We start from the raw sequence: 57671 nt of genomic DNA on the forward strand, positions 1-57671 counted from the left end.
GGTCACACTGGGGAGTGCTGCGGAGGGTGGGTTGCCGAGGGGATAAAGGATATTGCTTATGGCATCACGACGGCATGCAATACTTAGTTTTGTGAAATAAGTATTTTGGCTTGGCAGTTTTTTGGATATTCACAATCTCAACTTCGGTTTGGACATCCGAAAAAGATCAGATATTGTTAAGTCAGGGGATGCGATTTTTAATTGAAAATTTGGGGGTGGTGGCTTATGGCCCTTTCGTTGCGTGCAAATTATAGTCGTGTTTTATTTAGTTTTCTCATTTCCGGATCTCTGACTTTGTCATACAGTTCCGGGGCGAATGCGCGGTTCATATCGCCTGACCCCATGGATCCGACGCTGGCGGGTGTTAACACCAACCGTTACGCCTATGCTTTGAACGATCCCATCAACAATAGCGATGCCAACGGTCATTTTGCCGTCGCAGGCGCTGTGGTGGGTGCGGCTATCGGAGTGGCCATTCAGGCGGCTATGGATACTTATAATGGTCGCTTAAGTGGTGCAAACGTCTATGCAGGAGCCGCGATCGGTGGCGCGGTTGCCGGTGCCACTGCCGGACTGGCATCGGGGCTTGGTGCTGGCGTCTACGGAGCGTCTGTCGCGTCCGGGGTGACGGGCAATGTCGCTGCCGGGGTGGCCGAAAAGGCATTCAACGGACAGGCCCCTACCGTTGCGGGCGTCGCTGGTGATGCGATGTCAGGTGCGGTATTCGGGGTCGTTGGAGGAGCCGTTGGCTCCAAAGTGAGTGGTTCCTTGCAGGGATTGTCGGCTGCACAAAAGGGTAAACTTGGGGAGGGGCTGACAACATTTAAGGAGTTATTTAAGGGGAATGTTGATCTCGGTAATCGGCCTGTCCTTTCTGGCGGTAAAACAGCGACAGGCCTCGACAGACGGGCGATAATAGATCACGAATTCCAAAATATATTTACCGGAAATAGCAGACTTGTGGAGTCGAAATTTGGTAAAGCCGCCGGCCTTACTAAAAATCAGCGAGATGCACTTGCAAATGGCGCAGAATTTGAGGTCAATCGGATGACGCCGGATTCCGTTTCCGGTTTTGCAAGTGGAACTGCGGCGGGGGCCGCTGCTGCCGGCGAACATTCACAAGTCGATGATAGCCAAAAATATCAAGATTAGTCATGAAGCAAAAGACCGGGAAAAAGATCAGTAATATGAAAGCGGTCAAGCAGCAATTTCATGATCGCATCGAGCCCCTTTTCATGAACTGGGGACTATCGCAGCATCCTAATCCTAGCGCGTCTTTTGGGCCGACCGATCAGGGATTTTTTTATGATTTTGCAGATCTACGCGATTTTACCGATGTGAAGTTGGTGAGCTTCTGCATTATTCAGCCGAACGCTTCGTTGTGGATTCCAGGGTTACGACTTGGTGTCTTCGAGAAAAATTTAATGGAGTTACCCACCATATATGGTTATACCAAGGATGTTTACAGATTAACGAGAAGTTGGTCCATTTGGCGCCCATGTTATGTCAAATTTGAGTTAGGCTCCAACATAAAGCAAGAGGATATTCCGCAAAAAGCGGAGGCCTTGATCGACGACGTCCTGAAAAACATCGGCAAACTTCATCGCTACCTGTATGGCTGACCCCGCATGAAGCAGCGAAGCGTCAAGAAACTCAGTAAGATGAAGGCGGTCGATCAGCAATTTCACGCGCAAATCGAGCCGCTTTTTATGAACTGGGGCTTGTCGCGACATCCAAATAAACGTTCATATTTCGGCAAAGAAGATTTTGGTTACCGTTACGATTTCGCGGATGTTCGCGACTTGTCTGATGTGAAATTAGCAAGCTTTGCTATCCATCATCCCTACGGTTCCTTGTGGATCAGGGGGTAGCGACTTGGTCGATTCAACGAAAATATAGAAGAACTACCAATACTGTTCGACAATATTAAAGGAATTTTTATTTTGACGAGAGACTGGTCGATTTGGCGACCATGGAATATCAAGTTTGAATTGGGTTTTAACATCAAGCAAGAGGATATCCCGCGCAAGGCGGAGGCGTTGATCGATGACGTTTGTAAAAATATCGACAAACTTCATCGTTACTTATATGACTGACCCCGCATGAAGCAGCGGAATGTCAAAAAAATCAGTAAGATGAAAGCGGTCGATCAGCAATTTCATGATCGGATCGAGCCACTTTTCATGAGCTGGGGATTGTCGCGACATCCAAATTCTGACGCTCGTTTCGGACCGACCGATCATGGATTTTTCTACGATTTCGCGGATTTGCGGGATCTTTCCGATGTCAAACTCGCAGGTTTCGGTATCATACAACCTGACGCTTCTCTGTGGATCCGGGGTTTCCGGCTTGGCGAATTTAAGGCGAGTATTGATGAGGTTCCTGTTTTATATGATACCATTGAAGGCATTTTTACTTTAACAAGACGTTGGTCGATTTTGCGACCGCTCGATGTCACGTTTTCCTTGCGCTCTCATATCGAGCCATCCGATATTCCGCAGAGGGCGGAAGCCTTGATCGACGACGTGCTGAAAAACGTCGGCAAACTTCATCGCTACCTGTATGGCTGACCCAGCATGAAGCAGCGGAATGTCAAAAAAATAAGCAAGATGAAAGCGGTCAAGCAGCAATTTCATGATCGCATCGAGCCGCTTTTTATGAGCTGGGGATTATCTCAGCATCCAAATAAACGTTCGTATTTCGGGGTATCAGACCATGGTTACCGTTACGATTTAGCAGATGTCCGCGATTTGTCTGATGTGAAATTAGCAGCCTTTAGCATTTATCAGCCCGACGCTTCACTTTCGATAAGAGGCTACCGGCTTGGCCCATTTGATAAAGATATAGAAGATCTGCCAATATTGTTCGGCAATATTAAAGAGACTTTTGTTTTGAGGCGAAACTGGGCGATCTGGCGGCCGCTCGATGTCACGTTTTCGTTGCGCTCTCATATCGAGCCGTCCGCGATTCCGCAAAAAGCGGAAGCTTTGATCGACGACGTCTTCAAACATATCGGAAAGCTTCACCGTTATTTGTACGATTGAACTGTGTAGGTTGTTTCAAACCACGTCATATTCGGTTTGTAGGAAGCTCTTCTGCATTTTTGAAATCGAAAAATTGAGACTGAACGCGCAACTCGTTTCGCAGTCATATGTCCAAAAACCGCCCGCAACATCAGTTGCGAGCGGCTTTTGCCGGGAGGAGCATTTACCTTCCGTTCAACTCACCTCAATGCGTGTCGAGGCTCTGCTGCGGGCGCCATTTGGCGAGGCGGTTTTCGACCAGTGTCATCACATATTCGGCGGCCAGCGTGATGATCATGACAAGCACGATGGCGGCGAACATGCCGGCGGCGTCGAAGGTGCCTTTGGCAATCGAGATCAACTGGCCGATGCCGTAGCGGGCGCCGACGAATTCGCCGACGATGGCGCCGATGATCGCAAAGCCGAAGGAGACGTGCAGGCTGGCGAAGATCCAGCTCATGGCGGACGGTACGATCACCGCCTTGGTCACTTGCCAGTCGCTAGCGCCGAGAATGCGGGCATTGGCAATCATGTCCTGGTCGGCTTCGCGCACGCCCTGGAAGGCGTTGGCGAACACCACGAAGAACACCATGATGAAGGCCAGCGCCACTTTGGAGGCAAGGCCGAGGCCCATGATCATGATGAAGATTGGCGCCAGAACCACGCGGGGGATGGAGTTGATCGCCTTGATATAGACAGAGAAAATATCGGACAGCAGCTTGTTGCGGCCAAGGCCGATGCCGACCACCACACCGGCAATCGAGCCGGAGAAGAAGCCGATCAGCGCCTCTTCCATGGTGATGCCGAGATTGTACCAGAGTGAGCCTTCCGTGGTGCCATTGACGGCCCAGTCATAGATCCGCTCCACCACCGCATAGGGGCTGGCATAGAAGAACGGGTCAATCCAGGTCTGGTCGGAAGCCACCTGCCACAGCGTCAGCACGCCAACCAGAATGGCGATCTGCCAGAACAGCACGATCTGCTTGCGGCGCTTGACTGATTTCAGTGCAGCGGCCTCGATTTCCTTGTCCGATGTGCCAGCGCGGAAGGTGGCCGCAGGGGTGGTCGGGCTTTGCATACTAATGTCTGCCATGATTCTATCCTCCTCAGGCGGCTTCGCTGGCGCGGCGGTAGCTGGTTTCCACTTCCTGACGCATGTCTTCCCAGATCGTCTTGCAATATTCGACGAATTCCGGCTCGTAACGAATCTCGGAGACAACACGTGGGCGCGGCAGCGCGATGGGGTAGACGGATTTGACTGTGGCGGGACCGGCGGTCAGCACATAGACCTTGTCGGCCAGCGCCACGGCCTCTTCCAGATCGTGGGTGACGAAAATCACCGAGGCCTTGCGCTCGGCCCACAGTTTTAGCAATTCTTCATGCATCACGGTGCGGGTCTGCACGTCCAGCGCCGAGAAGGGCTCGTCCATCAGCAGGATTTCCGGCTCGTTGATGAAGGTCTGGGCCAAGGCCACGCGCTTCCTCATGCCGCCCGAAAGCTGGTGGGGATAGTGATGCAGAAACTTGCCAAGGCCGACGCGGGCCAGCCAGTCTTTCGCCAGCTTTTCTGCTTCGGTTTTGGATTTGCCGCGAAACAGCGGGCCAGCCATGACATTGTCGATGACGTTCTTCCACGGAAACAGTGCATCCTTCTGGAAGGCAAAGCCGACGCGCGGGTCGATACCGTTGACCGGGCCGCCCATCAGCCGCACTTCACCAGCGCTGGGCTTGGCAAGGCCGGTGACGAGGTTGAGCGTGGTGGATTTGCCGCAGCCGGTCGGGCCGACGACGGCAACGAATTCGCCGCGCTCCACCGCCATGTTGAAATCTTTCAGCGCAGTCAGCGTCTTGCCGGTGGGGGAGACGAAACGGCGCGTCACATTGATGAGTTCGATAGCCGGGGTCCGGCTCTGATCTTTGGCCATGGGACATCCTTCCGACGAGCGTCAGGCCCGCAGAGTGTTGTTCGTTAAAGGAGAGGAGGGCCGCCCGACCGAAAAGGTAGGCGGCCAATCGTAATCAGAACTTGGCGTTCTTGACGAATTCGGTCGTATAGGTCTTGGACAGGTCGATCTTCTTGCCCTTGACGTTCTTGGAAAACTCCGAGAGTACGGCCAGAACCGTCGGCGGGCCATCTTCCGGCATTACGCCATCGGGGGTGAACATGCCTTTGCCCGCGTCGAGAGCCTTGATATAGCCCTCCTTGTCGCCAACGTAGAAATCCTTCGGCATCTTTTCAGCGATTTCAGCCGCAGAATGGGTGTTGATGAATTTCAGCGTCTTGACGAAGGCGTTGGCAAGCTTCTGCACCTCTTCCTTATGTTCCTTGACCCAGGCGGTTTCCATGTAGAGCGAGGCGGCCGGATAGGTGCCGCCCAGCGCTTCGCGGGTCTTGTCCACGGTGCGCAGATCGACCAGAATCGAGGCTTCGCCGGTCTTGACCATGCGCGAAATCGTTGGCTCGGTGGTCATGCCGCCCTGGATGCTGGCCTGCTGTATGGCGGCAATGAATGTGCCGCCCGCGCCAACCGGAATGGTCACGATCTCGCCTGGTTTCAAGCCGGCCTTGGAGGCCATGTAGAGGGTGAGGAAATTGGTGGACGAGCCAAGCCCGGTCACACCCAGCGTCTTGCCCTTGAAATCGGCAAAGCTCTTGATTTCCGGATTTTTGGTCGAAACTAGCTGGACTTCGCCCGGCGCCTGGCTGAACTGTACGACGGATTCAACGAACTTGCCCTTGGCTTGCAGATCGACGCAATGGTCGTAGAAGCCGACCACGCCGTGGACAGCGCCAGCCAGAAGCTGGTTTTCCGCATCGACGCCCGCTGCTTCGTTCAGCAGCTCGACATCAAGGCCTTCTTCCTTGAAATAGCCAAGGCTCTCGGTCAGTTTTGCGGGCAGGTAGATCTGCTTTTCAAAACCACCGACCATGATAGTGATCTTTTCGGCAGCCTGCGACAGGGCGGTGCTGGCCGTCAGGCTGGCGGCAGCGAGTGCGCACAGCGAAAGGGCGCGGAAAAATTGGCGTGTGGAACGCATGGATATTATCCTCCTCTGGGTCAATCTCCGTGGCGCGCTCCCCGGCGCGTCTCCTCCACGGGATGGTGGAGCGTTTGTAGCAGCGCTAGCTTTCAGTCAGCTTTCAGAGGGCGAAAAAATGAATGGACTCCTAACAGTGTTGAAATCTGGCCCACCCCCTTTACGCTTCGATGGCGGCCCGCCGCGTTCGGTCTTGCGCGCCTCTTTTTCGAGATCTCTTACGCACCATTCTTAATCGAGAAAATTATCAAGTGACTGGAAGACGCCCGCCGTTTTCCAAAGGCTCCTGTTGCCGACGACGTAGAGAGCTTCTTTGGCTCTTGTCGCTGCAACATTCAGCAAATTAGGACGACCACCGGCCCAACCACGCGCGCCGCGCTGCTGCGCATCTGGCGCTCCCAAAATGAAGAAGACGGCTTCCGCCTCTCGGCCTTGGACAGTGTGAACCGTGCCAATACGTTCGCGAACCCACTGATAGGGGCTGTCTACCCAGCCATCGAGTATGCCGCTTGTCCGCAATGCGTCCCGCATGCGATCCTGCACCACGACAAACGGCGTCACGACATAGAAATCGGGTGGGCATTTGTTATCCTTAAGCTGGCGCAAAACTGCCAGCAGCGCCGCGCCTTCCTGGGGGCACCATTTTTCCTGCCCGCGTCCTTCGACATCGATCCAGCGTGATGGACCGAGAACATTTCTAATGGCAGAGGATTTTGCGACCTTCGCCTGAACCATCAGGTTCTCGTAAGCGATGGAATTGGAAATGCTGAACATTGGCTCTGTGCAGCGGCGATGCACGAGCAGTGGAACACCAACGTCACGTGTTCCGAATTTCGTTTCGAACGTGCCGTAATATTCGGTGGCGCTGTCGGCCAATGTCTGGGTGGAGGCCCCTGGCGCATTATAGATCAGTGGATCGATGCCGAACTGGTGGCACATGGCTTCAGTCAACTGATCAGGCAAGACGACGACCGGCTCGATCTGGATGGGGTCGCCGACAACCATTGCCAGTTGCGTTCGCATCAATGCGCCGATCGCAGCTTGTGGCAAGGCCTGCCCTGCTTCGTCCACAAGCAGCCATCCGAAGGCTTCTGGCCCGATCTTTGCAAACATCCGAGAGACCGACGCGAAGGTCGTCGATATCACCGGCACCAGCAGGAACAAGGTGGACCACATATCCGGGATCAGCGCATCCTTTTCAGGGCTTCAGAGCGAGCGGGTGCCGAAGCCATCGAGCAGGACGTTAAGATTATGCCGGATGGGTTTGGCGGCGGCATCGATGAAGGCCTTATGAAGAGCCATCGCCGCCTCGAACACATCGTTGCGCAAATGCGCTGTCGTCGCATCCAGCCAAGGCGCGCTTTTCTGCTTTTCCGGATGACGCAGCTTAAAGAAATCGTCCGAGATAAATGTGCCGGGATAGTGTTGGCTAATGGCTTCTAAGGCACTCCGTTCGCGGTTCAGCGCTTCAGTCAATCCTGCGATTGAGGCTTCCATTTGCTTGAGTTCACTGTCGGCGCGCGCATGTTCGGAGCTCTTGACATTGGTATCAGCCGCCAGGCTTGAGAGCGTCGCTTGCTCGGACATGAAGCGTTGGGTGATGGTGCCGTGTGCTGCACGCCATGACCGATAGGTCTGGGTGCCGAAAAGACGGCTGAACAGTCCTGGGCGGTTTTTTGCGGATGCGTCGAAGTCTTTTTTCAACGCGTCTACGATTTTTCGCTGGGCATCTGATAGGGACACAGCGTGTCGAGCGCGTTCCGCCATCGCGGCAACGACTGGAATCATTGTGCTTATTTCAGCATGAAGGCTACCAATCTTTTCCAGCTTTAACGGGATAGAGCGTAGGAGATCGTGAGCCTTTTGCAAATCAGCCAATTTCGTTTTGGCGGATGCCGTTACTTTGCGGAAATGCTGGCGTGCCTTCTTCCAGCGTCGCAAAGCGTCTTCGTGGTCCTCTGGCGCGTTTTCGTTGACGATAATATGCGGAGGTCTTTGCTTTGTACCGGTTTCAGTCTTCTCTGTGATGAATTGGGGATTGCCGCTGGCCTGCTGCAAATATTTCTGCATGCCGACATCTTCGCCCCACCAGAAGGTTTGTCGGAAATCGCCTCTGTTCTTGCCGTTGCCGAGAACCGCAGCGACCGTTCCCCAGGTGTCGCGCTGCAACAGCGCGTCCGAGACGGTCTTGAAATACCGCAGACCATTGGCATCTGCCGCAATCGCCTCCATTGCAGGCAGTTCGGCGCTAACATTCTCCACGGCTTTGTTGTTGGAGGACGCAACGATCATCTCGTAGCCGGTGATTTTGCTATCAAGACGGTAGAGATGAATGAAGGCGTTTCCCTTTCTAATCTTTTGACCGGAATGGATGAACGCATTTTCTGGTTCGTCATAGGTGCAGAGAATTTCCGCCCGTTTGGTGACGAGAGCGGCGATGACATCGCGCAGGAGTGTGGTCTTGCCCGTGCCGGGTGGGCCGTTGACCGCCAGAATGCCATCCGTCTTCAGGTCATGTATGGCGAGATTAACGGCGCATTGCTGGAGAAGCGCCAACGGATGCCGACCATTGCCCGGCCACGATCCCAAGGGGAATTTTTTGGGTTCGAGAGCATCTGCTAGCGCCTCATTGTCCTTCATCAGGTTGTGGCGGCTGCGTGGTTTGATGACGCCCAGGTAGCGCTTGAGGTTTGGTGTCGCCTTGCCTGATGTTATGAGCGAACGGGCCATGGCCAGATCGTCGAGAAAGAAGGAGTTGAGCAGGATCGATTCCGGCGGGTCTTGCAGCTTGAAGAATTGATAGGATTTTATGGCAAAAGCCGGAGGTTTTGCAAATTGAGCTGACAGACCGATGGCCTGAACCAGCCAGTCATATGCAGTTTGGATCGTCTTTCTTGTCAGCGGTAATGTCTTGCCGTCTTCCCCTTTGACGACAACTTTATTGGTCAGACCTTCCACGAGCACCTGTTCCGCCTGCGACCATTGGGCAAGATCGCCAAGCCGCCCGCTCAGCGCTACCGGAATTCCCCATCCGAAACTGGAAACGGAAACGGCTTCGTTTTCTACAGGACGACCTTCCCGGTCCAACATGATCGTGGCCAGCGCGGCCTCTCCACGTGCCTGTGGGCGCTCAGCCCGGCTGTCGGTGTAGACCGAGAGCAGGGCTTTGACGGCAGCTTCCATGTCGACGCTGCCAAGCACGAGCTGATAATAGAGTTTTTGATTTGGGCGGCTCTTCTCACCACCGTTCTCCCAAGGGAGAACCTCCTTATTGATATCGCCAATGCGGTATCGATCGCCGCCGGTCAAATCTTCCGGTTTGCGGAAAGACGGCGGTGACAAGACCTCCATTGCTGTCCATGCTGACAGGACATTGTCGGCGTCGTTGGTGATAGGAGGCCGTTCGAGCGGCGGGCGGTTGGCGGATGGGGTGGCGCCTCTCGGCGCCTCTGACGTTCCAATCGGTGAGGCTATGGATGTTTCGACAGACGTCGGGGTAACTGGAGATGAACGAATCGGAGCAGTCTTGTCGTTTGCGACATCGGTCAGATGTGGTTTGGTGGTCACTCCTATAGCTTGCAATACGCGTTGTCGTAATTCGTTTGCCCGCTGGACTTTCCGTTCGGAGAGTTCCTCAAGCAACTGGTTCAGAAACTCTGCATCACCGCGCCGTTGATCGAATAGCTGCTCAAGTTCTACCACACCTTTTTGGATCAACGGTCTTTTGGTCATGTTCATAAAATCTCTGATTGATAGGACAGGACTTTATTTACGATCAAAGGTTGCGATAAACCTAAAATTCCTCTCTTTAACACGGAAAGAGTGTGTTAAATCTGCGGTTTCGACGCCATGCCCGCCACATAGGTTTCCACCACCACCCGGTCGTCGCCCAGCGTCTGCATCAGGAACAGTTCTTCGGTCAGCGAGGTCACAGCTTCCATTTTTAGCGCCATGGCCGGGGTGGCATGGGCATTGAGCACGACCAGATCGGCCTCGGTGCCGGGTTCTAGCGTGCCTATTTTGTCGGAGAGCGACAGGGCTTCGGCATTGCCGAGCGTCATATGGTAAAAACTGTCGAGCGGGTTCAGCCGCTCGCCCAGCAATTGCTGGATCTTGTAGGCCTCATCCAGGGTGCGCAGCATGGAATAGCTGGTGCCGCCGCCGATATCGGTGGCAAGGGCAACGCGCACCGGCTTGTCGCGGCGCTGTATGGCTTTCAGCGGAAACAGGCCGGAGCCGAGGAACAGGTTTGACGTTGGGCAATGCACCGCGACAGAGCCTGACTCTGCGAGAGCGTCGGCTTCACGCTCCGAAAGATGGATGGCGTGACCGAACAGGGTTTTACGCCCGAGCAGGCCGTAGCGGGCATAGATATCCGTATAGTCAGTTGACTCGGGGTAAAGGCTGGCGGTGAAATCGATTTCCTCGCGATTCTCAGAGAGATGCGTCTGGATATGCAGATCAGGGAATTCATGGGCCAGCGCCTGGGTCCGCTCCATCTGCTCCGGTGTCGAGGTGATGGCAAAGCGCGGGGTGATGGCGACGAGGTTGCGGCCGCGTCCGTGCCAGCTTTCAATCAGCTCCTTGGTCTCGTCATAGCCGCTCTGCGGCGTGTCCAACAGGCCTTGTGGCGCATTGCGGTCCATCATCACCTTGCCGGCGATCATCCGTGTGCCGCGACGGGCGCTTTCGGCAAAGAAGGCATCCGCCGAGGTTTTATGCACCGAGCAATAGGCAACCGCCGTCGTCGTGCCCTGGCGCAGGAACTCATCGAAGAAATGCGTGGCGATCCGTGCTGCATGCGCGGTTTCAACGAAGCGGCATTCCTCTGGGAAGGTATAGGTGTTCAGCCATTCCAGCAGGTTGGCGGCGTAGGAGCCGATCACCTGCATCTGCGGAAAATGCACATGGCAGTCGATAAAACCGGGCAGGATCAGATGCGGGCGGTGGTCAATCTCGATGGTCTGCGGGTCGGCCTCTGCCTTGACGCTGTCATAGGCGCCGGAGGCGAGGATCAGGCCGTTTTCCACCAGAACGGCGCCATCGCTTTCATAGAGGTAGCTGGCGGTATCGGTGATGTCGCGGGGCTGGCTGTGGAAGGAGAGCAGGCGTCCACGGATCAGGGTCTTTGTCATTACGGGCTTTTGCCTTTCACAGCACTTTCATACCAGGCGACCAGCAGGGCGCGTTCCTGAGGGGTGACCTCCGAAACATTGCCGGGCGGCATGGCGTGGCTTCGTCCGGCCTGGATATAGATCTCCCGGGCATGCGCCGCAATCTCGGCATCGGTTTCGAATTTGACGTTCTTGGGCGCAAATGTCAGCCCGTCCCAGACCGGTTCCGCCGCATGACACATGGAACAGCGCGCCTGGACGATATCGCGGGCGGTGCCGAAATGCGCGTCGGCCATGAACTGCTGCTGCATCGGAGAGAGTGCTGCATGCTCGCCAGTATCAGGCTTCTGCACGGTAGATAGCCACATGATGATGATAAAGATCACTGTGGTCAGCATCCAGGCCCAGATCGGACGGCCTTTGCGGGCATGGGTGGTGTTGAACCAGTGACGGATGGTGACGCCCATCAGGAAGACGAGAGCGGCGATAATCCAATTATAGGCGGTGGCGAAGGCCAGCGGATAATGGTTGGACAGCATGAAGAACACGACGGGAAGCGTCAGGTAATTGTTGTGCAGCGAGCGCTGCTTGGCAATCATGCCGTATTTCGGGTCGGGTTTACGCCCGGCAATCAGGTCGGCCACCACGATGCGCTGGTTGGGCATGATGATGAAGAACACATTGGCGGTCATGATCGTCGCGGTAAACGCGCCCAGATGCAGGAAGGCGGCACGCCCGGTAAACACCTGTGTATAGCCCCAGGCCATGGCGACCAGCAGGATATAGAGCAGGATCATCAGCCCCCAGGTATTCTTGCCGATCGGCGATTTGCACAACAGATCGTAACAGATCCAGCCAATGGCAAGCGAAGCCATCGACAGGCCGATGGCCTCCGGTTGACTGAGGTCGAGCACGCTGCGGTCGATCAGAAACAGATCGGCGCCGCCGTAATAGACCACGCAGAGCATGGCAAAGCCGGAGAGCCAGGTGGCATAGCTTTCCCATTTGAACCAGGTTAGATGCTGCGGCATCGAGGCGGGCGCCACCAGATATTTCTGCACATGGTAGAAGCCGCCGCCATGTACCTGCCATTCCTCGCCATAGACGCCCTCCGGCATGCCGGGGCGTTTGACGAGACCCAGATCCAGCGCGATGAAATAGAAGGAAGAGCCGATCCAGGCGATAGCAGTGACGACATGCAGCCAGCGGACCGCAAAAGCCAGCCATTCCCAGGCGATGGCGAATTCATACATGGTTGACCTCTTTGACTCTCCCGACCAGTGACATTGCAAAATACTGGCGGCCAAGGGAAGGGCACATTTTCGCAGATGCGCAAAAATATGTGCATGCGCATGTTTTAGGCAGATTAGGCGGGGATCAAGCGGTATGGACGCCGTTCAGTTCTAGGGGTGGCAGGCTTGCGATCAGCCATTGGTGAAAGGCTTTGACCTTCGGCACGGTCCGGCGCGATGGCGGGTAAACCAACCAATAGATCTGGTCATCGCCCAGCCGCAGGTCGAAAGGCTGGATCAGACGACCGGATGCGAGTTCTTCCTCGACATAGAACGGGCTAAGAATGGCGACGCCATGTCCGGCCATGGCTGCGCCGGCTTGAAGGTCGAGGGCACCCTGCGCGTCGAGGCCGATGGAGGTTGGCAGGGAGGATGCAATGCCCGCACTGTGAAACCAGTCCGCCCACCAAGTCTCGCAGCTGCTCACGCGCGGCAGTTTGAGCAGATCTGCGGGCTCGCGGATGCCACCAATGCTGTCGGCTAGCGCTGGACTGAGCATGGGGGCATAATCCAGTTTCAAAATCGGATGACAGATCAACCCGGGTACCGGCTCTTTGCCAATATGGATGCCGACATCGCCGCCGTCACGGGCAAAATCCCGCTGCTTCCCATCGCTCCGCAGCAGGCGCACGGCAATACCCGGATGCTGGAGTTGAAAACTGCCGAGATGGCGCGCCAGCCAATGGGAGGCGAAGGTTGGCGTGGAGTGAATTTCCAGAACTTCGCTTGCCTCATGCCGTGCCAGTGCCACGGCCTCGCGCAGCAGCTCGAAGCCTTCCCGCGTTTTCGGTAGCAGCCGTTCCCCGGCCTCGGTCAGGCTGATTTGCCTTGATGTCCGCAGAAACAGCAGCGCGCCGAGATTATCCTCCAGCAGCTTGATCTGATAGCTCACCGCCGTCTGCGTCATGCCCAGTTCTTCGGCGGCACGGGTAAAACCATTGTGGCGGGCAACGGCCTCGAACACCCGCAGGGCATTGATGGGGAACTGTTTCGACAATTTCATCGGATAAGCTCTCTTTATGGATGAGCATAGTAATCCGATTGGATTTCTGAGGCAACTGCCGCCACTATCCACATATCAAGCCGGGTGCTGTTGCTGAATTTATGCCTCTGCCCGCCCGGTCTCACACATCAATAGATTTTAGGGAGCGCGGAGCATTATGCCATCTGCGAAAGCATTGTCATGCCTCGTTGCGAAGCTTTTTAGCAGGATGATGAGCGGTCTTTCTGGTCCCAAACACCGTCGTCGAAGCCAAGACTTACCAGAGGATCTGAGGCAGGATGTCGGTCTTGATGATATGCTGCCTGAACAGGTCGCTGATACCGTCTGGTTGCCCGCCAGCAGGCTTAGGCATTTGCTGCAAGGCGCTCTTCGTTGATCAGGCCAGCGCCCTCCAGACCCGTGATCATCGGCCCTAGCCTATGGCGGTAATGGGCGGTCTTTTTATCGACGCCGCTATAGAGGCCCTGGCGGACCTGGGCGCTACTCAGCGTCATCACAGCCCTTTCAGCCTTGTGGAAGTCGAGGCAGTTCGCGTCCCAGGGCAGGCCGCAAAAGGCCAGCAGGCGGCGGGTTTCGGCTTCCTGGTCGAGCGTCAATTGTTCATAGCCAAGCTCTAGCACATCATCAGGAAATAGCGCCTGCCAATGGGCGCAGAGCCGCCGCTGGGCGGCGATATAGCGGGCGGTCTCAGCCTGATCATAGCTATATTGCATGCCGTCGCTTGGAAAATAGCTGGAATAAAGCGCAAAGCCGCTGGCCAGCGGATCGCGCTTCATGATGACGATCCTGGCGTCAGAAAACATCAGCTTGATAAAGCCGACCCAGAGGAAATTGACCGGCATCTTATCGACGACACGGGCGTTTCCGGCCTTTTCACGGACCGGGACGATATAGCGCCGGGCCGCATCGGCCAAGGCTTTGGGCGTCACGCTATCGGGGCCGCGCAATGTCTGGCGGTCTGGCTCGAAGAAAGCGTCGGTGATCGCATAGCTCAGCGTTTCCAACTCACCGGCGCCGTAGACATCGGCGTGGCTGGCAAGGATCTGCTCGGTCAGGCTGGTGCCGGAGCGCGGCAGGCCAACCACGAAGATCGGCCGTTCCGGCTGGAGATATCCCGCCTTGGCGATGCTGTCCTGCGTTGAGCGGACGAAATCGGCGGTGAACCGGGCTTGCAACGCCTGCATCAGGTCAAGATCCTGATCGATGGTATAGGCGGTAAACTGCCGCCGCCGTTCACGGTTGGCGTCTTCGAGATAGGTGAAGGCGTCGTCATATCGGCTGATATCGTTCAGCGCCTTGTAAAGCGCGAAGCCGAGTTTCAGCCGCCGAGCGGGCTCATCGGCCAGCGTTGCATGCAGGGCCTGCATGGCAGCGATATCTGGATCGTCTGGCCGGCTGCGGCTCAACATGCCCAGCAGCAAATAGCTATCGACATGGGTGGGATCGAGGTCCAGCACCTTGCGATAAGCCGCTTTTGCCTCATCCATCCTCCCGACGCCCTGCAACGCTTGGCCCAGATAAAAATGCGCGGTGAGATCGCCGGGATGGACGCTGACCGCCCGTTCCGCCAGCGCCAGACCCTGCTTGAAATCACCGGCAATCAGACTGCGGAAACTCTTGTCATTCAGCGCGACCAAATGGTTCGGGTCTTGGTGGAGGGTTAGATTGTAGGCCTCATTGGCTTCCAGATGGCGGCCCGCCTGTTTGAAGCAGTAGGCAAGGGCGCTGTAGAGCGCGGCAGTCGGACCGCCTGCTGCTATCGCGGCCTGATAATGGCTGATTGCGTCCGGCCAGCGCCCGTCGATCTGGGCCAGATCGGCAAGCCTGCTATGGGCGGAAGGGTCGGCATGGATCAATAGGACCGCCTGCAGAAGCTCCGTTGCCCCGGCATGGTCGTGAAGATGGATTGAAATCTCGGCCAGATTGCGTGCGGCCTTGCAGGCCATGTGTTGCAGATCCTCGGCCTTGCGGCGGTCGTCGGATGGCAGTTTGGCCAGATCGGCTGGCCTATACTGGCGCGCCATGGCCAGCAGCGGTTCCAGTTTTTGGCGCTGGGCCTGCAATTTTTCCAGGGCGCTCATCGTGTCCGTTCTCTCATGTCCATTCCGGACCTGAATGGCAGATCAGCCCTGCGTGAGGCTGTGGTTACAGCAGGCGGTTGACCAATTCGGCGGCGACCAGCGCGGCGATGACGGGCGGGCGCTTGTCCTTGATCGGGCTTGCGCCGATCGGCAGGATCAGCCGGTCCAGTATTGCCGAGTTGTCGCCCTCGCGTTCCAGCCAATGGGCGAAACTGGCGCGTTTGGTGGCAGAGCCGATCATGCCGATATATGCGAGATCATCGCGGGCCAAGGCTTCGCGGGCAATCAGGAAATCCAGCGCATGGTCATGGGTGACGATGACAGCAGCACCGCCGGGCGCGATTTGCGCCACATGGGCTTCCGGCATGGCCGTGCGGTCGAGCGGAATGCCGGTTGGCACCGCGCCATCAATTGCGTCGCGCGCATCGATCAACCGGGTGCGAAACGGCAGTGGTGCCAAGGCAGCGGCCAGCGCCAGCCCGACATGGCCAGCGCCAAAAATGAAGACCTGGGGGAATGCCTGCCACGCCTGCTGCGCCAAGGTCAGCAGCTCTTGCCGCCGCTGCTGTGTCAGGAGAGAAAGTGTCAGTTTCACCCAGCCGCCGCAGCATTGGCCGATGGCCGGGCCGAGCGGCACATCCATCTCTGCCTGATCTTCGCCAGCATCCAGCATGGCGCGGGCCTTTTCAATCGCCAGATATTCCAATTGTCCGCCGCCGATGGTGCCAAGCACCTGATGGCGTGCCACCACCATCAGCGCACCGGCCTCACGGGGGGTTGAGCCTTTGGCTTCAGTGACAGTCACCGCCACACAGTCAGCATGGCGCGACAGGAAGGCGGCAAGCACTGCGCCGGAAAGATCAGTCACGCGCGCTGTGCCTCCTTCAACCGCTCGACCGCCATCAAGACCCGCTCCGGCGTGGCTGGTGTATCGAGGCGCGGGCAGAACCGGTAATCGGCCACGCTTGCCACCGCCATGGAGATCGCCTCCAGCACCGAATTGGCCAGCATGAAGGGCGGTTCACCAACCGCCTTGGAACGGCCAATGGTGAGTTCGGTATTTTCCGCCCAGTCCGCCAGCTTGACGTTGAAGATTTTCGGCCGGTCGGAGGCCAGCGGGATCTTGTAGGTAGAGGGCGCGTGGGTGCGCAGCCGCCCTTTGCCGTCCCACCACAATTCCTCCGTCGTCAGCCAGCCCATGCCCTGCACGAAGCCGCCTTCGATCTGGCCGATATCGATGGCCGGATTGAGCGATTTGCCGACATCGTGGAGAATATCGGTGCGGTCGATAAGATATTCGCCGGTTAGGGTATCGATCGAGACTTCGGTGCAGGACGCGCCATAGGCATAATAATAGAACGGTGTGCCGCGTCCGGTTTCCCGGTTCCAATGGATTTTCGGTGTCTTGTAGAAACCGGCAGCCGAAAGCTGGACGCGGGCGAAATAGGCCTGGCGGATGAAATCGGGGAAAGCAATCTCTTCACCGCCAACCCTGACACGATTGGGCAGAAACACCACGTCAGCCTGCGACACGCCCCATTTTTCCGAAGCAAACGCCACCAACCGCTCCTTGATCTGGCGCACGGCATCATAAGCGGCCATGCCGTTCAGGTCAGAGCCGGAAGAGGCGGCGGTGGCCGAGGTATTCGGTACCTTGCCTGTTGTGGTGGCAGTGATCTTCACCTTGTCGATATCAACCTGGAAGCCATCGGCAATCACCTGGGCCACCTTGGTATAAAGGCCCTGGCCCATTTCGGTGCCGCCATGGTTGAGATGGATGGAGCCGTCCTGATAGACATGCACCAGCGCGCCCGCCTGATTGAAGGCGGTCATGGTGAAGGAAATGCCGAACTTGACCGGCGTGAGCGCAATGCCCTTTTTGATCACCGGGCTGGTCTTGTTGAAGTCGAGGATCGCGGCGCGCCGTGCCTGATAATCGCAGGCGGTTTCCAACTCCTCGACCACGCGGGCGATAATATTGTCGGTGACCTGCTGATGATAGGGCGTCAGGTCGCGGCCTGAACCCATCTCGCCGTAGAAATTAGCCTTGCGGACCTCCAGCGGGTCTTTGCCCAGGCTATAGGCGATTTCCTCGATCACCCGTTCTGCCCCCAGCATGCCCTGCGGCCCGCCGAAACCGCGATAGGCGGTGTTGGAGACCGTGTGGGTTTTCAGCGGTTGAGAGGTCAGCTTCACATGCGGGTAGAAATAGCTGCTATCGGCGTGAAACAGCGCCCGGTCGGTGACGGGGCCGGACAGGTCCGAGGAATAGCCGCAGCGGGCGGCGAAATTGGCTTCTATGGCGTGGATACGGCCATCGCCATCGAAGGCGACGTCGAAATCCATTTTAAAATCATGGCGTTTGCCGGTAACGCTCATGTCTTCGTCACGGTCCGGACGAAACTTCACAGCCCGGTTGAGCTTCTTGGCAGCCAATGCGGCCAGTGCGGCAAACTGATTGCCTTGGGTTTCCTTGCCACCGAAGCCGCCGCCCATGCGCCGCACATTGACGGTGATCGCATGCGAGGAAATATCCAGAACATGGCCGACGATATGCTGGATTTCCGACGGATGCTGGGTCGAGGACCAGACGGTGACATCATCGTCTTCGCCGGGAATGGCAAGCGCGATATGGCTTTCCAGATAGAAATGCTCCTGGCCGCCGATCCGCATCGCGCCTTGCAGCCGGTGTTCGGCCTTGTCCAGCTCAGTTTCTGGGGTGCCGCGCTTTAGCACCATGCCTGGGGTGACGAGCGGCGCGCCGTTTTCCAGTGCGGCATCGATATCTGTCCAGAAGGGCAGGTCGCGGTATTCGATTTTGGCCAGCCGTGCCGCCTTGCGGGCCGCGTCGCGGGTCTCGGCGATGACGGCAAAAACCGTCTGGCCGTGAAACTCCACCCTGTCGGTGGCAATCAACGGCTCGTCATGCCGCCCGCCGGAGGAGACGTCGTTGGTGCCGGGAATGTCGCTGGCCGTCAACACTGCGACGACGCCGGGATAGGCTTCGACGGCGGACAGATCGATGGAGAGAATGTCGGCATGGGCGCGATCCGCCATCCCGAGCGCGCCATGCAGCAGGCCAGCGGGTTCTGGAATATCGTCGATATATTCGGCACTTCCGGCTACATGCTTATGGGCTGAATCATGGCGCAGCGATTGATGCATCGGACCCTGGATGGCGGCAGTGGTGGTGAAGAGGGCCTTATCCATGGGGTTGGTTCCTTGCATCAGTGTTTGAAACCGCCGCTGTTTTTATTCGGTCACGTGGCTTCGCCCCCCTCATCCCCCTGCCGGGACCTTCTCCCCGCGGGGGAGAAGAGACGAGTGGTGATGCCTTGCTCCCAGTGAAATGCCGAATTCTAAACGGTTGCCATACGAACAAGGCGCTTGCAGTCTGCGTCTTCTCCCCAACGGGGAGAAGGTGGCGGCAGCCGGATGAGGGGGGCGAAGCCAAATGCCAGATGTTCATACCTATCAAACCCTCTCCACCGCAAACCGTTCCAATTCCTGCCTCTCGCCGGATGTTTCCAAAAAGAACCGCGTCAGCAGGTTCTTGGCCGTCAATTGCCGGTAATCGGCGCTGGCCCGCCAGTCGGTCAGCGGCTGGTAATCTTCATCGAAGGCGGGGCGGGCAGCCTCAATGCTCTCTCGGCTCCAGATCGTGCCAACAAGAGCCGCTTCCACGGCACGCGCCCGTTTCGGTGTTCCGGCCATGCCGCCAAAGGCGATGCGGATGCTGGCGACGCGGTCGCTCGCATCCTTCTCCAGATAAAAAGCACCGCAAAGCGCCGAGATATCCTCATCGCGGCGCTTGGAAATCTTGTAGACAGCAAAGTCGCTTCCGGCCTTGTGGGCGCTTACGAAAATGCTCTCGACAAATTCGCCTGGCTGGCGGTCTTGCTTGCCGTATTCAATGAAAAAATCTTCCAGCAGCAAGGTTCTCGTCCCGGAGGTGGACCGAAGTGTCACCGTCGCGCCAAGGGCAATCAGGGCCGGAGGCGTATCGCCAATCGGCGAACCATTGGCGATATTGCCGCCAATCGTGCCCATATTGCGCACCTGCTGGCCGCCGATCCGCTCGATCAACCGGCCAAAGGCGGGGATTTCAGTCCGTAGACAGTCAAAGGCGGCGCTGTAGCTGACACCTGCGCCAAGGGTGATGCCGGTCTCATCGACCGTGATTTCCTGCAAGGCTTCCAGATGGTTGATGAACACCACGGGGCTTAACGTCCGCATCTGCTTCGTCACCCACAGACCGACATCGGTTGCACCGGCAACAATCGTTGCCTTGGGGTGAGCCGCCAGCACATTGGCTAGCGCCTCGACGCTGTTGGGGACGATCAGGCTGCGGCCATCGTCGCCTTCCAGGGCGATGGTATCGGTGCTGGTCATGGCCTCCAGCGTGGCGATGATCTGCTCGCGTTCCCGTGCCAGAGGATCGAACAGCGCTGAGGGCCGGGTGAGGCCCATCTGCTCGGCGGCCTTGACGATGGGCTCATAGCCGGTGCAACGACAGAGATTGCCTTGCAAAGCCCGCTCGATTTCGGCCCGGCTGGGCGCTTCGCTGGTCAGCCACAAGCCGTAGAGCGACATGACGAAACCGGGGGTGCAGAACCCGCATTGCGAGCCATGGCAGTCGACCATGGCCTGCTGCACCGGATGCAAGGTGCCATCCTTGGCAGCCAGATGCTCGACCGTTACCACATGGCTGGCGTTGAGCGAGCCGATGAAGCGGATGCAGGCATTGACTGCCTCATAGCGCAACGCGCCCTTCACCAGCCGCCCGACCAATACCGTACAGGCCCCGCAATCGCCTTCCGCGCAGCCTTCCTTTGACCCGGTCAGCCGCTTTGCCAGACGCAGATAATCCAGCAGCGTGCCGGTCGGGTCGGCGCTATCAAGCGTCACGGGCTGGTCGTTGAGCAGAAAGCGGATGCGGTTGGTCATGATGGCCCTTTGAGCGATGCGTTGGAAAGTTTACTGCGCCGTCCAGCCGCCGTCGATGGATAGGCTGGTGCCGGTCACCTGTTTTGCCGCATCGCTGGCAAGATACAGCGTCATGGCGGCAATGTCCTCAACGGTGACGAATTCCTTGGTGGCCTGGAGATGCAGCATCACATCCTTGACCTCGCTTTCGGCAATGCCGCGCGCCTTGGCGGTGTCGGGAATCTGCTTTTCCACCAGCGGCGTCAGCACATAGCCGGGGCAGATGGCGTTGACGGTAATGCCGCTTTGCGCCACTTCCAGCGCCACCGACTTGGTCATGCCGAGAATGCCGTGCTTGGCGGTGACATAGGCGGATTTGAACGGCGAAGCGACCAGGCCATGGGCTGAGGCGATATTGATGATCCGCCCATATTTTTTCGCCTTCATCGCCGGGATGGCGGCGCGCATGGTGTGGAAGGCGCTGGACATGTTGATGGCGATGATCTGGTCCCATTTGTCTATGGGAAACTCCTCAACGGGGGCGACATGCTGAATGCCCGCATTGTTGACGAGAACATCGATGCCACCGAATTCGGCGATGGCGGTTTCCACCAGTTCGGCGATTTCCTTGGGCTTGGTCATGTCGGCGGGGTGGTAGAGCGCCTTGCCGCCGCCCGCTTCCAGCTCCTTGCGGATCGACTCGATTTCACCGAGCGGGCCGAAACCGTTGATCAACACATTGGCGCCTTCCGCCGCAAAGGCGCGGGCAATGCCAAGCCCGATGCCGCTGGTGGAACCGGTAATAACGACAGTCCTGGTCATGGCGTAACTCCCTGTGCGATGAATTTTTCTGGTTTGGCCGTGTAGCGAAGCGGTTGGTTGCGTCGCAGCAAGGTTAAACCTATGCCCAAACCCCTGTTCTATGCAATTGCCCTGTGTCATCACATAGCGATGAAAACCAACAACAGATGGGGATGAGGAAACAGAGGCTTTGTGCCTTCGTTTGTTTTTCATTTTCAGTTTTGACTTGGCGTAAAACTTTCGTATTTTGATTAAAGCGAAAGAAAGCGAAAACTCTGGGAGGAGTATCATGGGCGGTTTTGTGCTGGCGATTGACCAGGGAACGACGTCGAGCCGTGCCATCGTGTTTGATGGGGCGATGCGGATTGTCGGCACGGGTCAGAAGGAGTTTCCGCAGATCTTCCCGCAATCGGGTTGGGTGGAGCATGACCCGGAAGCCATCTGGGACAGTGTTATCCACTCTATCCACGATGCGCTGGCCCGCGCCCGGATCACGGCAGGTGACCTTGCCGCCATTGGTATTACCAACCAGCGGGAAACCGTTGTGGTCTGGGACAAAGACACCGGCAAGCCAATCCACAACGCCATCGTCTGGCAGGATCGCCGCACATCGGCGTTTTGCGAAACGCTGAAGCGCGACGGGCTGGAGGCAACATTTACCAATAAGACCGGCCTGCTGCTCGACCCGTATTTCTCCGGCACCAAACTGTCCTGGCTGCTCGACCATGTCGAGGGCGCCCGTGCCAGGGCAGCCGAGGGTGGCCTATGTTTCGGCACCGTTGATACCTATCTGATCTGGCAGCTGACGGACGGCAAAAGCTTCGTTACCGATGCCACCAATGCCTCGCGCACGCTGATTTTCAACATTGCCGACCATGGCTGGGACGAGGAATTGCTGGCGCTATTGAACATCCCCGCCGCCATGCTGCCTGAGGTGAAGGATTGCGCCGCCGATTTCGGCGTGACCGACAAGGCGGTATTCGGCGCGGCGGTACCGATCCTTGGCGTGGCGGGCGACCAGCAGGCGGCCACCATTGGACAGGCCTGTTTTGCGCCGGGCATGGTCAAATCCACCTATGGCACCGGCTGTTTCGCGCTGCTCAATACCGGCGCGGACCGGGTGGTGTCGAAAAGCCGGTTGCTGACCACCATTGCCTACCGGATGGATGGCAAGACCACCTATGCGCTGGAAGGCTCGATCTTCATTGCCGGTGCGGCCGTGCAATGGCTGCGGGATGGATTGAAAGTGATTGGTGATGCGGCGGAAACCGGACGGCTGGCGGCTGAAGCCGATCCCGGCCAGCCGGTCTATCTGGTGCCGGCCTTCACCGGTCTCGGTGCGCCCTGGTGGGACCCGGATGCACGCGGCGCGCTGTTCGGCCTGACCCGCAATACCGGACCGGCGGAACTGGCCCGCGCCGCGCTGGAAGCCGTGTGCTACCAGACTCGCGATCTCCTGGATGCCATGCACAAGGATTGGCAGAATGGCGAGGACGATATGGTGCTGCGCGTCGATGGCGGCATGGCGGCCTCCGACTGGACGATGCAGCGGCTGGCCGATCTGCTGGACGCGCCGGTCGATCGCCCGTCTGTTATTGAGACGACAGCACTCGGTGCTGCTTTCCTCGCGGCCAGCCGTGTCGGTCTGTGGCCCGGCATGGATGCTTTCGCCCGTGCCTGGGCGCGCGACCATCGGTTTGAGCCGGTCATGGATGCCGAGACCCGTACGGAAAAGCTCAGAGGCTGGCGGGATGCAGTCAGACGGACGCTGACGGCGGATTGAGAAAATGATTCAGGTTGGTTCCGCAATGAATCAAAAGTCTATGGAAAGACATTGATTTCTATAGGTATTTATTGAGGCTTTGGCCTGCGCCGAGGCTTGATCTTGCTTCAAACTCCCATTCATTGAACGCTGCGTTCTCATCCCAGGGTTTGCCAAGCGGCTCATTTGCACTTACCTGCCTGGCGAACAACTGAGGATGCGATCCATGGAACTTGGCCTTTATACCTTCGCTGATGTCGATCCCAATGCCCCCAACAAGGGGCTGGAGGCCAAGCGACGGGTGGATGATCTGCTGGAGGAAATCCGGCTGGCGGACGAGGTGGGGCTGGATGTCTTCGGTCTTGGCGAACACCATCGGCCCGATTACATGGCGTCATCGCCCGCCACCATTCTGGCCGCCGCTGCTGTGCAGACCAAAAATATTCGCCTGACCAGCGCGGTCTCGGTGCTGAGTTCCGATGATCCGGTGCGGGTGTTCCAGCAATTTGCCACCGTCGATCTTCTGTCCAATGGTCGGGTGGAGATGATGGCCGGGCGCGGCTCCTTCATCGAAAGCTTTCCGTTGTTCGGCTATGATCTTGATGATTATGATCTTTTGTTTGCCGAAAAGCTGCAATTGCTGATGGAGATCCGCGATAACGAGACCGTCACCTGGGAAGGCGAGACTCGTAAGCCGATCCAGGCCCGGGGCGTTTACCCCAGACCGTTGCAGGACCCGCTGCCGCTGTGGATCGCGGTGGGTGGTACGCCGCAATCGGTGGCCAGGGCTGGCTATCTCGGCCTGCCGCTGGCCATTGCCATCATCGGCGGCGAGCCGCGCCGCTTTGCGCCGCTGGTCGATCTTTACCGGCAGAGCGGGGCGAAGGCCGGGGTCGATCCGACCGCCTTGAAAACCTCGATCAATGTGCACGGCTTCATCCACGACACGACCCAATCGGCGGCTGACATTTTCTACGCACCACAGGCGCAGGTGATGGACCGGATCGGCCGCGAGCGCGGCTGGGGGCCGACCAACCGGGGCCAGTATGACGCGATGCGCGGTGCGCATGGGGCACTGTTCGTCGGTGACCCGGAGGCGGTGGCCGAAAAGATTGTCGCCCATCACGCTCTGTTCAAAAACGACCGCTTCCTGCTGCAAATGGCCATCGGCCCGATGCCGCACAAGGATATCATGCGCGGTATCGAGCTTTATGGCACCAAGGTTGCGCCATTGGTGCGGCAAGAGCTTGGCCATGACTTGACGCCGGTCGGGGCGGGGGCGTAAGCAGCGGCAAAATCCGCAAACGCTCATGAAAGTCCAACAATGATCATCTCCAGCGACGAGGAACTCCAGCACCTGAAGGAGATCGGCACTCTTTGCGCGCTGGCCGTGAAAACCATGGGTGCGGCGCTGGAGCCGGGGATTACCACCCGCGAACTGGACCTGATTGGCCGCAAGGTGCTGGAAGACAATGGCGCGCAATCGGCGCCGGAATTTTGCTATCAGTTTCCCGGTGCCACCTGCATCAGCGTCAATGAGGAAGTGGCCCACGGCATTCCGGGTGACCGGGTGATTGCCCGGGGCGATCTGGTCAATATCGATGTTTCCGGCGTCAAAAATGGGTTTTTCGGCGATACCGGCTCATCCTTCATCGTACCGCCGGGTAAGCCGAAGATCGAAAAATTGCTGCGTGATGGCAAGCGGGCGCTGTTTCTCGGCGTCACCCAGGTCAAGACCGGTGCGCCTTTTGCCAGTATCGGCAATGCCATCGGTGCCTTCGCCGCCAAGAACCGCTATACGCTGATTGCCAACCTTGCCAGCCACGGCATTGGCCGCGAATTGCATGAGGAGCCGCGCGAGCTTTCCACCTGGGCCGACCCGGACGAAACAAGAATCATGCAGGAAGGCCAGGTTTTCACCATCGAGCCTTTCCTGTCGCTGGGCGGTCAGTGGGCCGAGGATGGCGATGATCCCTGGACGCTCTACAGCGACCCGAAAGCGCCGACCGTGCAATTCGAGCATACGGTGGTGGCGACCCGCAATGGGCCGCTGATTTTGACGATGGTGGAGTGATACCAAAAGTCATTTCAATGACTTTTCGTCGTCCATTCAAATATGGTGTCAGCTTGCAAAGCTGACCGCAACGCCCTTTTTCTTGAAATAGGCCTGCATGATCTTGCGGCCCTGACGATTCGGCTGCGCAAGCTTTGCCGCCTCAAACACCGCTTCCTTGGCGCCTTCGCGTGCCATGGCGGCCTTGAGAGCGGCGATATGCACATCGATCTCCTCGTTATCGTTGTTGATCGAGGTGTAGATATTGTCGATGGCCTGTTGCAGGCTGAGGTCGCTCATAATGCACTCCTTGGAATTTTCTCCCTCCACTAGCGATTTTTGCGGTTTCAGCAAGCTTTAGCGATAAGAAACTGTCGACTTGAAGCACGACCGGGCATTTTTTAGGATGGCGGGGAACCCGGGAGTCCCTACTTCCTTTGATGGCTCAATCAGTATTTTTGGTTTGTTGGGCCAAAGCGGCAGTGCGATAAGCAGCCCATGATGCTCACGCCCCCCAGACATGCCAATCTCCCATTCACCGCTCTTGCCGGTGCGCTGGCCTTGGCTGCGGCCATGGGTTTTGGCCGGTTTTCCTTCACGCCCATTCTGCCGGGGATGATGACGGATCTTCATCTTCTGCCCGCCGATGCGGGCCTGATCGCAGCGGCGAATTTCCTTGGCTATCTATTCGGAGCCGTGCTTGCCGGCCAAGGCTGGGCGGCGGGGCGCGAAAGGTTGATTGCGTTGTCTTCGCTTTTGGCCACAAGCCTGCTTCTGGCCGCCATGGCGCTGACGCAGCATGTGGGAATGTTCATGCTCATTCGCTTTCTGGCGGGCGTGGCCAGTGCCTTCGCGATGATCTTCACCAGTTCCATCGTGCTTGCCTATATCAGTGCCCATGCCAGCCTTCATGGTGGTGAATATGCGCAATCCACCCATTTCGGCGGGGTAGGCCTGGGGATCGCCGCGTCGTCCCTGATGGTCTACGCATTGCCACACCTGTTTGGGCCGCACCTGTTTGGCACCTCCGCCTCCGCAGGGTGGCGGCTGGACTGGCTGGCCGGGGCGGGACTGACCTTTGTTGTCTTCCTTGTCGTCAGCCTGCTGTTGCCACGGGTGCGTAAAACTGAGGTGAGGGCCGAGCAGGAACCGCCGCTCTCCTGGGGCAGGCCCTTTCTTTTGTTGTTTGCCTCCTATGGCCTGTTCGGCTTCGGCTATGTGGTGACGGCTACGTTCATCGTCACCATGGCCCGCATTGCCAATGCGGGGCCGGTGGCGGAATTTCTGGCGTGGTTTCTGGCGGGCATCATGGCGGCGGCCTCGCTGTTTGTCTGGCGTCCCGTGCTGGATAGGCTTGGACTGGCGGGCGCCTACAGCCTTGCCCTGCTTCTGGCAGCCATTGGGGTTTTTGCCTCGGTTGTATTGGCGGGCATGGCTGCCCCGCTCATCGGAGCGGCACTTCTCGGCTTTACCTTCATGACGATCACGGCTTATGGCCTTCGCCTGGCCAGAGCCCTTGCGCCAGCCAGTCCCCGCAAGGCGCTGTCGATCATGACGGCCGCCTTCGGCGTCGGGCAGACGATCGGACCTCTGGTCGCCGGCTGGCTTGCCGCCATCAGCGGCAGCTTTGCGCTGCCAAGCCTTGTTGCGGGCGCTGTATTGCTTGTCAGCCTCATTCTGGCCGCAAGCCTGTGGAGAAAGACGGTCTGAAGACCTTTGCAGCGATTACAAATCGTTAAGGTGGTATTCCCACCATTGCTGCACTGCGGCTTCTGGCATAGTTTGCCGCGCTGCTGCATCGGACCGAAAGTTAAGAACCGGTTTTTGCACGGCGCTGTAAAGTCGGCCACGACCATATCTTCAGGAAAGCGAGACCCCGTGTTTCACTCATTCTTCCCCAAACCGAAATTGTTTTTTCCAACCGCTGTGCTGTGGGCGATGCTCGCCATCGCATTTTGGTATGGCGCGGGTGAACAACTTGGTACTCACTTGGGCTTTGCATCTCAGGCTCAAGGTGCCGAACCAACAGTAGGTGTTTCGATTTTCTGGGCGCCTGATTTTATTTGGTTTTACATCTACTTTGCTGCGGTTGTCGCTATTTTTGCCGGGGCTTGGGCAGTTGCATCGCCGCATCCATGGCAACGGTGGTCGGTGGTTGGCTCCGCAATCGTTCTTTTTACTGTCTATTTCCAGGTTCAAGTCAGCATTGCGATCAATACTTGGAACGGGCCGTTTGGTGATTTGATACAGGCAGCTGTATCAAAATCGCGCCCGGTCGCTGCAAGTGAATTTTATTCACAATTTATTGTTTTTCTTGAAATTGCTTTTCTTGCAGTGGCTGTTTCCGTTCTAACTCGGTTTTTCGTTAGTCATTATATCTTTCGCTGGCGCATCGCTATGACGGACTTTTACATGGCGAACTGGCCAAAGTTGCGTCACATCGAAGGTGCCTCACAGCGCGTTCAGGAAGATACGATGCGCTTTGCAACGACTGTCGAAAGTTTAGGTGTGAGCCTCATCAGCAGCGTTATGACGCTGATCGCGTTCACTCCGCTGCTAATACGGCTTTCGGAAAATGTTAAGGAATTGCCCCTGGTCGGAGCTATCCCTTATCCACTCGTCTTCGCTGCGGTTTTATGGTCTGCTTTCGGTACTGCTCTTCTTGCTTTGGTCGGTATTAAATTGCCGGGGCTTGAGTTTCGTAATCAACGTGTAGAAGCTGCGTATCGTAAAGAACTTGTATACGGTGAAGACCATGCGGACCGTGCAGAGTTGCAGACGATGAAGGGTCTGTTCGATGCAGTCCGGCGCAATTATTTTCGTTACTATTTCCATTATATTTATTTCAATGTCGCTCGGTATTTCTATTTGAATTTGGACACGATATTTTCTGTTGCGGTTCTCGTACCGTCATTTGTCGCAGGCACAATTACCCTTGGGTTGTTGAACCAGATATCGGGAGCATTCGGACAGGTTACGTCTTCCCTGCAATACCTTGCCAATTCCTGGACAACCATTGTTGAGCTTCTTTCTATTCAAAAGCGCTTGAAGGCATTTGAGGCTGCAATCCAGGATGAACCATTGCCGCAAATTGATCAGCGATATCTTGCGCGGCAAGACAGTGATTAAAAATCCTTAAGTGGGCAGTCTTTTTAAGAAGGCTGCCTTCCAATTCCCTAAAACGACGACCCGGCCGGATTTTTCCGGCCGTTCTGTTTTTCCAATATCGCCACGGCTTGCGAATAGCTTACGCAGGCGACATCGTCTCTGTGGCAGACGTCCGTCACCAGCCGCTCCATTGCCCGCCAATAGGCGCCGCCATTCATCAGCACGAAGTGGAAGCCGAACTGCACAGGTTTACGGTCGCCATTATACTGGGCCTCGAAGGCGGTTTTGAACGCCTGATAGGTGCGTTCCTCGTATTCGGCGCTTTTCGACGGGTTGTCGAAGCCCGCCGAATGGCGCACGAACATGTTGTAATCCATGCCGATGATCGGGCGGTTGTCCGGTCCTTCCGGGATCAGCGGCAGGCCAAAGCGGGTGAGAGTGCCGTCCTGTTCGGGCGCTTGTGGGCCTTTGGTGACGAGGCTGGCGTCATAGAGAAAACCAGCCTGTTTTTCGGCCTCCACCATGCCCTTGCTGGTCGACAGATACGGCGCGCGAAACCCCTTGATGCCGGTCTTGACGAAATCCTGCCAGCCCTCCGGCTCCTTGTCAGCCACGCCATTCTGTTTCCAAGCCCCGGCCATCACGGTCTTTGCAGTCGAAAATTCGCTCAGCCAGTCCGCCTTGCTCCAGTCCTTGCCGTCGAAATGGCCGCAGGCATGGCTGGAAATATCATGTCCGGCGAGATGCGCGGTCCAGATGTGCTGAAGCCTTGCCGCAGCATCGGATTCGTCGGGGGCAAAGCCGACATTGGACTTGCCGGGCTTCTGGCCTGGCGCCTGATAGGCTTTCGAGGCAGGCCCTCTGGCAATCAGCGTCGTGCACGAAAGAAAATAGGTGAAATGCGCATTGGCTCGGCTGGCGATATCGCCGCTGCGCTCCCAAAGCCTGTTATCGGCAGCACCATCGAAGGAAATCAGCAGCAATTGCTTCGGCTTTTGCGGCGCGTCAGCCGCGTTCTGGGCAATGGCGATGCCCGGCATGCAGAGCGCGGCTAGGATGGTTCGAAGCGATGAGGAGAAAAGCGGGCGAAACGGTGCCAAGCGAACAACCTTGTTGTGAACAGAGTATCGGACCGAAAAGTGGAAACAGGATTTCGGACGATACGACGCGAAAAAACCTAGAACGATTGCGCTGCTTGCCGGGCAAATGCGGCGAAGCTTTGATGGTCATGGCTGGATCGTTCGCCCAATCGTCTGGCGTTTACGGTCGTTCCCCCCAAATTATGCAGGCTGGTCAAGAGCAGGCCGACCGGCTATCTCTATGGTCTTTCATTCGCGGGGGATTTTTATGTCTGTCCTTATTCTTGGTCTGTTGTTTTTCACATTGGTGCATCTCACCCGGACGATTGCGCCGGGTTTTCGCGATTCCATGGTGGTCCGCCTCAGCCTGAACGGCTGGAAGTCGCTGTTTTCAGTCCTGTCCCTGCTGGGCATTGCCATTATTGCCTATGGCTACAGTATCGCGCCAATCGTCAATGTCTGGTTTCCGCCGGCTGGCATGACCCATCTGACATTGACCCTGATGGTTATTGCGATGATCTGTCTGGTGGCCAGCCTTCTCCCGGCTGGCCATATCGCTGCAAAAACCAAGCATCCCATGGTTCTCTCGGTGAAAATCTGGGCCCTGGCGCATTTGCTGTCGAATGGCGACCTGCGCTCGATCCTGCTGTTTGGCTGGTTGCTGGCCTGGGGCGTCGTCCTGCGGATTTCCTTGAAGCGCCGGGAGCGGGCAGGCCTGCTGGTACGCGCACCGTTCGTGTCGGCCAAATACGATATCTATGCCGTGGTCATCGGCCTGGTCGCTTACGTCGCTATCCTTCTCAAGCTGCATGAAGTGCTGATCGGCGTCTCACCATTGCCAATGTAATCGCGCTTTTTGATGGGGAGATGGGTGTTTTGCCCTTCTCCCCCTTACATCGGCGCAAAAATCGGGTAGAAGGCCCTGCATCTTGTTATGTATTCGACAGGCCCAGATATCCGGACAATGTAATGGCAAATCATAACGACAGCTTTATCCGCGAAGTCAATGACGAGCTTCGCTCCGAACAGATGCGCCGTTTCTGGCGGCGTCTGGGGCCAGTGTTCATTGGCATTGCCGTGCTGATCGTGGTGGGCACTGCCGGATACCGGCTTTATGATTATTACACAGACGACCGTGCCTCCAAGTCCGGTGACCGCTTTCTGGCGGCGACCAAGCTGGCGACAGATGGCAAGAATGATCAGGCGCTGAGCGATCTGCAAGCACTAGAAAAAGACGGGTTCGGCGCCTATCCGGTGCTGGCGAAGCTTCGAGCTGCCTCCCTCATGGCTGAAAAGGGCGATGCCAAAGCGGCGATCGATGCCTTTACCGCCATCGGCAAGGATAACAGCGTTCCGCAGGTTATCCGCGATGTCGCCCATATCCGCGCCGCCTGGTTGCTGATCGACAACGGCACCTATGAACAGGTGTCCGCCGAGGTTGAAGCGCTGGCGGTTCCTGGCCAGGGCCTGCGCCATTCCGCCCGTGAGGCGCTCGGTCTTGCCGCCTATAAGGCTGGCCAGATGGAACGCGCCCGCGAATGGTTCCAGCAGATCACCGAGGACAGCGAAGCACCGCGCAACGTGGCCAATCGCGCCCAGATCATGCTGGACAATATCGCTGCTGCCGGAAAGGCGTCCTGACACTTTCAACGGGCTGCTAAGCAACGCTGTTGCGCTGCTGCCCGACATGCTCTCACGCATCGGATCGAAAACCGCTTCACAGGTTTTGCTCCGATGCGCTACTGTTTTAAAGTCCGCTTGAAGACGGGCTGGATATAACCGGATACCAAATTATCATGAGCTTTACCGTCGCCATCGTCGGACGTCCCAATGTCGGCAAATCCACCTTGTTCAACCGCCTGGTTGGCAAAAAGCTGGCGCTTGTCGATGACACGCCGGGCGTGACCCGCGACCGGCGGCCCGGTGAGGCCAAGCTGGTGGACCTGCGCTTCCACATCGTTGACACTGCCGGTCTGGAAGAGGCTGGCGCTGACACGCTGGAAGGCCGGATGCGCGCCCAGACCGAAATCGCCATCGACGAGGCCGACCTGTCGCTGTTCGTGGTCGATGCGAAAATGGGCCTGACCCATGTGGACAAGGCGCTGGCCGACATGCTGCGCAAGCGCGGCAAGCCGGTGGTGCTGGTGGCCAACAAATCCGAAGCCCGTGGTTCGGATGGCGGCTTCTACGACGCCTTCACGCTTGGCCTTGGCGAACCGGTGCCGATTTCCGCTGAACACGGCCAGGGGATGATCGACCTGCGCGACGCCATTGTCGAGGCTATCGGCGTGGATCGTGCCTTTCCCGAAGACGATGATGACGTGGCCGAGACCGATATCGTCCTCAGGCCCACTGTCGAGGGTGAGGATGATGAGGAAGATCTGGCCTATGACGATACCAAGCCGCTGCGCGTCGCCATTGTCGGACGTCCGAATGCCGGAAAATCAACGCTGATCAATCGCTTCCTCGGTGAGGACCGGTTGCTGACCGGCCCGGAAGCCGGAATTACCCGCGATTCGATTTCGGTCGAATGGGATTGGCGTGGCCGCACCATCAAGATGTTCGACACGGCGGGCATGCGCCGCAAGGCGCGGGTGATCGAGAAGCTGGAAAAGCTGTCGGTGGCCGATACGTTGCGCGCCATCCGCTTTGCCGAAACCGTTGTCATCGTCTTTGATGCCACCATTCCGTTTGAAAAGCAGGATATCCAGATCGTCGATCTGGTGCTGCGCGAAGGCCGTGCTGCGGTTCTCGCCTTCAACAAATGGGATCTGGTGGAAGATCCGCAGGCGGTGCTTGCCGAGCTGCGTGAAAAGACCGAACGGTTGCTGCCGCAGGCACGTGGCATTCGCGCCGTGCCAATGGCGGGCCAGACTGGCTACGGTCTTGAAAAGCTGATGCAGTCGATCATCGACACCGACATGGTGTGGAACAAGCGGATCTCGACTGCCAAGCTCAATCGTTGGCTGGACAGTGTGCAGACCCAGCATCCGCCACCGGCGGTTTCCGGTCGCCGGTTGAAGCTGAAATACATGACCCAGGTCAAGGCCCGCCCGCCCGCCTTCATGATTTCCTGCACCAGACCCGATTCCGTGCCGGAAAGCTATATCCGCTATCTCACCAACGGCTTGCGCGCTGATTTCAACATGCCCGGCGTGCCGATCCGCATCCATCTGAAGGCGTCGGAAAACCCGTTCGAGAATAAGCGGAAACGGCGCTGATTCAACTTTCCAACGCCTGGTTGATCGGCTTTTTCCGCCGCATCAGCATCCGCCAGCGCCCCTGCGTTTTGGCCTCGATGACATTGTCGAGAAACTGGCGGGTGGCGGAGGCCCAGGAATAGGTTTCGGCCAAGGCTCTGGCATGGCTGCGGGAACAGGCGAGTGCTTCAAGGCAGGCGGTTTTCAGGTCGTCGTTGAGCGCACCAGCCTTGGGATCGGAGATGATGTCGATCGGTCCGGTGACCGGAAAGCCCGCGACGGGTACGCCGCAGGCCAGCGCTTCCAGGATCGTATTGCCAAACGTGTCGGTTTTCGAGGGGAAAACGAAAACATCGGCCTGCGCATAGGCGCTTGCCAGCTCGGCACCGAATTTGACGCCGGTAAACAGCACGTCTGGATAGCGTTCCGCCAGTTCGGCGCGGGCAGGGCCATCGCCCACCACCACTTTCGAGCCCGGCAGGTCGAGATCGAGAAAGGCCGGCAGGTTTTTCTCCACGGCGACCCGGCCAACTGTCATGAAGATCGGGCGGGGCAGGTCGAAAGGGTTTGCCTCAAGCGGCTGCGGGTGGAACAGTTCGGTGTCGATGCCCCGGCTCCAGAGCCGCAGATTGCCGATCTTGCGATCTTCCAGCTCTCGTTTCAGACTTTCGGTCGCCACCATGCACGCACCACCGGCGCGGTGAAACCAGCGCACATAGGCATAGAGCAGCGAAAGCGGCAATGGCAGCCGGGCCGCGACATATTCTGGAAATCGGGTGTGATAGCTGGTGGAGAAGGCGAGGCCCTGGCTCAGGCACCAGCGCCGCGCCAAGAGACCCAACGGCCCTTCGGTGGCGATATGGATCAGGTCCGGGCGGCTTTGCTTGATCGCGGCTGCAATCCGCCACGGGCTGGCCAGCGACAGGCGGATCTCGGGATAGGTGGGCATTGGCAGGCTGCGATAGTCCGCAGGCGTCACCATGGTGACGGTGACGCCCATCCTGGTCAGTTCGGCATTGGTGTTTTCAATGGAGCGCACTACGCCATTCACCTGCGGATGCCAGGCATCGGTCACGATCGTCAATCTCATCGCGCGTGCTCCTCGATCCGATGCGGTGCTTCACGGACAGGTGGGATAGTCCCGCTTGAAATGCTCCCCCGGCGAAACGAGAGCCTGCTATCGGGTGCCATTTCGCCGGGGAATCACGCAGAAGCCCCCGCCACTGTCCTTTGGCTTATGGGCCAGCATTGTAACAAAGGAATGAAGGTGGATTGATCGCCGGACTTGACCATCGCCACTGGTCATCGTGGCGCCAAACCCTATAGTCTTGGAGATACAGATTTTTTGAGCAGAGGATGGGCCATATGCCGACCAAGACCGATCGTGCCAGCAAGACCGCGGTGACAGCAGTGAGCGATTGGTGGCGCGGCGCGGTTATCTATCAGGTCTACCCACGCTCGTTTCAGGATACGACAGGCGATGGCATCGGTGATATCAAGGGCATAACCCAGCGCTTGCCCTATATCGCTTCACTTGGAGTCGATGCCATCTGGCTGTCGCCGTTCTTCACTTCGCCCATGGCAGACATGGGCTATGACGTCTCTGACTATTGCGATGTCGATCCGATGTTCGGCACGCTTACCGATTTCGATGATATGATGACCAAGGCGCATGATCTCGGCCTGAAAGTGATTATCGACCAGGTGATTTCCCATACATCCGACCAGCATCCCTGGTTCATTGAGAGCCGCGCCAGCCGCAACAATCCCAAGGCTGACTGGTATGTCTGGGCCAATGCCAAGCCGGATGGCACCGCACCGAGCAATTGGCTATCGGTGTTTGGCGGCCCGGCCTGGGAATGGGATGGGGTGCGCAAGCAATATTACATGCATAATTTCCTGGGCTCGCAGCCGGATCTGAATTTCCACAATCCGCATGTGCAGCAGGCGGTGCTGGACGCCACGCGTTTCTGGCTGGAGCGCGGCGTGGATGGTTTCCGGCTGGATACCGTGAACTATTATTTTCATGACAAGGAATTGCGCAACAACCCGCCACATGCGCCAGACAGCGGCGATGCCGGGCTCGATGCGCCGGATGTCAATCCCTACGGCATGCAGGAGCATCTGCACGACAAGACCCAGCCGGAAAATATCGGCTTCCTGCAAAAACTGCGGGCGCTGCTGGATGAATATCAAGACCGCGCCACGGTCGGCGAGGTTGGCGATGGCGCACGGTCGTTGAAAACCGTGGCCGCCTATACCAGCGGCGGCGACAAGCTGCATATGTGCTACACATTCGATCTGTTGGGGCCACATTTCACGCCGTCGCATATTCGAGACTGCGTCACCTCCTTCCAGTCCATGGTCAAAGACGGCTGGGTGTGCTGGGCCTTTTCCAACCATGATGTGATGCGCCATGTGTCGCGCTTTGCGCACGGGCCGGAAGAGATGCCGCAGGTGGCCAAGCTCGCCCTTAGTATTCTCGCCAGCCTGCGGGGGTCGATCTGCCTTTATCAGGGCGAGGAACTCGGCTTGCCGGAGGCGGATCTTGCCTTTGAGGACCTGCGCGATCCCTATGGCATTCGTTTCTGGCCGTCGTTCAAGGGCCGCGACGGATGCCGCACGCCGATGGTCTGGGAAAAAGCCACGGCGCAGGCCGGTTTTACCAGTGGCAAGCCATGGCTGCCGGTTCAGCCGGAGCAGCAGGCTCTGTCGGTGGATGCCCAGGACAAGGACAAAAGCTCGGTTCTCAACCATTACCGCAGCATGCTTGGCTTGCGCAAAGCCCATCCTGCCCTGCGCGATGGGTCCATGTCCTTCCTAGATATCAACGAGGATGTGCTGGCCTTCCTGCGCGGTGAGAACAGCGAAAGATTGCTGTTCGTCTTCAACATGCGGCGCGGACCGCAAGAGGTTCGCCTGCCGGAACACATGACGGTGAAGGAGATCATCGCATTGCCGGATGCCCGCAGTACGTTCGAAAAGGGCGTGATTACGCTGGATGCATTAGACGGTTTTTGCGCGCGGGTGTGACAGTCCGCTCGATAATCGCCGCTGGCCCGTCTGCAAATGGCAATTTCTGCGCTTGCCTGATGCATTCGCATTTTCGAACGAAAAACCGCTTCGCACTTTTTCTGAAATGCTTGTACTCACGTACATTAAGTACGCTCCGTTCCGGTTCTCGAAATCACCATTTTCGCCAGGCCAGCAGCAATTCTTGAACAGACTGTGAGGTCGTTATTGCATAATTCTTTAAACCGTAATCGGTTTAAAGAGAAAATTATGCAGCAGATATAAAGAGCTACAGCGAACCTTTGTTCGCCATATATGGCGAACAAAGGTTCGCTGTAGCTCTTTAATAATGATAGCGGCATTGCGCCACGATCAGCACTTGATCGCCATCCTGACCTTTCACCGCATAAACTAGCCGATGTTCCTGGCTGATGCGGCGTGACCAGAAGCCTTTGAACTGGCCTTTCAGTGGCTCTGGCTTGCCGATGCCTGAAAAGGGGTGGCGTTTGGTGTCCTTTAGCAGGGCATTGATCCGCTGCGCTGTTTTGGGATCGGTTTCCTGCCAGAAGCAGTAATCTTCCCAGCCTTCATCTGTAAAGGCGACCAGCATGGATCAGGCATCATCCAGATCAGGGAGATGGCGCGGGGCAAAGCGGCCTGCTTCTATCGCCTGTTTCGCCTTCAGCAGACGGCTGGCATTGGCGGGCGAGGAGAGGAGATGCAGAGTTTCCACCATGCTCTCATATTCTTCCTTGCTCATCAGCACGGCAGAGGGCTTGTCCCGGCGCACGATCTCTACCGCCGAGGCATCCTCGTTTACCTTGTCGAGCAGCCCGGCCAGTTCGGCCCGCGCTTTGGAAAAAAACACCGTGTCCATCAGGATCTCCCACTTGTACTGAATATAGTACAAGTCGAAGTTCGGTGCAATCACTCACCCAATCAGCATAAACTTATCGACATCCACCATGCCCTTGTCGGAAATCTTCAAGTGCGGGATGACCGGCAGCGGCAGGAAGGCGACCTGCAAAAACGGTTCCTGCAAAGTGGTGCCAAGCGCGTAAGCCGCCTGGCGCAGCTCATGCAGGGTGTCGCGCACGCTCTCAAATGGCTCAAGGCTCATCAGGCCCGCGACGGGCAGGGGGATTTCGCCGGTCACCTTGCCGTCTTCCACCACCACGAAGCCGCCCTTGATGTCGGAGAGGCGGTTGGCGGCCATGGTCATGTCGTCTTCGGAGACGCCGACCACGCAGATATTGTGGCTGTCATGGCCGACCGTGGAGGCGATGGCGCCCTTTTTCAGGCCGAACCCCTGCACAAAGCCATTGGCGTGGTTGCCGTTCTTGCCATGACGCTCGATGACGGCGACCTTGATGATGTCGCGGTCGAGATCGACACTGGTCTGGTTGCCGGAGGCGGGCAGGCGGTAGCGGCGATATTCGGTGATGATCTTGCCCGGCAATACGCCCATGACAGGCACTTCGCCATCACTGACCGGCACGGCAAAATCGGCTGACTTGACGATCCGGGCCTTGACGCTGTCGAGGCCAACCGGGGCTACCGGCTTGCGGGTGGCAAACAAAGCGTCGGTGACACGGCGACCAGCCGCAAACACCGTTTCAGCCTTGCAGTTTTCCAGACTGTCCACCACCACCAGATCGGCCCGCCAGCCGGGGGCGACCAGGCCGCGATCCCGCAGGCCAAAGGCGCGGGCCGCTGAGATGGAGGCGGCGCGGTAGATGGCCAGCGGCTCAACCCCATGGGCAATGGCGGTGCGGATCATATAATCCAGATGGCCTTGCTCGGCGATATCAAGCGGGTTGCGGTCATCGGTGCAGAGCGCCAGAAAGGGCGACAGCCGCTCGGTTATGATTGGCATCAGGGCGTGCAAATCCTTGGAAACCGAGCCTTCGCGCACCAGAATATGCATGCCCTTGCGGATCTTCTCCAGTGCTTCTTCCGCCGTGGTGCATTCATGTTCGGTGCGAATACCAGCGGAGAGATAGCCATTCAGGTCATTGCCACGCAGCAACGGCGCATGGCCATCGATATGGCCGCCCTGAAAGGCTTCCAGTTTGGCCATGCAGATCGGGTCCTTGTGGATGACCCCGGGGAAATTCATGAATTCGGCAAGGCCGATCACCTTCGGGTGTTCGCGGAAGGGCAAGAGCCGCTCGATGGGCAGGTCGGCACCCGAGGTTTCAAGATGGGTCGCAGGCACGCAGGAGGACAGCTGCACGCGGATATCCATTATGGTTTCCAGCGCCGATTCCAGGAAGAACTCGATGCCCTCAGTCCCCAGCACATTGGCGATCTCATGGGGATCGCAGATGACAGTCGTCACCCCGTAAGGCAGCACGCAGCGGTCGAATTCATGCGGCGTGACCAGCGAGCTTTCAATATGCAGATGGGTATCGATAAAGCCCGGCACGACGATCTTGCCGGATATGTCGATTTCCTCGCGGCCCTGGTAGGTTCCGCAGGTGCCGACAATGGTATCGCCGCAGATGGCGATATCGCTTTCCACCAGATCACCGGTGACGAGATCAAAAAACCGGCCGCCTTTCAGCACGATATCTGCGGTTTCGCGGCCGACGCCCTGGTCGATGCGGCGTTCCAATGGGCTCATGGATGTGGCTCCTTCGGTCTCAGGTCTGGATGAGCGACAAACGCCGCTCGAAAAAGCTTGGGCGTGGGCGATCCTTGCCCAGCAATGTCAGAATCTCTCTAGCACACTCTTCCGGCGTCTTGTCGGTTGTATCGACGACCAGATCATAGCGACCATGTTCATGCACAGCCATTTGCCAGCGTAGTACGGGCGCTGGCACCGGATCGTCCGTTGAGCCTTGCAAATAGTTTACGGTGCCATTGGAGGGGGAGGCGGTCCGGCGGACCATGATTGTCGTCAACGCGCAGCGGACACCGATGAACAGCACCGGCAGGCCAGCCAGCCGTCTGGCGCAATCATCCAGGATATGCAGTGGCCGTGAATAGGCCTCGTGATAGCCCGCATCGACAACCACATTGATTCCCAGGCGGCTATGGGCGGCAACCGTTTCATGCAGGGCGGCATATAGACGCTGCACGACTGCTTCTTTTTCGGGGTGCTCGCCGCCGGGCCGCAAGCCGATACCGGGCCTGTGTTGTTCGCTAATCGTGGCCATCTGTGCATCAACGCCAAGATTGACCCAGAGGCCCGGAAAGCTGTCCAGCACCACCTTTGCAATGCTGGACTTACCGGAGCGCGGCGCCCCGTTCAGGATCAAGATCTGTCCCGCAGACCCGATCTCCCGCTCTGCGTCCAGAGTCACGCCTCGACGGTCACGGTAAAGCCGTGGCGGGTGCTGTCGCCGGGGGCGAGTGTGGCGGTATAGGGCCGTTCCACCAGTTCGCTGCTTTTGCCATGGCGGGCGGCCATGCCGTGCCAGGGCTCAATGCAGATGAAGGGCGCGCCGGGTTTTTGCCAGAGCGCCAGATTGGGCAGGTTTTCAAAGCGGAAATGCAGGCTGGCCGCATTCTCGGCGCTATAGGTGAGGGCGGTCCCAGTCCCCTCGGGAAAGATCATCGCATCTTCCTCGAACTGGCTCTTGTCCAGCACCAGCCGCCCGGCATGGAAGGGCGAGGGGCGGGCTTCTTCGGCCAGCAGACCGCCGCCAAGCCGCAACAGGGCTGGCTCGGCGCCATTGTCTAGCGTGATCGTGTGTGGCTTGCCCTCTGCTCCTGGCAAGGGCCAGAGAAATGCCGGATGGAAGCCGAGTCCATAGGGCATGGGCGTGTCACCGCGATTGGTAACCGTGGCGGACACCGTTAGCGCCGCACCGTCTAGCCTATATTCCAGCACCAGCGAAAAATCGAAGGGATAGACCGCTTTGGTCTCATCATTGGCGGTCAGTTCATGGCGACAGACATCGGCTCCAGCCTCCAGCAGCGTAAACTCGCGGCGTCGGGCAATACCATGCTGGGCCATGGAATAGGGCTTGCCGTCGATCAGCAGCGTATCGTCCTTGGCCTTGCCGACAATCGGAAACAGAATGGGCGAACGCCCACCCCAATAGGCCGCATCGCCATGCCACAGCAGGGCCTTGCCGTCTTGCGTGCGAAGGGACTGCATCTCCGCGCCAAGCGAGGAGATCTGCACGGTAAGCTGGTCATTGCCGATCTCGGTCAGTGTGGGCATGGGCGTCTCTCTCTTCAGTGGGCGTGGTGCTGATTCCGGTTTTCTATAGGATGCTCTATGTAACGAAAATATGGAGAGAAATTTACCCGCTCTTCGTGGCACATAAACGGCAAAAGACGCGGATGATAACACCCGCGTCTAATGCTACAGCCGAATTACTCAGCCGCGGCGGTCTTCCCGCCTTCCCATTTGTACATGGAGAAGCTTTGTGAGGTGAGGTCGCCGGTTTCGCCATAGGTCAGCTTGCCGATGGCGGTCGGGATTGCATCACCGGATTTGATCGCAGCAGCGACCGCTCCCGCATCCTCGGCGCTGCCGACCTTTTCAATGCCAGCGGCAATGACCTGCACGGCGGCGTAGGCGTTGAGCGTGAAGGCTTCCGCCGGAATGCCCTTGGCGGTCAGCGAATCGGCTGCAACCTTGGAATCCGGGTTTTTCAGCGCGTCGGCGGCATTGGTGAACAGCGTGCCATTGGCGGCGTCACCGCCGACAGTGGTATATTCGCTATTGGAGAGGCCATCGCCCGCCACCACCACGGCTTTCAGCCCGGCATCCTGCATCTGGCGCACCAGCAAGCCGGCTTCCGGATGATAGCCACCAAAATACAGCACGTCGACATTGGCCGACTTCAACCGGGTGACGAGCGCGCTAAAATCCTTTTCGCCTGCCGTCAGCGAATCGTTGAACACTTCCTTGACGCCATCGGCATTGAGCGCGGCCTTGAAGGCATCCGCCAGACCCTTGCCATACTGGCCCTTGTCATTGAGGATAGCGATCTTCTTGTCCTTGAAATGGGCCAGCACATATTTGGCCGCCACATCGGCCTGCTGATCATCACGACCGCAGGTGCGCAGCACGGTTGGCAAGCCGCGCTTGGTAAGGCTTGGGGCCGTGGCGGTCGGGGTGACCATCACCGCGCCGTTTTCCGCCAGCACGTCGGAGGCCGGAACGGCGACGCCTGATGTCACCGGGCCAACCACGAAACGCACGCCTTCACCGACCAACTGGTTGGCGGCGGACACGCCTTGCTTCGGCTCGCCCGCATCGTCGGCAGTCTTCAGCACCAGCTTTTCGCCCTTGATGCCTCCCTTGGCATTGATATCGGCAATCGCCGTCTCCGTGCCGTTCTTGATCTGCGCGCCAATAGCCGCCAACGGTCCGGTCAGCGGCGCCATCAAACCAATGGTAATATCGGCATGGACTGCCGGGGCAGCGGCGAGAAGCGCGGCAAAGGCAGCGCTCACCAAAAGATGAAGTTTCATTGGTGTCTCCTTGGGTCGGCGCTCCGATCTATGCCGGTTTGCACGCCTTTCGGGTTGTTCTGTTTCGTTCCCCGCATTGACTGTGGATGTAGCGGAAAACCCTGACAACCGAAAGGCCGCCGATATGCGGCAACAGATCAATATGTCTCTTTGACCGGGGCCGGATAATGCAAAATTTCATCTCTCCGCCGCCGTTGGATGAGGCGCTATCACGGCAGTCTGAAATCCTTCACTTGAAGATTGTCCGTCCATGCTCGGTCTCCGAGCCAAACACGGTCCCTGTGGCGGCATCGACGAAATAAAATGTCGGCTGAACGAGAAAATACATCCAGTCCTTGTCTTCAGGGCAATCTTCGGACACGCCACTGATCACCCAGGTGTCGCGGTCCTCGATCATTCCTCGCTCTGCCGTCGTCAGGCTTTCCCGCAAAGGCCTGTGATGCCTTTGCGCCAGGAATTGGCGCACCGCCTCTCGGGCGTCGTCTTCCCCGAGCATCTTCGATCAAGCCATAGTATGGTCGGCGCTCGCGCCGGAGATCAACCGAACACCGTGCGTCCACGCTCGGTTTCAATGCCATATACGATGCCGCCGATGGCATCGACGAGATAGGCGACAGGCACCGACGGTGGCTGCATCCACTCTTCTTCCCCGGGGGGGACAGCGTCGTAGGCAGAGACCACGAATGTCGGGCGGCTCTTGATTTCGGAAAATGTCACCCGGACCGAGGTCTCGTCCCAAGGCGTGTATTTTCGGTGCGTCAAGAAACGCTCGGCGGCCTCGATCGCTTGCTGCTCAGTGATCATTGTGTGCTGCCCCGTAAAAGGCGTTGTATGTGGCACCGCCCACCGTGATCGGTCCGAGCAGAACACCTTTGGCTTCCTCCCCCATCTTGGCGACGGTGATGCCGTAATTGCCGTTCAGCGGGAACTGAATTGCCGAAAGTTCGCCTGGGCGCGCACCGCCAGTGCGGGCCAGTCCGTAGGCCTCGGCGGCGGCTTCCTCTATATAGCGCAGGATATAGGAGCGCTTGTAAGCGCCCATCTTCATATAAAGACCGGGACGACCGAGCAGGGAAAAGGCTTGCGTCAGCCGCTGATGGATACGCTCGTGATAGACCGTCTGGCGAACGGACCGGATAACCTCTGGAAAAGGTTTCGCTCCAGGAAAGAAGTCGCGGCCGATGGTCGCGACATTGTCCGGCCGGGTGCCGCCCTGTCCGGCGAATTTGCTGCGCGAGAACACCAGTTTTGCCTCGTAGATCCGCATTGGTCCGGCTTTAGGCATGGCTCGAGTGAACTGACTATAGCTTGGCATCGTGCCTTGGACGCTCTTGAACGTTCCTTTCGGCTTGCCCTTGAGCAGCAGCCCAAGCACGACATCTACGCCAAGAATGGTGATGGCATCCGCCAGATCCTTTGCCGCTTTGTCCAGATCTGCGGTGGTCTTGGCGGCCTGTGTGCCTACGGCGAAATCCAAAAGCTTTTCACCGCCTTGCATCGCTGCCGCTCCGATCATCAGCCAACCGGCGGCCAGAAGGATCACGTCGGCGATTTCGCCGACGCCGACAAAATGCGACCCAGCCCAGATCAGCACCACGCCCGCCATGATGGCAAGCGACGTGGGGGTGACAAGAGCCAGCAGCCGGTTGCCGATATCGGCGGGCAGCAGGGCGGCTGCCTTGCGCAAGACAGTTTCAAGCTTTGCTTGCAGCGATAAGCCGGAGACGGATGCAGCAGATGTGGTGATATCCATGCACAATTCCCCCCTATTTTCGAAAGCCTCGACAGGATATGTCTCTATTCCCGGCGGAGCGCTACAAAATATCGATCATGCCGCAATTAGATCATTTTAGGGAGAAGTTCGCAACGAGATTCCATTCGAAAGTGCCTGAAAATAAGGGCATGTGTCGCAAGTTGAAGTGACTGGATATCTTCTGAAAGCGACATATAGCAAGCGGATGAACTGCTTCAACACTTTGTTCAGAGGCGCGAACTTTTATTAAAAAAGGCGGCAGGAAACCCGCCGCCTTTATCGTCTCTAACGCGCAACTGTCCTCAAATATTGCTCATCAGTACCTTGCGCAGCTTGTCAAACAGCTGGTCAATCTCTGCCTTGGAGATGATCAGCGGCGGTGACAGCGCGATGATGTCGCCGGTGGTGCGGATCAGCAACCCGTCTTCGTAGGCCTTGAGGAAGGCGTTGAAGGCGCGTTTGGTGGGTTCACCATCGATGGGTTTCAGCTCCACGGCGCCGATCAGGCCGATATTTCTGATATCGATGACATTGGGGCAATCGGCCAGGCTGTGCAGCTGTTCTTCCCAATAGGGGGCAAGTTCGCTGGCGCGGGTCAGCAGGCCTTCGTCCCTGTAGGTATCGAGTGTGCCGAGCGCTGCGGCAGACGCAATCGGGTTGCCGGAATAGGTATAGCCGTGGAAGAACTCGATCATGTGTTCCGGGCCAGCCATGAACGCATCGTGGATTTCGGCGGTGACGAACACCGCGCCCATCGGGATGACGCCATTGGTGAGGCCCTTGGCGGTGACGATAATGTCCGGCGTGACGTCGAAATACTGGGCTGCAAACGGCGCGCCGAGACGGCCATAGCCGGTGATGACTTCATCGAAAATCAACAGGACGCCGTGTTTGGTGCAGATGTCGCGCAGCTTTTGCAGATAGCCCTTCGGCGGGATCAGCACGCCGGTGGAGCCTGCGACTGGCTCGACGATGACGGCAGCGACTGTGGAGGCGTCATGCAGGGTGACGATGCGCTCCAGCTCGGCTGCGAGATCACCGCCATGCTCCGGCTGCCCCTTGGTGAAGGCGTTCTTTTCCGGCAGATGGGTGTGGGGCATGTGGTCGACGCCGGTCAAAAGCGTGCCGAACATCTTGCGGTTGGAGACGATGCCGCCCACCGAAATGCCGCCGAAATTGACGCCGTGATAGCCGCGTTCGCGGCCGATCAGGCGGAAGCGCGAGCCATTGCCTTTGACCCGGTGATAGGCCAGCGCCACCTTCAGCGCGGTCTCGACCGATTCAGAACCGGAATTGGTGTAAAGCACATGCTCCATGCCAGCAGGGGCAATATCCACCAGGCGGTTGGCCAGTTCGAAGGCCTTGGGATGGCCGAGCTGGAAGGCCGGGGCATAGTCCAGCTCCCCCGCCTGCTGACGGATCGCTTCGGTGATCAGCGGGCGGCAATGGCCGGCATTGACGCACCATAGACCCGCCGTGCCATCCAGAACCTGACGGCCATCATGGGTGGTGTAATACATGTCCTTGGCGCCAACGAACAGGCGCGGCTCCTGCTTGTATTGGCGGTTGGCGGTAAACGGCATCCAGAAGGCGCGCAGGTCGTTTGGAATGTTGGTGCGATTGGACATGATGATCTCCATGGCCCTTTCCGCGGGCCGTGTCAGTGGTTTCGGTGCCATATCCGGTGGTTTGATCGGCTGCGGGATTAGCGTCTTCATAGAGTGAAGGTCATGCCGCAGTGACATGGACATATGGCGCTGTAACTGGCAAATCAGCCGTCCTGATAGGTCAGCCGCTCCGCATAAATTTACCGCGCGGTCAAAGTAGCAGCCGGCCTTGTGCCGTCAAGCGGCCAGAGGGCGGCTATCCTGAATAATCAGCAAAACCAGTGTTTCTTCTGATGCATAATGTCCTGATCAAACCAGAATTGGCATCAGGAGGAAATGGAGTTGAAACGCGATAACGGCGCAGCATTTTTCTGCATTTGATAAAACGCAAAATACGAAAGCATCACGGATTGCACGTTCAGCGGGCAAGGTCGGCGCAAGCTCGTCATGGGTATATGCCAGCATGATCAGATGCAGGATCGAAGGGCAGTTCGACAGCATCGATCGACCGGCGGCCACTGCTGCATAACTCTTTAAGTCTCATGGGATTTGAAGTGTGCAGGAGCAGGAATAGACGCTTTTATGAAGAGAGCGGGCTCCGAACTGCATTGGTGGTTCGGGGTCTGTTATCTTCTGGCCGGATAGGCTCGGTTATGTCGTTTGACGAGCGCCGAAAGTCGCTAATGGATTTTGAAATCTGAAATTTTATGAAGCAGATTGCCTGTTCAGCTTGCTGTCAGGAATAGCCATTAATGCAGATTCGCGCTGGCTGCTGTGCCGCTTACAACGGTTCAGGCGGGGATAGTCGAGGCGGCCGGTGTATTTTTCAACACCAAGCCGCCTTTATTTTAGGTCGAACTGTTATGTCAGCGTTATCATTCAAGCAGCGTTTCTGCTGCTTTCCTGATGGCAGAAAATATCCTCGAGCGTGCCGAGCACTTTCATGACGGCATCCGATGTGCTGGAATAATAGATGGTCTGGGCATCGCGGCGGGTCTTGACCAGCTTCTGGGCGCGAAGCTTGGAGAGGTGCTGCGACAGCGCCGACTGGCTCAAGCCAACCTGCGAGGCGAGAACGCCAACCGGCACCTCACCCTGAACCAGGCTGCACAGGATCATCAGTCGCTTAGGATTGGCCATGGCCGTGAGCAGGCCGGCAGCCGCATTCGAGTGATCAGACAAGTCATTGGCTTTCATCTCTCAATCTTCCTTTGAAGCGATTGGCCTGCACACATGGCAGGCCCTGGTTGTTGCGTCCCACAAAAAACCCTACGCCTAGAGTCTAGCAATATGAGGAGGATTGTATATGCCTAAATTTAAGGTATCGTTTCATCTTAATTAGATTGGAGTGAAGGGTGTGTGTCCAAAGACACAATTTCACGCTCAAATTCGCATCTAAACAGCCTTTTACCCCAAAAAAAGTCGATTCCGGACGCATCCAACCCGCAGATTGTGACTTTTCCCTTCGACTTTTGCCCCGTATGATAAGGGGGATTTTTTATGATTTTCAGAAGTCCATACCCTAAATCTTGTATGGTTTGATCCTCGGTTTTGCCGTCGGCAAATCTCAGTTCTGTTCGAATCAACAGATCGGCTCCATCAAGGACAAAGGCTTTTCCGAACCCGCCGTTTAAAGCGGCGCGTTGTGGCATGAGCTGAAAAAACAGAAAATCCGGAAAGTCGATATAGAGCTTTGCCTTGGGATGACGGGCCAGGAAGCGGCGGCGCATCGTCTGATGGATGTCGCTGTCGGGGTCCACCGGGCTTGCAAGGCATTGCACGCTGAGACGTGGATGGGCGAGCGGATCGCCCTTGCCGGGTTCGCCAGCCAGCAGCGATACGCGGGGATCGGCCAGCATGGCCCTGGTGTGAGCCGACAGGCGCGAGACCAAAACCGTCAGCGTTCCATCCGGCATGGTGCCCATCAGCACGCGGCTGACGAAAGGCCCGCCGGTTTGCGGATCGAGAACGCCCAAGGGAACATGGGTGGCGCTGCGCAACAGGGTTCGCGCTTGGCGCCGCGCCTCGTCATCGGTCGGACGGATGGGAGAGGGGCGGTCGATCATCGGGTTGTCTCATGGTTTATGGCTGGCGGTGGGGCAGGGCTCCGACCATACCGTAGCGTTCCGTCACGCGAAAGCGTCAAGGGCCGCCACTTACGGCATCACGGCTTTATAAAAACGCGATACCGTAAGCGGCGGCCCTTGGGTAAATGGTGTCGTTCTGCGCCTTCTCCGCACAACGTCGTGTGTTCAGCCTTTCTACGTCAGGTCTGGCGGTGCCGGGTCAGGGCCGAGACCACATCCTGCGCGCCGATCGCACCAATCACCGTGCCGTTCTCCACCACGCCGACCAGGCCTGGCTGGCGGGCCATGGCGTCAAGAATATCGATCAGCGGCGTTTCCGGCGCGGCGGTGGCGGTGACGCCGACACCCGGCGTGTGACTGGTGCCGGCGGTCATGACATCTCTCGCCGTCAGCATGCTGATCGGGTTCATGTTACGCACGAAATCGGCGACATATTGATCCGCCGGGTTCTGGACGATCTGCTGCGGTGTGCCGCATTGGATGATCCGACCGCTTTCCATTATGGCGATGCGGTTGCCGATCCGGAAGGCCTCATCCAGATCGTGGCTGACGAACAGGATGGTCTTTTTCAGCCGGTGCTGGAACTCCAGCAATTCATCCTGCAAGCGGGTGCGGATCAGAGGATCGAGCGCCGAGAACGGTTCGTCCATCAACAGGATCGGCGCGCCGGTGGCAAAGGCGCGGGCCAGACCAACCCGCTGCTGCATGCCGCCGGACAATTCGTCCACCTTGCGGTCGGCCCATTGCGTCAGGTTGACCAGTTCCAACTGCTCGGCAACGATTTTCCGGCGTTCCTTTTCGCCGACCCCGGCCAATTCCAGCCCGAAGCCGATATTGTCGGCAACGCTGCGCCAGGGTAAGAGGCCGAATTGCTGGAACACCATCGAGACGCTGTGCATGCGCAGGTCGCGCAATGCCTTGCGGCTGGCCTGGTAGGGATCGACGAAGCCATTGCGTGACTTGACCGACACCGAGCCGCGCACCACAGGCGCCAACCCGTTGACGGCCCGCAGCAGCGTCGATTTGCCGGAGCCGGACAAGCCCATCAGCACCAGGATTTCGCCTTCCTTCAAGGTCAGCGAGGCATTGGCCACGCCGAGGATCAGGCCGGTTTCCGTGTTGATCTCGTCGCGTGTCCGGCCCTGATCGACCAGGGCAAGCGCCTTTTGGGGCCGATCACCGAAGATGATGTCGACATTTCCGAAGATGACTGCATCGCTCATTGGTCATCTCCCGCCGATGGAATGCGGAACATCCGGTCCAGAATGATCGCCAGAATGACGATACAAAGGCCCGCTTCGAAACCTCTGGCAATATTGACGGTATTCAGCGCCCGCACCACCGGAACACCGAGACCGGCAGCGCCGACCAGGGCGGCAATCACCACCATGGAAAGCGACAGCATAATGGTCTGGGTCAGCCCCGCCATGATCTGTGGCAGCGCATAGGGCAATTCCACCTTGCGCAGCACCTGGGTGGGCGTGGCGCCGAAGGCAACGGCAGCTTCCACCAGGGAGGAAGGGGTGGAGACAATGCCGAGCCGGGTGAGGCGGATGGGTGAGGGGACGGCAAAGATCACCGTGGCGATCAGGCCGGGAACCATGCCGAGCCCGAACAGGATCAGCGCCGGGATGAGGTAGACGAAGGTCGGGATGGTTTGCATCAGGTCCAGGACCGGGCGCATCAGCGCGTAGATCCATGTCCGGCGCGCGGCCAGGATGCCGAGCGGCACGCCGATCACCATGCAGACGGCGGTGGAGGCCAGAACCAGGGCCAGCGTCTCGGTGGTTTCCTTGAAATAGCCCTGGTTGATGATCAGCGCGAGGCCGAGAAAGGTGAAGATCGCCACGAGAAGGGAGCGGCGTAGCAGCCAGGCGATAATGCTGATGGCAAGTGCCGTCACCAGCGGGTGGGGATATTGCAGCACGAACAGAACGCCATCGATACTGCTTGAAATGAGGTGGGAGAGCCAGTCGAAAAACCAGGCTCCATTGGCCGTCAGCCAGTCAACAACGACTTTGGCGGTGGGGCCGATGGGAATTTTGAAATCAGTCAGCCAATCCACTGAAACGCATCCTTTCGAGCATTTGCAGGAAATGCGTAAAAAAAGAGAATAAGGAATAGCGGTGCCAGGGCGCAATGTTTCGCCCCGGCGCTATCGTTCACAGTCTGTTCAAGAATTGCTGCTGGCCTGGCGAAAATGGTGATTTCGAGAACCGGAACGGAGCGTACTTAACGTACGTGAGTACCGGAAGCGCAGAAATTGCCATTTGCAGGCGGCCAGCGGCGATTATTGGATAGACTGCCAGTGGTGCTTACAAGCCAAGCTTGGTCTTGACCGCCGCCAGTCCGTCCTTGCCATCCTTGGTGGTGACGCCAGCCAACCAGGGCTCGATCACGGTTGGATTGGCCTTCAACCAGGTCTTGGCAGCCTTGTCGGCGTCTTCGCCATCATCGAGGATCTTGCCCATGATGGCATTTTCCATGTCGAGCGAAAACTTCATGTTGGTGAGCAGCTTGCCGACATTTGGACATTCCTTGGCATAGCCGCCGCGCGCCACCGTATAAACCGTCGCGCCACCGTAATTGGGGCCGAACACCGTGTCGTCGCCATCGGCGAGATAGGTGATCTGGTGGGCGGTGTTCATCGGATGTGGCGCCCAGGCCAGGAAGATCACTGGCTTGTTTTCCTTGTCGGCGCGGGTCACCTGGCTCAACATGCCTTGTTCGGAGCTTTCGACGACGTTGAAGCCCTTGAGGCCGAATTTGTCGCCGTCGATCAGCGACACGATCATGCCATTGCCTTCATTGCCCGGCTCGATCCCGTAGATCTTGCCATCAAGTTCGGCCTTGTGGGCGGCGACATCCTTGAAGCTCTTAATGCCGAGCTTGGCGCCAGCCGCATTAGTGGCCAGCGTGTATTTTGCGCCTTCAAGGTTGACGGCGACGCTGTCGATCGATTTGTCGTCGAGATATTGCTGGATGGCTTCCTTCTGGGCTGGCATCCAATTGCCGAGGAAGACGTCGATATCCTTGTTCTTCATGGAGGAATAGGTCACGGGTACGCCGAGCGTCTTGACGTCGGCCTTATAACCCAGTGCCTCCAGAACGGTGACGAAGGAGGCATTGGTGGAGGCCAAGTCCGTCCAGCCGACATCCGAGATGCGAACGGTGCCGCAACTGGCGGCTTCCGCCGCAAAGGCAGCCGGGCTGAATGCTGCGACGCATCCGGCCAAGGCCAGCGCGTATTTCGGCAGTGCAAATTTCAGTGTCTTGGCAATCGGCATATTATGCTCCTTTTTTAGTTCCCGGCATTATGAATACATAAACAGCCGAGGCAAGCCTGCGTGTTCGCGCCGGTCCATAGGGGGTATTTGCGACATTTTGTCATCCCGACCTGAAAATGTGCTGTATCGCCGCAAATCCGGGCTGCTCGGGTGCAGAGCAGGTAGGCATCCGTGTGGTTGATTTTTTTTATGACGAGGCGTTCCGGGGAAGGATTTTGTGGCACGGTCTTGTCCAACCCCTGTTCTGATCTCTTGTCGAAATCCCGACAGAAATCGTGGGATTTTCGATTTTGCGGGTTAAAACCGCCTCGTTTTTGTGCTGCATGGCGGCGCCAAGAGACGAACCGCAGGGAGCTGGTGCTGATGGCCAAGCTGTATTTCAATTATGCCGCCATGAATGCCGGTAAATCCACCATGCTGTTGCAGGCCTCCTACAATTATCAGGAGCGCGGTATGCGCACGGTGATTTTTGTCGCCGCACTGGATGATCGAGCCGGGCGTGGCCGGGTCGCTTCCCGCATTGGGCTGTCCAGCCCGGCGGAAACCTTTGAGCCGGGAACCGATCTGTTTGCCGTGGTTGAGGCCATGCATGCGCACGAGCCGATTGCATGCGTGTTTGTCGATGAGGCCAATTTTTTGAGCGAGCACCATGTCTGGCAATTGGCGCGGATTGCCGACCGCCTGCACATTCCGGTCATGGCCTATGGGTTGCGCACGGATTTTCAGGGTCAGCTGTTTCCCGCCTCCCGACTGCTGCTGGGTATTGCCGATGAATTGCGGGAAATCCGTACGATCTGCCATTGCGGCCGCAAGGCGACGATGAATGCCCGCTTCGATGCAAGCGGCCAGGTGATGCGTGAGGGTGAACAGATCGAAGTCGGGGGTAACGAAAAATACGTGTCCTTCTGCCGCCTGCATTGGGATGAACTGTTCAATGGTTGAAAATTGCCTTTTGGCAAATTCAGCGGGCTATTCTTGAAAATATCGTCCCTTGCAAAGCGAGACCGCTTAAAAACGCCGGTTTGTCGTTGTTATTGTTGATGGGCAGACATATCTGTTGAGCAGTGACCGGACGCCGTGCGTCCGCCGTTGCCATGACCACAGGACGGGAGACAGGGCAGATGCTGAATGCGCTAACGGGGTTTTTCCGAGGGCTCTGGGGAGCGCTTCGGCGCAGCGGTAATCTTCTCTATACGGCGGTGGCCTGGCCCTTCCGCGCCCGCCATAGCGAAGCGGGTAAGCGGGCCTATATTTTCCGCGGCTCCGTCGCCCTGATCGTCTTGGTGCTGATTGCGGCCTATGGGCAGTTTTTGTGGCGCACGCAGGTCTGGTATGGCTTTGATCCGGCCTTTGCCAAGGCCTATGGCTTTGCCGACCGAAAGGTTGCCGCCGGACAGCAGATTGCCGACAAGCCCGGCACCTGCCAGAATTCCGCTATCGTCACCACGGTTGCCGACCTGACGGATTCCAATGTCAACCAGAATGTCTGGGTGTCTTCGACACTGCTCTACAAGCTTGGCCTGTTCGGGATGAGCTGGGATGACACGCCGTTCTTCGACAACAAGGCCTCGTTTCAGCGCGGTATCAACCAGGTAGCGCGCCGGGTTGGCATCGTATTGGCCGACGATCTGGGCCGGGTGAGGGGCACGTCCGGTATCAATACCGATCTGCAGGATGCGCGTGGCAATATCCAGTTTAACGAAGGCACCTGGTATTTCGGCGCCAATCCTTTTGGCTTCAAGACGCCTACGCCAAGCTATTATCGCGCCGCAATCACCAGCTGGCGCGGTTTTAATTCAGATCTTGAGACCTGTAAGGCTGTGTTTGACGCCCGGGCTGACAATCTCGTCAAACTGCTCGATGGATTGGCCAGCGACCTCGGCAACACATCCGACATTCTGCGCCGCCGCTCGGAAGAGCATAATGGCGGCTGGTTCGACACGCGGGCCGACGACCGTTTCTGGTTCGCCTATGGCCAACTCTATGGACAATACGCCCTGTTTCAGGCGGCAAAGGCCGATTTCATCGACGTGGTGCGCGAACGCAATCTGACGGCGATCTGGGCGGAGCTGGAAAAGCAGTTCGAAGCTGCACTCAAGGTTCAGCCGATGATTGTCTCCAACGGCAGCGAGGACGGGTTGTTCATGCCGAACCACCTCTCGACCATGGGCTTCTACACGTTGCGTGTGCGCGCCAATATGGTGGAATTGCGAGCCGTCCTGCAACGCTGACGGTCAGTGGCCCGGCGGGCAGACCGCCGGGCCATGTCTTACAATTCGATGAAGCTTGCCGTGGGTTCCAGTTGAAACAACTCATGCAGCATGCCGCGATATTCGCCTGATCCTCCTTCCACGGGATGATAGAGGCCGACGGTACGAATATATTTCAAGGTACCGCTTGTGGTGATGATCCGGTGGATACTGTGGAAAACACCACGACTGGTGGCGGCGCGATAATAGCTGTCCATCACTTGGTCCACGTCCTGCGGGTGCATGCGGTCGCAGAGATCCTTTACATTCAATGGACCTTCAGCATGGTCTAGCTCGTAGAGTTTCGACACATGCGGCGTGCCATATAAATGGCCCTGATCTATATCCAGTCGCCAGAAGCCACAGATATTCATGGCCTGGGTGAGGTTGACGACATCACATTCTTGCAATCCAATTGAATGAAAATCTTGAAGCGGACAAGGCCGCGGTTTGTTCGAGCGCCAAGCCAAGTGAAAAGCCTCCCTTTTGGCTTGGCTGAAGCAAATGAATTATTGAATGAGCTTCAGCCTAATGGCCTTTGCTACCAATTGCGTCCGGTTGACGCAATCCAGCTTTTTCATAGCTGTTGTCATATACGCGTTTATGGTGTGGTCGGAGAGGCTGAGGATCTGGCCAATTTCCACTGAGGTTTTGCCCTGCGCCGTCCAGCGAAGCACTTCCAACTCGCGCACGGAGAGAACATCGACATTCATCAATTCCGTGCGGCGGAGGCGGTCATAGGTGTCGAAAACCGCCATTGCCAGCATGCCCAGTTCATTAACCTCGCATTGGGCAAGAGGCGAGCGGTCTCCATCGAACCGCATGAAATACAGCCGGGAATCAAGGGAGGGGAAAATGAAGACAACGCCGACGATCAGTTTGAACCGCAACATCAGGTCGCGCATGGCAGGCGGCCATTCCTCCGCCATGTCATTCGGTTCCCTGAATTTCATGTCCCAGGTTTGCGGCAGGATCGAGCCGGCAAATTTCTTGACCACCGGGCAGAATTTCACGAACTGGTGGCGGTCGAACTCATGGCCGAATTCCATCGGCAAGGTGGTTTCCATGACCAGCGGCATGAGATGCACATCGGTCGCACACGGTGCGATCAGGATACTGCCATGCGACAGGCCAAACGCCTGGGCAACATTGCGCAGGACATCCGTGCAATGCTCACGGCTTTCCATTGCGGTTATTTCTGTACTGAGCAGTGTCTGGCGCTCGGCGATCAACATGAGGGGCGACTGAATTTGAGGTAAGGGCGGTGTGTTTGGCGACGAAGCGGATATAGAGGGATTTTATATATTAGATCCTAGAGCTTTCGAAAGTTCTTATCGATTAATTTCAAAAAATGTCTTTCAAAACTCTGTGAACTCATTAGCAAAAAAATATATATTTTTGCTTTAATTGAAGAGGTTGTAACGATGCTTTTTGGTTGCATTTCTTTTAGTGCGCCACTTCCGCGTCTATGCAGTGGAAAATGCATCGAAGCGAGTATTAAATGAGCGCCGGTCCCCTTAAAAGTCAAGGTAATAACGTGTCCTGCGAAAATAAGCGCTTTCTGTTGAGCTTGCGGCGGTCAACGTCTGCGAGATTGCTCCTCCGTGAAATCCTACCTCGAAATGGGTTTTGTCATCTAGGGCTTTTATAGGGATTTAGGCTGTTCTTTTGTCCTTGGCAATTACTCCGTCCGAGGTGGGCCGTTTCATGGTTTCCCGAGGTTTTCCGCAGGCAGGAGAATTTTTGCATCGCGCTCTACCGGGCGCGCTGAATTATGCGGTAAGACGATGCGCAACGGAAGATGGCCTATCGTATTGCCTTTGCGATATTTTCCATGCTTTCGCGGCAAGGATGCGTGAGCGTCTTGAAGACTTGATGTAAAGGGTAGACGCGCGGCTACTGCATAACTCCTTAAATCGGAATCGATTTAAAGGGGAAATTATGCAGCAGATTTAAACTGTTACAGCGTTCTTTGTGTGTTTTATAAAATGCATGGCGCTGTAGCGCGAGCTGCCTGAAAGAAAAGTGCCGGAAACGGTGTAGAGACAGGGTTAACAGGCTGATGTCGGATATTGAAATTGCACGTGCAGCATCGAAGCTTGCGATCACGCAGATTGGCGAGCGTCTGGGAATCAACCCCGGTGATTTACAGCCCTATGGCCATGACAAGGCTAAGATCAGCGCTTCATTCCTGCATTCGTTGGCGGATCGCCAGGATGGCAAGCTCATCCTAGTGACGGCAATCAATCCGACACCAGCAGGCGAGGGCAAGACCACGACGACGGTCGGCCTTGTGGATGGGCTGAACCGTATCGGAGCGAAGGCCATGGTCTGCGTGCGTGAGCCGTCGCTCGGTCCCTGTTTCGGGGTCAAGGGCGGCGCTGCTGGCGGCGGGCGCGCTCAGGTCGTGCCGATGGAAGACATCAACCTGCATTTCACCGGCGATTTCCATGCCATCACCTCCGCGCATAATCTGCTGGCGGCGATGATCGACAACCATATTTACTGGGGCAATGAACAGGATCTGGATTTACGCCGTATCGCCTGGCGTCGGGTGGTGGACATGAACGATCGGGCGCTTCGCGAGATGGTTGGCGCTCTGGGCGGCGTGCGCAACGGCTTTCCGCGCGAAACCGGCTTTGACATCACTGTTGCCTCAGAAGTGATGGCCATCCTCTGTCTTGCCCGCGATCTGGCCGATCTCGAAGAACGTCTGGGCCAGATCGTCATCGGCTATCGGCGTGACAAGACGCCCGTGCATGCCCGCGACATCCATGCCCATCAAGCCATGACGGTTCTTCTGAAAGAAGCGATGCAGCCCAATCTGGTGCAGACGCTGGAAAACAATCCGGCGCTGGTGCATGGCGGCCCGTTTGCCAATATCGCCCATGGCTGCAATTCGGTGGTGGCGACGAGGGCAGCCTTGAAGCTTGCCGATTATGTGGTGACGGAAGCGGGCTTTGGGGCCGATCTGGGGGCTGAAAAATTCTTCGATATCAAATGCCGCAAGGCCGGTCTTCGCCCGGCGGCTGCTGTCATCGTTGCCACGGTGCGGGCGTTGAAGATGAATGGCGGTGTTGCCAAAACGGAGCTTGGCCACGAGGATGTGGCCGCACTCGTCCGGGGTGCTGTCAACCTTGGGCGGCATGTGGAAAATGTTAGGGGCTTTGGTGTGCCTGTCATTGTCGCCATCAACCATTTCCTCTCCGACACGCCAGCGGAAATCGCCGCGCTTCAGGATTATGCCGCCAGTATCGGCGTCGAAGCCGTGCTCTGCCGTCATTGGGCCGAGGGTGGTGCGGGCATTGAGGAACTGGCGAGGAAAGTGGCAGCCATTGCCGATAGCGGCATTGCCGATTTCCAGCCGCTTTACCCAGATGACTTGCCGCTGTTTGCCAAGATCGAGACGGTTGCCAAGCGGATTTACCGCGCGGGGAGTGTGACGGCGGACCGTGCTGTCATCGATCAGCTCGCCCAGTTCGAGGCTATGGGCTATGGCAACCTGCCGGTCTGCATCGCCAAGACCCAGTATTCCTTCTCGACCGATCCGTCGCTGCTGGGCGCTCCCGATGGCCACGAAGTGCATGTTCGCGACGTGCGGTTATCAGCTGGTGCCGGTTTTGTGGTGGCGATCACCGGCGATATCATGACCATGCCCGGCCTGCCGAGAAAGCCAGCAGCCGAAACCATCCGGCTCGATGATGATGGACTGGTCGAAGGCCTGTTCTAAAGAAGAGTGCTGCGTTGTTTTACATCAGTAAAGTGCAAAATATAACATGATTTATTTAATCATGTTTTTAATCTTGACATAAAAAATCATGTTTAATAAGTGTCCGAATTAAGGCGCGCATGTCTGCCGCGCCTTTGTTTCGGGGACGACCAATTGCGTGCGAAACCGGCTGCACTGCCCTGTAGCCGAGGGGTTTCGTGCGCCGTATTGAAAGTTTGCACCATGTCTTTTCGGGGAATTCGGCCTGTTCTGTTTGCCTGCACGGCACTTTGCTCCTTCACTGCGGCTGTGCCTGTCATCGCGCAGGAAGCGGCAAAAACGGCGGAAAACTCTGGCTCTAACAGCCAGACCGAACTTTCCACCATTACCGTCAAGGGCCAGAAGGTTGTAAAGGGTTCCGTGGAAGACACGCCGGTGGCGACCCATACCTCGGCTGAGCAGTTGCAGAAGAAGCAGATCGATGATGTCGATGACCTCGGCAATACGGTCGAGCCGAGCGTGACCTATGTGAAGAATTCCAAGAGCGTCAACATTCGCGGCCTTGAGGCCGACCGGGTACTGACCACGATTGACGGCATTCCCGTGCCCTATTTCTTCGATACGGTCTATAGCTATGGCGGCGGTGCCGACACCTATGATTTCAACTCGCTGTCGTCGGTGGATGTGCTGCACAGCGCCGATTCCAGCCGCGCCGGGTCCGGCGCGCTGGGTGGCGCGCTTCTTCTGCATACCTATGAGCCCGAGGATTTGATCGGCGACGGCAAGAGCTTTGGCGGTATCGTCAAGCTCGGCTATGACGGCTCGGACAGGTCGTTGACCGCCTCAGGAGCCATTGCCAAGAAATTTGGCAATACCTCGGTACTGTTCCAGTCTTCCTACAAATACGGCCATGAGACCGAGACGACGGGCGATGTCGGCGGCACGCGCGGAACCCGGACGGAAGCCGATCCGATGAGCTATAACGACCGCAATTTCCTGTTCAAGATCCGCCAGGAGCTGGAAGGCGGTCATACGATCGGCCTGACAGCGGAGCATTACGACTATAATTCCAAGAAGGATTACAAGTCCAATACCAGCTACGGCACGACCTATCGCGCTGGTGATTACGATTATATCCAGGACAAGGGCCGCGATCGGGTTTCGCTCGACTATGTCTATGATAGCACCTCTGCGGATAGCTGGATCGACAGCGCCTTCGCCACCCTTTACTGGCAGCGCGCGACCCGCGTGGAAGGCACATCCAGCTACCGTCTGACGGCTCCAATCGGCATTTACGACCGGTCCATGGAGAGCGAACAGCGCGACATCGGGTTGAACACCTATGCCAATTCCGATTTCAGCACCGGCGCGCTGAACCACAAGCTGACATTCGGCGCTGACATCCGCTTCAGCCAGAGCAGCTATTATCTCGCCGGTCAGGACACTTGCTCAGTCACTTACGTTTCAGGCTGCGCCTATTACCACACCAACCAGTCCTATTCGCCTGACGTGAATTCCTACAAGCTCGGCGCCTTTGTCGAGGACAAGATTTCGCTGGGCAACAGCCCCGTTTCGATCACGCCCGGCCTGCGCCTCGACTGGTACAAGGAAGACCCGCAGGAGACCGATAGCTATAAGGGAACCATGCCCGAGGGGCAGGACGGCGCTCACCTTTCGCCCAAGCTGCGCGCCGCCTGGCAGGCAACACCGGATGCCGAGCTTTACGCCCAGTTTTCCACGGCCTTCAAGTCGCCCAATGCCTACCAACTCTATGTGGATTATGACAATGCACCGCTCTATCGCTCGATCGGCAATCCTGATCTGAAGCCGGAAACCAGCTGGGGCTTTGATGTCGGCGCCAATCTCGGCAACGAGGATTTCGGTGGCCGTATCAGCGCCTTTACCACTCGCTACAAGAATTTCATCGACACCTCGGATATCATCCGCACCACGGGCTATGTGCTCGGCACCTACGAATATATCAACCGCGCCAATGTCCGCATCAGCGGTGTCGAGATCGAGGGCCACAAGATCTTTGCCAACGGCATCA

Annotated in this window: 52 protein-coding genes (1 of these 52 running past the window's edge); 18 read left to right on the forward strand and 34 right to left on the reverse strand. The window is 57.5% G+C overall.

What is annotated here, in order from left to right; genetic code table 11:
- The first annotated feature begins 225 nt into the window (after positions 1 to 225).
- The 5 genes from ASB66_RS26540 to ASB66_RS22145 all read left to right on the forward strand — a co-directional run bounded on the left by ASB66_RS26540 (position 226) and on the right by ASB66_RS22145 (position 3044).
- Entirely contained in the window at positions 226 to 1152 is a 927-nt protein-coding gene (locus ASB66_RS26540) for an RHS repeat-associated core domain-containing protein (RefSeq protein WP_171430935.1), read from the forward strand.
- A 2-nt stretch (positions 1153 to 1154) separates the two neighbouring features.
- The gene (locus ASB66_RS22130; protein ID WP_060719943.1) at positions 1155 to 1622 is read left to right on the forward strand and encodes a hypothetical protein; all 468 of its coding nucleotides are present in this window, start codon (positions 1155 to 1157) and stop codon (positions 1620 to 1622) included.
- 6 nt (positions 1623 to 1628) lie between these two features.
- Complete coding sequence (locus ASB66_RS22135) at positions 1629 to 1871, forward strand: hypothetical protein (protein ID WP_060719942.1); 243 nt, start codon at positions 1629 to 1631, stop codon at positions 1869 to 1871.
- Between the two features lie 231 nt (positions 1872 to 2102).
- The gene (locus ASB66_RS22140; RefSeq protein ID WP_147274067.1) at positions 2103 to 2570 is read left to right on the forward strand and encodes a hypothetical protein; all 468 of its coding nucleotides are present in this window, start codon (positions 2103 to 2105) and stop codon (positions 2568 to 2570) included.
- Between the two features lie 6 nt (positions 2571 to 2576).
- A complete protein-coding gene (locus ASB66_RS22145; protein ID WP_060719940.1) occupies positions 2577 to 3044 on the forward strand; it encodes a hypothetical protein in 468 nt (155 codons plus the stop codon).
- 184 nt (positions 3045 to 3228) lie between these two features.
- Here ASB66_RS22145 and ASB66_RS22150 read toward each other — a convergent pair whose 3' ends face one another.
- From ASB66_RS22150 to ASB66_RS22210, 13 genes are all read right to left on the reverse strand, one after another.
- Entirely contained in the window at positions 3229 to 4116 is an 888-nt protein-coding gene (locus tag ASB66_RS22150) for an ABC transporter permease (RefSeq protein ID WP_060719939.1), read from the reverse strand.
- 13 nt (positions 4117 to 4129) lie between these two features.
- Positions 4130 to 4948 carry an ABC transporter ATP-binding protein gene (locus ASB66_RS22155; protein ID WP_015916803.1) on the reverse strand — a complete coding sequence of 273 codons (819 nt, stop codon included), beginning with the start codon at positions 4946 to 4948 and terminating at the stop codon, positions 4130 to 4132.
- Between the two features lie 94 nt (positions 4949 to 5042).
- Entirely contained in the window at positions 5043 to 6062 is a 1020-nt protein-coding gene (locus tag ASB66_RS22160) for an ABC transporter substrate-binding protein (RefSeq protein ID WP_060719938.1), read from the reverse strand.
- A gap of 231 nt (positions 6063 to 6293) precedes the next feature.
- Complete coding sequence (locus ASB66_RS22165; RefSeq protein ID WP_060719937.1) at positions 6294 to 7238, reverse strand: DEAD/DEAH box helicase; 945 nt, start codon at positions 7236 to 7238, stop codon at positions 6294 to 6296.
- 30 nt (positions 7239 to 7268) lie between these two features.
- Positions 7269 to 9800 (reverse strand): DEAD/DEAH box helicase family protein, encoded by a 2532-nt coding sequence (locus tag ASB66_RS22170; RefSeq protein ID WP_060719936.1) that lies wholly within the window; start codon positions 9798 to 9800, stop codon positions 7269 to 7271.
- Positions 9801 to 9889: 89 nt separating this feature from the next.
- On the reverse strand, positions 9890 to 11197 hold the full coding sequence (gene guaD, locus ASB66_RS22175; RefSeq protein ID WP_060719935.1) for a guanine deaminase: 1308 nt from the start codon (positions 11195 to 11197) through the stop codon (positions 9890 to 9892).
- The gene (gene puuD, locus ASB66_RS22180; protein ID WP_060719934.1) at positions 11197 to 12429 is read right to left on the reverse strand and encodes a urate hydroxylase PuuD; all 1233 of its coding nucleotides are present in this window, start codon (positions 12427 to 12429) and stop codon (positions 11197 to 11199) included. The genes guaD and puuD overlap by 1 nt, the downstream gene beginning before the upstream one ends.
- A 124-nt stretch (positions 12430 to 12553) precedes the next feature.
- Positions 12554 to 13471, reverse strand: coding sequence for a LysR substrate-binding domain-containing protein (locus tag ASB66_RS22185; RefSeq protein ID WP_060719933.1), 918 nt, complete (start codon positions 13469 to 13471; stop codon positions 12554 to 12556).
- Between the two features lie 344 nt (positions 13472 to 13815).
- Entirely contained in the window at positions 13816 to 15552 is a 1737-nt protein-coding gene (locus ASB66_RS22190; protein WP_060719932.1) for a tetratricopeptide repeat-containing sulfotransferase family protein, read from the reverse strand.
- Between the two features lie 64 nt (positions 15553 to 15616).
- Positions 15617 to 16420, reverse strand: a complete 804-nt coding sequence (gene xdhC / locus ASB66_RS22195; RefSeq protein ID WP_081089183.1) for a xanthine dehydrogenase accessory protein XdhC — start codon at positions 16418 to 16420, stop codon at positions 15617 to 15619.
- A complete protein-coding gene (gene xdhB, locus ASB66_RS22200) occupies positions 16417 to 18762 on the reverse strand; it encodes a xanthine dehydrogenase molybdopterin binding subunit (protein WP_060719962.1) in 2346 nt (781 codons plus the stop codon). The genes xdhC and xdhB overlap by 4 nt, the downstream gene beginning before the upstream one ends.
- Before the next feature lie 264 nt (positions 18763 to 19026).
- Positions 19027 to 20499, reverse strand: coding sequence for a xanthine dehydrogenase small subunit (gene xdhA, locus ASB66_RS22205; RefSeq protein WP_060719931.1), 1473 nt, complete (start codon positions 20497 to 20499; stop codon positions 19027 to 19029).
- Positions 20500 to 20529: 30 nt separating this feature from the next.
- On the reverse strand, positions 20530 to 21300 hold the full coding sequence (locus tag ASB66_RS22210; RefSeq protein WP_060719930.1) for a 3-hydroxybutyrate dehydrogenase: 771 nt from the start codon (positions 21298 to 21300) through the stop codon (positions 20530 to 20532).
- 268 nt (positions 21301 to 21568) lie between these two features.
- On the opposite strand from ASB66_RS22210, the gene glpK reads away from it, so the two are divergent.
- The 3 genes from glpK to map all read left to right on the forward strand — a co-directional run bounded on the left by glpK (position 21569) and on the right by map (position 25115).
- A complete protein-coding gene (gene glpK, locus ASB66_RS22215; RefSeq protein WP_114386933.1) occupies positions 21569 to 23062 on the forward strand; it encodes a glycerol kinase GlpK in 1494 nt (497 codons plus the stop codon).
- A 205-nt stretch (positions 23063 to 23267) separates the two neighbouring features.
- Positions 23268 to 24326 carry an LLM class flavin-dependent oxidoreductase gene (locus ASB66_RS22220; RefSeq protein WP_060719928.1) on the forward strand — a complete coding sequence of 353 codons (1059 nt, stop codon included), beginning with the start codon at positions 23268 to 23270 and terminating at the stop codon, positions 24324 to 24326.
- 39 nt (positions 24327 to 24365) lie between these two features.
- Entirely contained in the window at positions 24366 to 25115 is a 750-nt protein-coding gene (gene map / locus ASB66_RS22225; protein ID WP_060719927.1) for a type I methionyl aminopeptidase, read from the forward strand.
- A gap of 48 nt (positions 25116 to 25163) precedes the next feature.
- On the opposite strand, the gene ASB66_RS22230 is transcribed toward map, so the two are convergent.
- Entirely contained in the window at positions 25164 to 25394 is a 231-nt protein-coding gene (locus tag ASB66_RS22230; RefSeq protein ID WP_060719926.1) for a hypothetical protein, read from the reverse strand.
- A 198-nt stretch (positions 25395 to 25592) separates the two neighbouring features.
- Between ASB66_RS22230 and ASB66_RS22235 the strand changes: the two genes are divergently transcribed.
- Together ASB66_RS22235 and sbmA are read left to right on the forward strand one after the other, a co-directional pair.
- Entirely contained in the window at positions 25593 to 26804 is a 1212-nt protein-coding gene (locus ASB66_RS22235; RefSeq protein ID WP_060719925.1) for a YbfB/YjiJ family MFS transporter, read from the forward strand.
- A 168-nt stretch (positions 26805 to 26972) separates the two neighbouring features.
- Positions 26973 to 28223: a peptide antibiotic transporter SbmA gene (gene sbmA / locus ASB66_RS22240; RefSeq protein WP_060719924.1), complete on the forward strand. Its 1251-nt coding sequence runs from the start codon at positions 26973 to 26975 to the stop codon at positions 28221 to 28223.
- A 47-nt stretch (positions 28224 to 28270) separates the two neighbouring features.
- On the opposite strand, the gene ASB66_RS22245 is transcribed toward sbmA, so the two are convergent.
- A complete protein-coding gene (locus tag ASB66_RS22245; RefSeq protein WP_060719923.1) occupies positions 28271 to 29242 on the reverse strand; it encodes a polysaccharide deacetylase family protein in 972 nt (323 codons plus the stop codon).
- 307 nt (positions 29243 to 29549) lie between these two features.
- Here ASB66_RS22245 and ASB66_RS22250 point away from each other — a divergent pair, with 307 nt between their 5' ends.
- The 3 genes from ASB66_RS22250 to der all read left to right on the forward strand — a co-directional run bounded on the left by ASB66_RS22250 (position 29550) and on the right by der (position 32502).
- Complete coding sequence (locus ASB66_RS22250; RefSeq protein ID WP_060719961.1) at positions 29550 to 30128, forward strand: NnrU family protein; 579 nt, start codon at positions 29550 to 29552, stop codon at positions 30126 to 30128.
- 122 nt (positions 30129 to 30250) lie between these two features.
- The gene (locus tag ASB66_RS22255; RefSeq protein ID WP_060719922.1) at positions 30251 to 30922 is read left to right on the forward strand and encodes a tetratricopeptide repeat protein; all 672 of its coding nucleotides are present in this window, start codon (positions 30251 to 30253) and stop codon (positions 30920 to 30922) included.
- Positions 30923 to 31077: 155 nt separating this feature from the next.
- Positions 31078 to 32502: a ribosome biogenesis GTPase Der gene (der, locus tag ASB66_RS22260; protein WP_015916784.1), complete on the forward strand. Its 1425-nt coding sequence runs from the start codon at positions 31078 to 31080 to the stop codon at positions 32500 to 32502.
- Position 32503: 1 nt separating this feature from the next.
- On the opposite strand, the gene ASB66_RS22265 is transcribed toward der, so the two are convergent.
- Positions 32504 to 33571 (reverse strand): glycosyltransferase family 4 protein, encoded by a 1068-nt coding sequence (locus tag ASB66_RS22265; protein ID WP_060719921.1) that lies wholly within the window; start codon positions 33569 to 33571, stop codon positions 32504 to 32506.
- 275 nt (positions 33572 to 33846) lie between these two features.
- On the opposite strand from ASB66_RS22265, the gene bglA reads away from it, so the two are divergent.
- Positions 33847 to 35514: a beta-galactosidase BglA gene (gene bglA, locus ASB66_RS22270; RefSeq protein WP_060719960.1), complete on the forward strand. Its 1668-nt coding sequence runs from the start codon at positions 33847 to 33849 to the stop codon at positions 35512 to 35514.
- Between the two features lie 322 nt (positions 35515 to 35836).
- Here bglA and ASB66_RS22275 read toward each other — a convergent pair whose 3' ends face one another.
- From ASB66_RS22275 to ASB66_RS26115, 16 genes are all read right to left on the reverse strand, one after another.
- A complete protein-coding gene (locus ASB66_RS22275; protein ID WP_060719920.1) occupies positions 35837 to 36103 on the reverse strand; it encodes a Txe/YoeB family addiction module toxin in 267 nt (88 codons plus the stop codon).
- Between the two features lie 3 nt (positions 36104 to 36106).
- The gene (locus ASB66_RS22280; RefSeq protein ID WP_060719919.1) at positions 36107 to 36370 is read right to left on the reverse strand and encodes a type II toxin-antitoxin system Phd/YefM family antitoxin; all 264 of its coding nucleotides are present in this window, start codon (positions 36368 to 36370) and stop codon (positions 36107 to 36109) included.
- A gap of 54 nt (positions 36371 to 36424) precedes the next feature.
- On the reverse strand, positions 36425 to 38119 hold the full coding sequence (gene ade, locus ASB66_RS22285) for an adenine deaminase (RefSeq protein ID WP_060719918.1): 1695 nt from the start codon (positions 38117 to 38119) through the stop codon (positions 36425 to 36427).
- 19 nt (positions 38120 to 38138) lie between these two features.
- Positions 38139 to 38801, reverse strand: coding sequence for a chloramphenicol phosphotransferase CPT family protein (locus ASB66_RS22290; protein ID WP_060719917.1), 663 nt, complete (start codon positions 38799 to 38801; stop codon positions 38139 to 38141).
- Positions 38798 to 39667, reverse strand: coding sequence for an aldose 1-epimerase family protein (locus tag ASB66_RS22295; RefSeq protein WP_060719916.1), 870 nt, complete (start codon positions 39665 to 39667; stop codon positions 38798 to 38800). Before ASB66_RS22295 ends, ASB66_RS22290 begins: the two co-directional genes overlap by 4 nt.
- Positions 39668 to 39822: 155 nt before the next feature.
- A complete protein-coding gene (locus ASB66_RS22300) occupies positions 39823 to 40929 on the reverse strand; it encodes a branched-chain amino acid ABC transporter substrate-binding protein (protein WP_060719915.1) in 1107 nt (368 codons plus the stop codon).
- Positions 40930 to 41158: 229 nt separating this feature from the next.
- Positions 41159 to 41425 carry a hypothetical protein gene (locus ASB66_RS26110; protein ID WP_147274068.1) on the reverse strand — a complete coding sequence of 89 codons (267 nt, stop codon included), beginning with the start codon at positions 41423 to 41425 and terminating at the stop codon, positions 41159 to 41161.
- A 41-nt stretch (positions 41426 to 41466) separates the two neighbouring features.
- Positions 41467 to 41733, reverse strand: coding sequence for a hypothetical protein (locus ASB66_RS22305; protein WP_060719914.1), 267 nt, complete (start codon positions 41731 to 41733; stop codon positions 41467 to 41469).
- A complete protein-coding gene (locus tag ASB66_RS22310) occupies positions 41723 to 42682 on the reverse strand; it encodes a hypothetical protein (RefSeq protein WP_060719913.1) in 960 nt (319 codons plus the stop codon). Before ASB66_RS22310 ends, ASB66_RS22305 begins: the two co-directional genes overlap by 11 nt.
- Positions 42683 to 42984: 302 nt before the next feature.
- Complete coding sequence (gene aptA / locus ASB66_RS22315) at positions 42985 to 44310, reverse strand: omega-aminotransferase AptA (protein WP_114386953.1); 1326 nt, start codon at positions 44308 to 44310, stop codon at positions 42985 to 42987.
- Positions 44311 to 45168: 858 nt separating this feature from the next.
- A complete protein-coding gene (locus ASB66_RS22325) occupies positions 45169 to 45486 on the reverse strand; it encodes an ArsR/SmtB family transcription factor (protein ID WP_015916773.1) in 318 nt (105 codons plus the stop codon).
- Between the two features lie 137 nt (positions 45487 to 45623).
- Positions 45624 to 46355 (reverse strand): HugZ family pyridoxamine 5'-phosphate oxidase, encoded by a 732-nt coding sequence (locus ASB66_RS22330; protein ID WP_060719911.1) that lies wholly within the window; start codon positions 46353 to 46355, stop codon positions 45624 to 45626.
- A gap of 200 nt (positions 46356 to 46555) precedes the next feature.
- Positions 46556 to 47599, reverse strand: a complete 1044-nt coding sequence (gene choV, locus ASB66_RS22335) for a choline ABC transporter ATP-binding protein (RefSeq protein WP_060719910.1) — start codon at positions 47597 to 47599, stop codon at positions 46556 to 46558.
- Positions 47596 to 48441: a choline ABC transporter permease subunit gene (gene choW / locus ASB66_RS22340; protein WP_060719909.1), complete on the reverse strand. Its 846-nt coding sequence runs from the start codon at positions 48439 to 48441 to the stop codon at positions 47596 to 47598. The genes choV and choW overlap by 4 nt, the downstream gene beginning before the upstream one ends.
- A gap of 250 nt (positions 48442 to 48691) precedes the next feature.
- Positions 48692 to 49657, reverse strand: a complete 966-nt coding sequence (gene choX / locus ASB66_RS22345; RefSeq protein WP_060719958.1) for a choline ABC transporter substrate-binding protein — start codon at positions 49655 to 49657, stop codon at positions 48692 to 48694.
- Between the two features lie 20 nt (positions 49658 to 49677).
- Positions 49678 to 50034, reverse strand: coding sequence for a hypothetical protein (locus ASB66_RS26115; protein WP_147274069.1), 357 nt, complete (start codon positions 50032 to 50034; stop codon positions 49678 to 49680).
- On the opposite strand from ASB66_RS26115, the gene ASB66_RS22350 reads away from it, so the two are divergent.
- Together ASB66_RS22350 and ASB66_RS22355 are read left to right on the forward strand one after the other, a co-directional pair.
- Positions 50027 to 50605: a thymidine kinase gene (locus tag ASB66_RS22350; RefSeq protein WP_060719908.1), complete on the forward strand. Its 579-nt coding sequence runs from the start codon at positions 50027 to 50029 to the stop codon at positions 50603 to 50605. The genes ASB66_RS26115 and ASB66_RS22350 overlap by 8 nt on opposite strands.
- Positions 50606 to 50784: 179 nt before the next feature.
- The gene (locus tag ASB66_RS22355) at positions 50785 to 51894 is read left to right on the forward strand and encodes a DUF2333 family protein (RefSeq protein WP_060719907.1); all 1110 of its coding nucleotides are present in this window, start codon (positions 50785 to 50787) and stop codon (positions 51892 to 51894) included.
- Between the two features lie 38 nt (positions 51895 to 51932).
- Here ASB66_RS22355 and ASB66_RS22360 read toward each other — a convergent pair whose 3' ends face one another.
- Both ASB66_RS22360 and ASB66_RS22365 read right to left on the reverse strand, forming a co-directional pair.
- Positions 51933 to 52382: a PAS domain-containing protein gene (locus ASB66_RS22360; protein ID WP_141748657.1), complete on the reverse strand. Its 450-nt coding sequence runs from the start codon at positions 52380 to 52382 to the stop codon at positions 51933 to 51935.
- 39 nt (positions 52383 to 52421) lie between these two features.
- Positions 52422 to 53099, reverse strand: coding sequence for a helix-turn-helix transcriptional regulator (locus ASB66_RS22365; protein WP_158544231.1), 678 nt, complete (start codon positions 53097 to 53099; stop codon positions 52422 to 52424).
- Positions 53100 to 53974: 875 nt separating this feature from the next.
- Between ASB66_RS22365 and ASB66_RS22370 the strand changes: the two genes are divergently transcribed.
- Both ASB66_RS22370 and ASB66_RS22375 read left to right on the forward strand, forming a co-directional pair.
- The gene (locus ASB66_RS22370; protein ID WP_060719904.1) at positions 53975 to 55642 is read left to right on the forward strand and encodes a formate--tetrahydrofolate ligase; all 1668 of its coding nucleotides are present in this window, start codon (positions 53975 to 53977) and stop codon (positions 55640 to 55642) included.
- Positions 55643 to 55864: 222 nt separating this feature from the next.
- Positions 55865 to 57671 carry the 5' portion of a TonB-dependent hemoglobin/transferrin/lactoferrin family receptor gene (locus ASB66_RS22375; RefSeq protein ID WP_060719903.1) on the forward strand. Its footprint extends 380 nt past the window's final position, so the window shows 1807 of its 2187 coding nt (coding positions 1–1807); its start codon is at positions 55865 to 55867; the stop codon falls past the right edge of the window.

The sequence above is a fragment of the Gillisella vitis genome (genome assembly GCF_001541345.2).
Classification (GTDB): Bacteria; Pseudomonadota; Alphaproteobacteria; order Rhizobiales; family Rhizobiaceae; genus Allorhizobium; species Allorhizobium vitis.

Coding starts and splice junctions, on each gene's coding strand:
- ASB66_RS26540 (WP_171430935.1), top strand. CDS start 226: ATGGCCCTTTCGTTGCGTGCAAATTATAGTCGTGTTTTATTTAGTTTT.
- ASB66_RS22130 (WP_060719943.1), top strand. CDS start 1,155: ATGAAGCAAAAGACCGGGAAAAAGATCAGTAATATGAAAGCGGTCAAG.
- ASB66_RS22135 (WP_060719942.1), top strand. CDS start 1,629: ATGAAGCAGCGAAGCGTCAAGAAACTCAGTAAGATGAAGGCGGTCGAT.
- ASB66_RS22140 (WP_147274067.1), top strand. CDS start 2,103: ATGAAGCAGCGGAATGTCAAAAAAATCAGTAAGATGAAAGCGGTCGAT.
- ASB66_RS22145 (WP_060719940.1), top strand. CDS start 2,577: ATGAAGCAGCGGAATGTCAAAAAAATAAGCAAGATGAAAGCGGTCAAG.
- ASB66_RS22150 (WP_060719939.1), bottom strand. CDS start 4,116: ATGGCAGACATTAGTATGCAAAGCCCGACCACCCCTGCGGCCACCTTC.
- ASB66_RS22155 (WP_015916803.1), bottom strand. CDS start 4,948: ATGGCCAAAGATCAGAGCCGGACCCCGGCTATCGAACTCATCAATGTG.
- ASB66_RS22160 (WP_060719938.1), bottom strand. CDS start 6,062: ATGCGTTCCACACGCCAATTTTTCCGCGCCCTTTCGCTGTGCGCACTC.
- ASB66_RS22165 (WP_060719937.1), bottom strand. CDS start 7,238: ATGTGGTCCACCTTGTTCCTGCTGGTGCCGGTGATATCGACGACCTTC.
- ASB66_RS22170 (WP_060719936.1), bottom strand. CDS start 9,800: ATGAACATGACCAAAAGACCGTTGATCCAAAAAGGTGTGGTAGAACTT.
- guaD (WP_060719935.1), bottom strand. CDS start 11,197: ATGACAAAGACCCTGATCCGTGGACGCCTGCTCTCCTTCCACAGCCAG.
- puuD (WP_060719934.1), bottom strand. CDS start 12,429: ATGTATGAATTCGCCATCGCCTGGGAATGGCTGGCTTTTGCGGTCCGC.
- ASB66_RS22185 (WP_060719933.1), bottom strand. CDS start 13,471: ATGAAATTGTCGAAACAGTTCCCCATCAATGCCCTGCGGGTGTTCGAG.
- ASB66_RS22190 (WP_060719932.1), bottom strand. CDS start 15,552: ATGAGCGCCCTGGAAAAATTGCAGGCCCAGCGCCAAAAACTGGAACCG.
- xdhB (WP_060719962.1), bottom strand. CDS start 18,762: ATGGATAAGGCCCTCTTCACCACCACTGCCGCCATCCAGGGTCCGATG.
- xdhA (WP_060719931.1), bottom strand. CDS start 20,499: ATGACCAACCGCATCCGCTTTCTGCTCAACGACCAGCCCGTGACGCTT.
- ASB66_RS22210 (WP_060719930.1), bottom strand. CDS start 21,300: ATGACCAGGACTGTCGTTATTACCGGTTCCACCAGCGGCATCGGGCTT.
- glpK (WP_114386933.1), top strand. CDS start 21,569: ATGGGCGGTTTTGTGCTGGCGATTGACCAGGGAACGACGTCGAGCCGT.
- ASB66_RS22220 (WP_060719928.1), top strand. CDS start 23,268: ATGGAACTTGGCCTTTATACCTTCGCTGATGTCGATCCCAATGCCCCC.
- map (WP_060719927.1), top strand. CDS start 24,366: ATGATCATCTCCAGCGACGAGGAACTCCAGCACCTGAAGGAGATCGGC.
- ASB66_RS22230 (WP_060719926.1), bottom strand. CDS start 25,394: ATGAGCGACCTCAGCCTGCAACAGGCCATCGACAATATCTACACCTCG.
- ASB66_RS22235 (WP_060719925.1), top strand. CDS start 25,593: ATGATGCTCACGCCCCCCAGACATGCCAATCTCCCATTCACCGCTCTT.
- ASB66_RS22245 (WP_060719923.1), bottom strand. CDS start 29,242: ATGCCGGGCATCGCCATTGCCCAGAACGCGGCTGACGCGCCGCAAAAG.
- ASB66_RS22250 (WP_060719961.1), top strand. CDS start 29,550: ATGTCTGTCCTTATTCTTGGTCTGTTGTTTTTCACATTGGTGCATCTC.
- ASB66_RS22255 (WP_060719922.1), top strand. CDS start 30,251: ATGGCAAATCATAACGACAGCTTTATCCGCGAAGTCAATGACGAGCTT.
- der (WP_015916784.1), top strand. CDS start 31,078: ATGAGCTTTACCGTCGCCATCGTCGGACGTCCCAATGTCGGCAAATCC.
- ASB66_RS22265 (WP_060719921.1), bottom strand. CDS start 33,571: ATGAGATTGACGATCGTGACCGATGCCTGGCATCCGCAGGTGAATGGC.
- bglA (WP_060719960.1), top strand. CDS start 33,847: ATGCCGACCAAGACCGATCGTGCCAGCAAGACCGCGGTGACAGCAGTG.
- ASB66_RS22275 (WP_060719920.1), bottom strand. CDS start 36,103: ATGCTGGTCGCCTTTACAGATGAAGGCTGGGAAGATTACTGCTTCTGG.
- ASB66_RS22280 (WP_060719919.1), bottom strand. CDS start 36,370: ATGGACACGGTGTTTTTTTCCAAAGCGCGGGCCGAACTGGCCGGGCTG.
- ade (WP_060719918.1), bottom strand. CDS start 38,119: ATGAGCCCATTGGAACGCCGCATCGACCAGGGCGTCGGCCGCGAAACC.
- ASB66_RS22295 (WP_060719916.1), bottom strand. CDS start 39,667: ATGCCCACACTGACCGAGATCGGCAATGACCAGCTTACCGTGCAGATC.
- ASB66_RS22300 (WP_060719915.1), bottom strand. CDS start 40,929: ATGAAACTTCATCTTTTGGTGAGCGCTGCCTTTGCCGCGCTTCTCGCC.
- ASB66_RS26110 (WP_147274068.1), bottom strand. CDS start 41,425: ATGCTCGGGGAAGACGACGCCCGAGAGGCGGTGCGCCAATTCCTGGCG.
- ASB66_RS22305 (WP_060719914.1), bottom strand. CDS start 41,733: ATGATCACTGAGCAGCAAGCGATCGAGGCCGCCGAGCGTTTCTTGACG.
- ASB66_RS22310 (WP_060719913.1), bottom strand. CDS start 42,682: ATGGATATCACCACATCTGCTGCATCCGTCTCCGGCTTATCGCTGCAA.
- aptA (WP_114386953.1), bottom strand. CDS start 44,310: ATGTCCAATCGCACCAACATTCCAAACGACCTGCGCGCCTTCTGGATG.
- ASB66_RS22325 (WP_015916773.1), bottom strand. CDS start 45,486: ATGAAAGCCAATGACTTGTCTGATCACTCGAATGCGGCTGCCGGCCTG.
- ASB66_RS22330 (WP_060719911.1), bottom strand. CDS start 46,355: ATGATCGACCGCCCCTCTCCCATCCGTCCGACCGATGACGAGGCGCGG.
- choV (WP_060719910.1), bottom strand. CDS start 47,599: ATGAGCGATGCAGTCATCTTCGGAAATGTCGACATCATCTTCGGTGAT.
- ASB66_RS22350 (WP_060719908.1), top strand. CDS start 50,027: ATGGCCAAGCTGTATTTCAATTATGCCGCCATGAATGCCGGTAAATCC.
- ASB66_RS22355 (WP_060719907.1), top strand. CDS start 50,785: ATGCTGAATGCGCTAACGGGGTTTTTCCGAGGGCTCTGGGGAGCGCTT.
- ASB66_RS22365 (WP_158544231.1), bottom strand. CDS start 53,099: ATGGAAAGCCGTGAGCATTGCACGGATGTCCTGCGCAATGTTGCCCAG.
- ASB66_RS22370 (WP_060719904.1), top strand. CDS start 53,975: ATGTCGGATATTGAAATTGCACGTGCAGCATCGAAGCTTGCGATCACG.